General features: G+C 66.9%; 50 protein-coding genes and 7 tRNA genes (1 of these 57 cut by a window edge). 24 read left to right on the top strand and 33 right to left on the bottom strand.

Features of this window, described 5'->3' with window-relative positions; genetic code table 11:
* From ACTXG9_RS16795 to ACTXG9_RS16780, 4 genes are all read right to left on the bottom strand, one after another.
* Positions 1-1,223, bottom strand: partial view of a glucan biosynthesis protein gene (locus ACTXG9_RS16795; RefSeq protein ID WP_019658845.1) — the 5' portion only. It extends 382 nt beyond the left edge of the window; 1,223 of the gene's 1,605 nt are visible here — the first part of the coding sequence; it begins with the start codon at positions 1,221-1,223; the stop codon falls past the left edge of the window.
* Between the two features lie 105 nt (positions 1,224-1,328).
* A complete protein-coding gene (gene mutM, locus ACTXG9_RS16790) occupies positions 1,329-2,141 on the bottom strand; it encodes a bifunctional DNA-formamidopyrimidine glycosylase/DNA-(apurinic or apyrimidinic site) lyase (RefSeq protein WP_021204636.1) in 813 nt (270 codons plus the stop codon).
* A gap of 19 nt (positions 2,142-2,160) precedes the next feature.
* Complete coding sequence (locus ACTXG9_RS16785; protein ID WP_021204635.1) at positions 2,161-2,493, bottom strand: EF-hand domain-containing protein; 333 nt, start codon at positions 2,491-2,493, stop codon at positions 2,161-2,163.
* Positions 2,490-3,692 (bottom strand): DesA family fatty acid desaturase, encoded by a 1,203-nt coding sequence (locus tag ACTXG9_RS16780; protein WP_111104113.1) that lies wholly within the window; start codon positions 3,690-3,692, stop codon positions 2,490-2,492. The genes ACTXG9_RS16785 and ACTXG9_RS16780 overlap by 4 nt, the downstream gene beginning before the upstream one ends.
* A 187-nt stretch (positions 3,693-3,879) precedes the next feature.
* Between ACTXG9_RS16780 and ACTXG9_RS16775 the strand changes: the two genes are divergently transcribed.
* Positions 3,880-4,665 (top strand): ABC transporter ATP-binding protein, encoded by a 786-nt coding sequence (locus tag ACTXG9_RS16775; RefSeq protein WP_020723483.1) that lies wholly within the window; start codon positions 3,880-3,882, stop codon positions 4,663-4,665.
* Between the two features lie 128 nt (positions 4,666-4,793).
* Here ACTXG9_RS16775 and ACTXG9_RS16770 read toward each other — a convergent pair whose 3' ends face one another.
* On the bottom strand, positions 4,794-5,996 hold the full coding sequence (locus ACTXG9_RS16770; RefSeq protein WP_456115573.1) for a DUF4785 domain-containing protein: 1,203 nt from the start codon (positions 5,994-5,996) through the stop codon (positions 4,794-4,796).
* A gap of 11 nt (positions 5,997-6,007) precedes the next feature.
* A complete protein-coding gene (locus ACTXG9_RS16765; protein ID WP_111191820.1) occupies positions 6,008-6,886 on the bottom strand; it encodes a lipase family protein in 879 nt (292 codons plus the stop codon).
* A gap of 260 nt (positions 6,887-7,146) precedes the next feature.
* Between ACTXG9_RS16765 and ACTXG9_RS16760 the strand changes: the two genes are divergently transcribed.
* Complete coding sequence (locus ACTXG9_RS16760) at positions 7,147-7,986, top strand: acid phosphatase (RefSeq protein WP_100479105.1); 840 nt, start codon at positions 7,147-7,149, stop codon at positions 7,984-7,986.
* A gap of 132 nt (positions 7,987-8,118) precedes the next feature.
* Here ACTXG9_RS16760 and ACTXG9_RS16755 read toward each other — a convergent pair whose 3' ends face one another.
* Positions 8,119-10,389 (bottom strand): TonB-dependent receptor, encoded by a 2,271-nt coding sequence (locus ACTXG9_RS16755; RefSeq protein ID WP_021204631.1) that lies wholly within the window; start codon positions 10,387-10,389, stop codon positions 8,119-8,121.
* Between the two features lie 159 nt (positions 10,390-10,548).
* On the opposite strand from ACTXG9_RS16755, the gene ACTXG9_RS16750 reads away from it, so the two are divergent.
* The 7 genes from ACTXG9_RS16750 to ACTXG9_RS16720 all read left to right on the top strand — a co-directional run bounded on the left by ACTXG9_RS16750 (position 10,549) and on the right by ACTXG9_RS16720 (position 17,794).
* A complete protein-coding gene (locus ACTXG9_RS16750) occupies positions 10,549-11,562 on the top strand; it encodes a TIGR00266 family protein (protein WP_111099286.1) in 1,014 nt (337 codons plus the stop codon).
* 138 nt (positions 11,563-11,700) lie between these two features.
* On the top strand, positions 11,701-12,207 hold the full coding sequence (locus ACTXG9_RS16745) for a hypothetical protein (protein ID WP_021204503.1): 507 nt from the start codon (positions 11,701-11,703) through the stop codon (positions 12,205-12,207).
* Between the two features lie 125 nt (positions 12,208-12,332).
* On the top strand, positions 12,333-12,842 hold the full coding sequence (locus ACTXG9_RS16740) for an RNA polymerase sigma factor (protein ID WP_134730729.1): 510 nt from the start codon (positions 12,333-12,335) through the stop codon (positions 12,840-12,842).
* Entirely contained in the window at positions 12,839-13,765 is a 927-nt protein-coding gene (locus ACTXG9_RS16735) for a FecR family protein (RefSeq protein ID WP_111099239.1), read from the top strand. Before ACTXG9_RS16740 ends, ACTXG9_RS16735 begins: the two co-directional genes overlap by 4 nt.
* Positions 13,766-13,829: 64 nt before the next feature.
* The gene (locus tag ACTXG9_RS16730) at positions 13,830-16,301 is read left to right on the top strand and encodes a TonB-dependent receptor (protein WP_111099240.1); all 2,472 of its coding nucleotides are present in this window, start codon (positions 13,830-13,832) and stop codon (positions 16,299-16,301) included.
* A complete protein-coding gene (locus ACTXG9_RS16725) occupies positions 16,288-17,088 on the top strand; it encodes a ChaN family lipoprotein (protein WP_111099241.1) in 801 nt (266 codons plus the stop codon). The genes ACTXG9_RS16730 and ACTXG9_RS16725 overlap by 14 nt, the downstream gene beginning before the upstream one ends.
* Positions 17,081-17,794 carry an energy transducer TonB family protein gene (locus ACTXG9_RS16720; protein WP_134730737.1) on the top strand — a complete coding sequence of 238 codons (714 nt, stop codon included), beginning with the start codon at positions 17,081-17,083 and terminating at the stop codon, positions 17,792-17,794. The genes ACTXG9_RS16725 and ACTXG9_RS16720 overlap by 8 nt, the downstream gene beginning before the upstream one ends.
* On the opposite strand, the gene ACTXG9_RS16715 is transcribed toward ACTXG9_RS16720, so the two are convergent.
* The 8 genes from ACTXG9_RS16715 to ACTXG9_RS16680 form a co-directional block, all read right to left on the bottom strand.
* Positions 17,791-18,225, bottom strand: coding sequence for a RidA family protein (locus ACTXG9_RS16715; RefSeq protein ID WP_019660241.1), 435 nt, complete (start codon positions 18,223-18,225; stop codon positions 17,791-17,793). The genes ACTXG9_RS16720 and ACTXG9_RS16715 overlap by 4 nt on opposite strands.
* 123 nt (positions 18,226-18,348) lie before the next feature.
* Complete coding sequence (locus ACTXG9_RS16710; protein ID WP_111099243.1) at positions 18,349-19,251, bottom strand: cation diffusion facilitator family transporter; 903 nt, start codon at positions 19,249-19,251, stop codon at positions 18,349-18,351.
* A gap of 28 nt (positions 19,252-19,279) precedes the next feature.
* Entirely contained in the window at positions 19,280-21,568 is a 2,289-nt protein-coding gene (locus ACTXG9_RS16705) for an Orn/Lys/Arg family decarboxylase (protein WP_111102486.1), read from the bottom strand.
* Positions 21,569-21,588: 20 nt separating this feature from the next.
* Positions 21,589-22,941 carry an arginine/agmatine antiporter gene (gene adiC / locus ACTXG9_RS16700; protein ID WP_021204506.1) on the bottom strand — a complete coding sequence of 451 codons (1,353 nt, stop codon included), beginning with the start codon at positions 22,939-22,941 and terminating at the stop codon, positions 21,589-21,591.
* Between the two features lie 76 nt (positions 22,942-23,017).
* Positions 23,018-24,466, bottom strand: a complete 1,449-nt coding sequence (locus tag ACTXG9_RS16695) for a DcaP family trimeric outer membrane transporter (protein ID WP_180877637.1) — start codon at positions 24,464-24,466, stop codon at positions 23,018-23,020.
* Positions 24,467-24,979: 513 nt separating this feature from the next.
* Positions 24,980-25,822 (bottom strand): thiol:disulfide interchange protein DsbG, encoded by an 843-nt coding sequence (gene dsbG, locus ACTXG9_RS16690; protein WP_134730743.1) that lies wholly within the window; start codon positions 25,820-25,822, stop codon positions 24,980-24,982.
* Positions 25,823-25,852: 30 nt separating this feature from the next.
* Positions 25,853-26,656: a TlpA disulfide reductase family protein gene (locus ACTXG9_RS16685; protein ID WP_021204509.1), complete on the bottom strand. Its 804-nt coding sequence runs from the start codon at positions 26,654-26,656 to the stop codon at positions 25,853-25,855.
* A gap of 80 nt (positions 26,657-26,736) precedes the next feature.
* Positions 26,737-27,804 (bottom strand): GlxA family transcriptional regulator, encoded by a 1,068-nt coding sequence (locus ACTXG9_RS16680; protein WP_019660248.1) that lies wholly within the window; start codon positions 27,802-27,804, stop codon positions 26,737-26,739.
* A gap of 184 nt (positions 27,805-27,988) precedes the next feature.
* Between ACTXG9_RS16680 and ACTXG9_RS16675 the strand changes: the two genes are divergently transcribed.
* From ACTXG9_RS16675 to ACTXG9_RS16645, 7 genes are all read left to right on the top strand, one after another.
* Positions 27,989-28,387, top strand: coding sequence for a heavy metal-responsive transcriptional regulator (locus tag ACTXG9_RS16675; RefSeq protein ID WP_111099246.1), 399 nt, complete (start codon positions 27,989-27,991; stop codon positions 28,385-28,387).
* A gap of 103 nt (positions 28,388-28,490) precedes the next feature.
* A tRNA-Ala gene (locus ACTXG9_RS16670) sits at positions 28,491-28,566 on the top strand.
* Between the two features lie 54 nt (positions 28,567-28,620).
* Positions 28,621-28,696 (top strand) — tRNA-Glu (locus tag ACTXG9_RS16665).
* A 186-nt stretch (positions 28,697-28,882) separates the two neighbouring features.
* Positions 28,883-28,958: transfer RNA gene (locus ACTXG9_RS16660), tRNA-Ala, on the top strand.
* Positions 28,959-29,007: 49 nt separating this feature from the next.
* A tRNA-Glu gene (locus ACTXG9_RS16655) sits at positions 29,008-29,083 on the top strand.
* 44 nt (positions 29,084-29,127) lie between these two features.
* Positions 29,128-29,203: transfer RNA gene (locus tag ACTXG9_RS16650), tRNA-Ala, on the top strand.
* A 47-nt stretch (positions 29,204-29,250) separates the two neighbouring features.
* Positions 29,251-29,326: transfer RNA gene (locus ACTXG9_RS16645), tRNA-Glu, on the top strand.
* Between the two features lie 140 nt (positions 29,327-29,466).
* Here ACTXG9_RS16645 and ACTXG9_RS16640 read toward each other — a convergent pair.
* Entirely contained in the window at positions 29,467-29,883 is a 417-nt protein-coding gene (locus ACTXG9_RS16640; protein ID WP_072167443.1) for a GNAT family N-acetyltransferase, read from the bottom strand.
* A gap of 76 nt (positions 29,884-29,959) precedes the next feature.
* Here ACTXG9_RS16640 and ACTXG9_RS16635 point away from each other — a divergent pair, with 76 nt between their 5' ends.
* A complete protein-coding gene (locus ACTXG9_RS16635) occupies positions 29,960-30,916 on the top strand; it encodes an SOS response-associated peptidase family protein (protein WP_005417123.1) in 957 nt (318 codons plus the stop codon).
* A 124-nt stretch (positions 30,917-31,040) separates the two neighbouring features.
* Here ACTXG9_RS16635 and ACTXG9_RS16630 read toward each other — a convergent pair whose 3' ends face one another.
* Positions 31,041-31,421 (bottom strand): response regulator, encoded by a 381-nt coding sequence (locus ACTXG9_RS16630; RefSeq protein WP_111177286.1) that lies wholly within the window; start codon positions 31,419-31,421, stop codon positions 31,041-31,043.
* A 132-nt stretch (positions 31,422-31,553) separates the two neighbouring features.
* On the opposite strand from ACTXG9_RS16630, the gene ACTXG9_RS16625 reads away from it, so the two are divergent.
* The 3 genes from ACTXG9_RS16625 to ACTXG9_RS16615 all read left to right on the top strand — a co-directional run bounded on the left by ACTXG9_RS16625 (position 31,554) and on the right by ACTXG9_RS16615 (position 33,807).
* Positions 31,554-31,639 (top strand) — tRNA-Leu (locus ACTXG9_RS16625).
* A gap of 70 nt (positions 31,640-31,709) precedes the next feature.
* Positions 31,710-32,252 carry a GNAT family N-acetyltransferase gene (locus tag ACTXG9_RS16620; RefSeq protein WP_456115804.1) on the top strand — a complete coding sequence of 181 codons (543 nt, stop codon included), beginning with the start codon at positions 31,710-31,712 and terminating at the stop codon, positions 32,250-32,252.
* Positions 32,253-32,367: 115 nt separating this feature from the next.
* Positions 32,368-33,807: a GGDEF domain-containing protein gene (locus tag ACTXG9_RS16615; protein WP_111099249.1), complete on the top strand. Its 1,440-nt coding sequence runs from the start codon at positions 32,368-32,370 to the stop codon at positions 33,805-33,807.
* Here the strand turns inward: ACTXG9_RS16615 and ACTXG9_RS16610 are convergent.
* Positions 33,804-35,630, bottom strand: coding sequence for a methyl-accepting chemotaxis protein (locus ACTXG9_RS16610; protein ID WP_456115803.1), 1,827 nt, complete (start codon positions 35,628-35,630; stop codon positions 33,804-33,806). The two genes, ACTXG9_RS16615 and ACTXG9_RS16610, sit on opposite strands and share 4 nt — an antisense overlap.
* 578 nt (positions 35,631-36,208) lie before the next feature.
* Here ACTXG9_RS16610 and ACTXG9_RS16605 point away from each other — a divergent pair.
* Positions 36,209-37,297 (top strand): DUF5694 domain-containing protein, encoded by a 1,089-nt coding sequence (locus ACTXG9_RS16605; protein ID WP_021204527.1) that lies wholly within the window; start codon positions 36,209-36,211, stop codon positions 37,295-37,297.
* 39 nt (positions 37,298-37,336) lie between these two features.
* On the opposite strand, the gene ACTXG9_RS16600 is transcribed toward ACTXG9_RS16605, so the two are convergent.
* From ACTXG9_RS16600 to ACTXG9_RS16555, 10 genes are all read right to left on the bottom strand, one after another.
* Positions 37,337-37,567 (bottom strand): hypothetical protein, encoded by a 231-nt coding sequence (locus ACTXG9_RS16600; protein ID WP_019660256.1) that lies wholly within the window; start codon positions 37,565-37,567, stop codon positions 37,337-37,339.
* Between the two features lie 62 nt (positions 37,568-37,629).
* Positions 37,630-39,819, bottom strand: coding sequence for a PAS domain S-box protein (locus tag ACTXG9_RS16595; protein WP_197575819.1), 2,190 nt, complete (start codon positions 39,817-39,819; stop codon positions 37,630-37,632).
* Positions 39,820-40,027: 208 nt separating this feature from the next.
* Positions 40,028-42,415, bottom strand: a complete 2,388-nt coding sequence (locus ACTXG9_RS16590; RefSeq protein WP_456115802.1) for a Tex family protein — start codon at positions 42,413-42,415, stop codon at positions 40,028-40,030.
* A 207-nt stretch (positions 42,416-42,622) separates the two neighbouring features.
* Positions 42,623-42,838, bottom strand: a complete 216-nt coding sequence (locus ACTXG9_RS16585) for a hypothetical protein (RefSeq protein ID WP_005410085.1) — start codon at positions 42,836-42,838, stop codon at positions 42,623-42,625.
* An 831-nt stretch (positions 42,839-43,669) separates the two neighbouring features.
* Positions 43,670-44,122, bottom strand: coding sequence for a hypothetical protein (locus tag ACTXG9_RS16580; protein WP_019660259.1), 453 nt, complete (start codon positions 44,120-44,122; stop codon positions 43,670-43,672).
* On the bottom strand, positions 44,119-44,322 hold the full coding sequence (locus tag ACTXG9_RS16575; RefSeq protein WP_058981420.1) for a PspC domain-containing protein: 204 nt from the start codon (positions 44,320-44,322) through the stop codon (positions 44,119-44,121). Before ACTXG9_RS16575 ends, ACTXG9_RS16580 begins: the two co-directional genes overlap by 4 nt.
* 64 nt (positions 44,323-44,386) lie before the next feature.
* The gene (locus ACTXG9_RS16570; RefSeq protein WP_026347052.1) at positions 44,387-44,755 is read right to left on the bottom strand and encodes a YfeK family protein; all 369 of its coding nucleotides are present in this window, start codon (positions 44,753-44,755) and stop codon (positions 44,387-44,389) included.
* 33 nt (positions 44,756-44,788) lie between these two features.
* The gene (gene phaC / locus ACTXG9_RS16565; RefSeq protein ID WP_227853059.1) at positions 44,789-45,856 is read right to left on the bottom strand and encodes a class III poly(R)-hydroxyalkanoic acid synthase subunit PhaC; all 1,068 of its coding nucleotides are present in this window, start codon (positions 45,854-45,856) and stop codon (positions 44,789-44,791) included.
* Positions 45,853-46,917: a class III poly(R)-hydroxyalkanoic acid synthase subunit PhaE gene (gene phaE / locus ACTXG9_RS16560; protein WP_456115801.1), complete on the bottom strand. Its 1,065-nt coding sequence runs from the start codon at positions 46,915-46,917 to the stop codon at positions 45,853-45,855. Before phaE ends, phaC begins: the two co-directional genes overlap by 4 nt.
* A gap of 22 nt (positions 46,918-46,939) precedes the next feature.
* Positions 46,940-47,554 carry a CDP-alcohol phosphatidyltransferase family protein gene (locus ACTXG9_RS16555; protein WP_019660264.1) on the bottom strand — a complete coding sequence of 205 codons (615 nt, stop codon included), beginning with the start codon at positions 47,552-47,554 and terminating at the stop codon, positions 46,940-46,942.
* A 344-nt stretch (positions 47,555-47,898) separates the two neighbouring features.
* Between ACTXG9_RS16555 and ACTXG9_RS16550 the strand changes: the two genes are divergently transcribed.
* Entirely contained in the window at positions 47,899-48,549 is a 651-nt protein-coding gene (locus ACTXG9_RS16550) for a class I SAM-dependent methyltransferase (RefSeq protein WP_197575816.1), read from the top strand.
* A gap of 81 nt (positions 48,550-48,630) precedes the next feature.
* Here the strand turns inward: ACTXG9_RS16550 and ACTXG9_RS16545 are convergent, their stop codons facing one another.
* From ACTXG9_RS16545 to ppsR, 5 genes are all read right to left on the bottom strand, one after another.
* Positions 48,631-49,992, bottom strand: coding sequence for an MATE family efflux transporter (locus ACTXG9_RS16545; RefSeq protein ID WP_456115800.1), 1,362 nt, complete (start codon positions 49,990-49,992; stop codon positions 48,631-48,633).
* A gap of 117 nt (positions 49,993-50,109) precedes the next feature.
* Complete coding sequence (locus ACTXG9_RS16540; protein WP_021202814.1) at positions 50,110-50,724, bottom strand: DUF2239 family protein; 615 nt, start codon at positions 50,722-50,724, stop codon at positions 50,110-50,112.
* A 143-nt stretch (positions 50,725-50,867) separates the two neighbouring features.
* Positions 50,868-51,356 carry an NUDIX hydrolase gene (locus tag ACTXG9_RS16535; RefSeq protein ID WP_005410095.1) on the bottom strand — a complete coding sequence of 163 codons (489 nt, stop codon included), beginning with the start codon at positions 51,354-51,356 and terminating at the stop codon, positions 50,868-50,870.
* Between the two features lie 41 nt (positions 51,357-51,397).
* Complete coding sequence (locus ACTXG9_RS16530) at positions 51,398-51,907, bottom strand: DUF1249 domain-containing protein (protein WP_188250189.1); 510 nt, start codon at positions 51,905-51,907, stop codon at positions 51,398-51,400.
* A 168-nt stretch (positions 51,908-52,075) separates the two neighbouring features.
* Positions 52,076-52,897: a posphoenolpyruvate synthetase regulatory kinase/phosphorylase PpsR gene (gene ppsR / locus ACTXG9_RS16525; RefSeq protein ID WP_188218772.1), complete on the bottom strand. Its 822-nt coding sequence runs from the start codon at positions 52,895-52,897 to the stop codon at positions 52,076-52,078.
* Positions 52,898-53,041: 144 nt separating this feature from the next.
* Here ppsR and ppsA point away from each other — a divergent pair, with 144 nt between their 5' ends.
* Positions 53,042-55,420: a phosphoenolpyruvate synthase gene (ppsA, locus tag ACTXG9_RS16520; protein ID WP_235647810.1), complete on the top strand. Its 2,379-nt coding sequence runs from the start codon at positions 53,042-53,044 to the stop codon at positions 55,418-55,420.
* Between the two features lie 145 nt (positions 55,421-55,565).
* Entirely contained in the window at positions 55,566-56,465 is a 900-nt protein-coding gene (locus ACTXG9_RS16515) for a mechanosensitive ion channel family protein (protein ID WP_456115799.1), read from the top strand.
* Positions 56,466-56,557 lie beyond the last annotated feature (92 nt).

The raw sequence follows: 56,557 nt of genomic DNA, 5'->3' as shown, positions 1-56,557 counted from the left end.
GCGCCCCAGTACAGGCGGTAACCGACCAGCAGCTCCTGGCCCGGCTGCGGCTTTTCCTTGGGATTCCAGAACGCCACGATGTTGTCGAAGGTCTCGTCCACGGTGGGGATCTCCACCAGCTGCACCGAGCCCTCGCCCCATTCGCCCTTCGGCTCCACCCACAGGCACGGCCGCTTCTCGTAGAACACGCCGTCATCCTGATAGTGGTCGAAGTTGCGGTCGCGCTGCAGCAGGCCGAAACCGCGCGGGTTGCGGTCCACGAACATGTTGAAGCGCAGGTTGCGCGGGTTCAGCAGCGGGCGCCAGATCCATTCGCCGGCACCGGTCCACAGCGACAGGCCGTCGGTATCGTGGATCTCCGGGCGCCAGTCCCAGCCCATGCGGCGGTCGTTCTCGCCCACCTGGTACATGCTGGTGCACGGCGCGATGCCCAACCGCTCGATCGCCTTGCGCGGGTACAGCGCGCTGTCGATGTCCATCAGCAGCACGTCACCGTTGGTGATCGCGAAGCGATAGGCACCGGCCACGCTGGGCGAATCCAGCAGGCCGTAGACCACGATCGTGTCCGAATCAGCCGACGGCTGTTCCAGGTAGTAGGCGATGAAATCCGGGAATTCCTCCGGCTTGCCCATGCCGGTATCGATCGCCAGGCCACGCGCGGACTGGCCGTACTGACCCTCCTTGCCGACCGCGCGGAAGTAACTGGCGCCGAGGAAGGCGGCGAAATCGCGGTCGGTGTCCTTGCGGGTGTTCAAGCGGAAACCGGCGAACCCCAGGTCGGCCGGCAGCTCGCCGTCCTTGATGCCGCTCTTGCCGTAGTTGAATGCCGCGCCGTCATAGGCCAGCTCCTGCGCCTTGCCGTCGACCACGTCGAACATGCGCACCGGCGAATGGAAGTACAGGCCCAGATGGAAGAACTTGGCCTGGAACTTGCCTGGCTGGTCAGCCCACAGCGCATGGTCCTGGCGGTAACCGATCGACTGGTACTGGTCCCAGTCCAAGCCTTCCAGGCGGCCCGGCAGCACCCGCTTGTGGCTCTTGTAGGGCGCCTGTGCCAGCGCGCGCGCCTGGCCCTTGAGGGTAGCGAAGTCGAACGGCTGCGGCTGGCCGAGGCGGCGCAGGCCCATCTGGCCGCTCCTGCTGGCCGCGCACGCGGGCAGGGACGGCAGGCCGAATGCTGCCAGGGCGAGGGAGGCATTGCGGATGAAGTCGCGTCGTTGCATGCAGGCGCGTCAGGCACGAAGGGAAGGTCGGCCATGATAGGCAGACAAACGTTAACGGGCAGCGGAGACGTCTCCTGCCCGTTCAGCTGCCGCTGGCCGCCCGGCTCAGCGCTGGCAGTGGTTGCACCAGACGCTGGCGCGCTGGCCGATGGTGGCGTGCTTCAGCGCGCGGCCACAGTTCGGGCATGGCAGGCCGTCGCGGCCGTACACCAGCAGTTCCTGCTCGAAGTAGCCCGGTGCGCCGTCAGGGCTGATGAAATCGCGCAGCGTGGTGCCGCCCCGGGTGATCGCATAGCCGAGAATTTCCTTCACCGCCCCGGCCAGCCGCTGGTAGCGTTCGCGCGAGATCTTGCCCGCCTCGCGCAGCGGGCTGATGCCGGCCTTGAACAGGCTCTCGGCGGCATAGATGTTGCCGACGCCCACCACCACCGCCTGGTCCATCAGGAAGGTCTTCACCGGCGCACTGCGGCCCCGGCTGCGGGCGAACAGGTAGTCGCCGTCAAACACGTCGTCCAGCGGTTCCGGGCCCAGCCCCTGCAGCAGCGGGTGGACTTCGCCGGCCGGCTGCCAGAGCAGGCTGCCGAAGCGGCGCGGGTCGTTGAAGCGCAGCAGGCGGCCGTTGTCCAGGCTGATGTCGACGTGGTCGTGGGCGCGCAGCGGGGTATCGCCAGGCAGCACGCGCAGGCTGCCGGACATGCCCAGGTGCAGCACCGCGCTGCCGACGGCGGTGTCCAGCAGCAGGTACTTGGCGCGGCGACGGATCTCCTCGATGCGCTGGCCCGGCAGCAGCTCGGCCACTTCCGGCGGAATCGGCCAGCGCAGGTCGGCGCGGCGCAGGATCACGCCATGCACGCGACGACCCTGCAGGTGCGGCGCCAGGCCGCGGCGGGTGGTTTCTACTTCGGGCAGTTCGGGCATGGGGTGATTCTACGCCCGCTCAACGCGGCGGCGCGGACAGCTCACGGGCGTCGAGGAAGCCATCACCGTTGGCATCCTGCTTGTGGAAGCGCTGCACGATCACCTGCCGCTGCTGCTCGCGGCTGATCGCCCTGCCCTTGCCACCGGGCAGCTCCTCGGCCGTCAGCACACCATCACCGTTGCGGTCCATGCGGTCGAAGGCATACAGCATCCACTGCACGTACTCGGATTCACTCACCCGGCCGTCGCCATCGCTGTCCATCCGCTGCAGATAGCTGGCGGTATCGGTGACCTGGGCCAGCGCCGCACCCGGCAGCAGCGCCGCCAGCAGTAGTCGGTACCTTGCCCTCACGCGCCCACCAGGCTGTAGCCCTTCAATCGCGCGGCGTAGGCCTGCAGCGCGGCAATGCCACTTTCCTCGGCCTCGCGGCACCAGGCCTGCAGCTGATGCAGGCGCTCGGCCGCATCGTGGCCGCGCGCTTCCAGCAGCGCGGCCAGGCGCCCCCGGTACTCGACCAGGGTGCGGATGCGCGGGCGCTGTGCCACCCAGGCGCTGAGCTGGGCACGACTGTCCGGCTTCAACCAGCGACCGTCGTTGACCAGGCCACGGCGCAGCCGGCGCGGCAGCAGGCGGCGCAGCTTGGCCCCGGCCTGTGCCGCTTCCTCGCGCAGGGCCGGCATGAACACGTTGCGCTGGTAGTCGGTCATCGCCTGGAAGCGGTGCGACAGCAGCGCCTTAAGGGTCTCGGCATCGGGCACGGCGATGTTCGGGCGTACGTCCATGGCCGGTGCCACCCGCAGCACCTTGGCCAGGCGCAGCGCCTGCAGCAGGCGGATCGCACTCCAGCCGATGTCGAATTCCCAGCGCCGCATCGCAAAGCGCGCCGAGCTGGGGAAGGCATGGTGGTTGTTGTGCAGCTCCTCGCCACCGATCCAGAACCCCCACGGCGTCAGGTTCGTGGAGGTATCGGCGGACTCGTAGTTGCGGTAGCCCCACCAGTGGCCCAGGCCATTGACCACGCCGGCTGCCCAGAACGGGATCCACGCCATCTGGATCGCCCACAGGGCCACGCCGGGCAGGCCGAACAGCACGCTGTTGATTGCCAGCAGCAGCACCGGGCCCAGCGTGGCGTGCGGTGTGTACAGGTGGCGCTCGATCGCATCGTCCGGGGTGCCGCGCCCGTACTGCTCAATGTCCGCGCGCATACCACGCGCTTCCCGATACAGCTCCACGCCGTGCCAGAACACCCTGCCGATGCCGCGGGTGACCGGGCTGTGCGGATCGTCCTCGGTCTCGACCTTGGCGTGGTGCTTGCGGTGGATGGCCACCCATTCCCGGGTGATCATCGAGGTGGTCAACCACAGCCAGAAGCGGAACAGGTGGGCCAGCGCCGGGTGGAAGTCGACCCCGCGATGGGCCTGGCTGCGATGCAGGTACAGGGTCACCGAGAAGATGGTGATCTGGGTGAAGACCAGCAGCACGGCCAGCATGGCCCACCACCCCAGGCCGAGAACACCACCGGTCAACAGGGACATCAGGGCATCAGGCATGGCAGCTCTCCGGATCCACGCGGGGATGGCAGACATGATGGGCGCTTGCGTTGCAAACTGCATCCCTGCGGCGGTGCTTGGCATCGCCATCCGTGGCACCGTTCACAGTTGGGGACCTGAGTTGTCGAGCCTTGATCCACGCGCCAGCCGCATTTCCGCCGCCCCGCCCGTCGCGGAGCTGCCCCCCTTGATCGAACTGGACCGCGCCACCGTGGTGCGTGGCCAGGTGAAGGTGCTTCATGGGCTCAGCCTGCGCATCGCGCAGGGCCAGCACACCGCCCTGCTCGGCCCCAACGGCTGTGGCAAATCGACCTTCATCAAGCTGATCACCCGCGAGCTGTACCCGCTGGCGCAGGTCGACGGCTCCGTCGCGGTGAGGGTGCTGGGCCAGAACCGCTGGCAGGTGGACCGGCTGCGCTCGCAGCTGGGCATCGTCACCGGCGACCTCAGCAGCAACCTGGCCGACATGCCGGGGCTGACCGTGGAACAGGCGGTGCTGTCCGGCTTCTTCGCCAGCTACGTGGTGCCCGGCTTCCGCGAGGTGACCGCCGACATGCGCGCACGTGTCGGCGAGACACTGGCGATGACCGGCGCGCTGTCCCTGCGTGAACGTGCCTACGCCGAGCTGTCGGCCGGCGAAACCCGCCGCGTGCTGATCGCGCGCGCGCTGGTCAACCGGCCGCAGGCGCTGCTGCTGGACGAACCCTCCACCGGGCTGGACCTGGTCGCCCGCGAGCAGCTGGTGGCGACCATGCGCGTGCTGGCCCAGCAGGGCATCACCCTGGTGCTGGTGACCCACCACATCGAAGAGATCATTCCCGAGATCGAACGCGTGGTGCTGCTGCGTGACGGCCGCGTACTGGCTGACGGTACCCGCGCCGAGCTGCTGCGCAACGAACCGCTGTCGGCGGTGTTCGGTGGCGCGATCACGGTATGCGAGCAGGAAGGCCGGCTGACCGCGTACGCGGGATAATCGACATGCCACTGTAGAGCCGAGCCTATGCTCGGCTGCTTCTGGCCGCGGGGAACGGCAGCCGAGCATAGGCTCGGCTCTACAGAAAACGGTACAGCGGGCCGGAACCCCGCCCGCTGCACCCTTGCTCAGAACTTCAACGCCAGCGCGCGCGACTCGATCGGTGCCATCCGGCTCTGGTCCTGCAGCTGCAGGTCGCGCAGCTCGTACGGTGCGCCGAAACCGGCCGGCAACGCAGCCTGGTCGAACGGCAGCACCAGCTGGCCGGCGCCTGGGCCATCGAACCACGCTGCTGCATGTGCCTGCGCGACCGGCTTCATCCGGCCATCACGGGCCGTGGCATACAGCGTGCCGCGTGCCTCGTAGCGGCCTGCCGCAGCCACCTGCAGCGGCAGCGCCACCTGGCGGCTGGACGGGTCCGGTGCTGCCTGGCCACTGAAACGCGCGGTCGGCCGTGCCACCGCGAAGGCCACCTTGCCATCGCGCAGCACGCCATCGGCCTGGGCGAACACCTGCAGCTCCCACAGCCCCTGCACGGTGCCGACGTCGGTCGGGATCCGCACCTGCGCGCGCAGGCTGCCATCGGTGGTGCGCAGCAGGCGCTGCGGCCAACTGCGGCCATCCGGTGCGACCAGCAGGGCTTCACCACCCAGGCCGCCACGACGCGATGCCAGCTGCGCGGTGGTGGCGCCGTCTTCCAGCAGGCGTGCCTGCAGCTGCACGTTGCCACCGGCCAGCACCTGCGCCTGGTTGGCCTGCACTTCCAACCGCAGCGGGCTGTTCGGCTCCAGCACCTGCACCACATAGCGGCCCTGCGCCTGCGCGCTCTGCAGCGTGTACGCACCGGCCGCACTGGTCGCGCCGGTGCGCAGCATGCTGCTGCCATCACTCACCGGCATGCCGGCATCCTGCAGGGCGCGCGCATCGACACTGCGCGCCACGCTGCTGCGGCCGGCCGGGTCGCGCACCTGCAGGGCGCTGGCCGGCAGCACGCGGGCACCTGCGGCCGGGCTCAGCTGGATCACCGCATCGGCCGCCGTCAGCGGCAACTCCAGGCCGCGTTGCAGCTGGGCGCCATCGACCTGCTGCCAGTAGCTGCGGCTGACCGAGGCATACGGCGTAGCCGCCTGCAGCGATTGCGCCGGGTCCAAGGCCCAGGCGAAGGACAGCGGTGCGCGTTCGCTGTCATCGGCCGGCAACGGCGCGGCAACCAGCGCAGCGGGCACCTGGTCGCCCGCGCGGGCGGCCTGCAGCGGCTGCGCGGCCTGCGCTGCGGAAAGGGACAATACTGCCAGCACGGCGCCGGCCAGCAGGGTGGATTGAATCGTCATGGTCGTCTCCCTCACTGGGTCAGGTCGTTGCGCAGCAGGGTGCCGAGGCCGAAGCACTCGCGGCGGCTCTGGTTGTGGCTGAGCGGTTCTGCGCCCTGGGTACGCGCCTTGTCGGTGAACCAGATGGTGCCGGCGGCCTTCTGGCTGCTGCACTCCAGGAAGCCATCGGAGCAGGACGACAGCCAGTTCTGGGTGAACTCCAGGCCGACGTTGGCGGCATAGCCGCCGCAGTAACTGTTGCTGTCCCACACCGCCGATTCCACGTCGCTGCCGACCACTGCGCGGAACGGCTTGGGCAGCGCCGGGCGACCGGCCGTGCCGTACAGGTTCTGCGCGTTGTAGGTGGCCATGCTGGCCACCTGCTGCTGGCGCACGGCGTCGTTCTTGTAGCCCAGCAGCCAGCCCAGCGAGGTTTCGAAGGTATTGCCGTTGAGTACCGCATCGGCCAGTGGCGTGCCCGCCGAGGACGGTGCCAGCGCGGTGACCTTGCGCACCGTGCGGATGATCTTCGGATAGCGGCTGTCGTAGGTCGGGTTGGACAGGATCCAGCGCACCACGTTGCCGCCGTTGGAATGGGTGATCACCACCAGCTGGGTGATGCCACGGCTGTCGATGAAACTGGTCAGCTGGTTGGCCAGGCAGCCGGCGGCCTCCGGCTTCCACATGTACTGGGTGAAGTCACAGTTGATGACAACGTAGTTGCTGCTGTTCGGCAGGCCCTGGCGCACGGTGTCGATGATCGCCGGCTGCCAGTAGTCCTGGGTGGCATTGGTCTGCGCGCCGGTGCCATGCACGAAGGCCACGCCGACCACGTCGGCGGCCTGCGCCGGTGCTGCTGCCAGCCCCAGAAGCAGGGCCAGGACGGTACTTCCTGTTGCGGTGCTGCGCATCGCTTCTCTCCCTCTGTCTTCGGATCCCCCCGACCCGGCTGGAACTGGACGGCCCCTGGTGCCTGCCGATGTGCCGATGCTCACGGCGCGGCCGTGTGAAAGTCCGTGCGCTGCGCCCGGATTCAGCAGACTGGCACGCTTCGATGACGTTCTTCATCTCCTGTGATGACCATGCCGGGTCTGGCCGTATGACCGATGGCCACTGCGGTGCCGCATACGGGCTGCGATCATGACGCGATGTTTTTCCTCCGGAGCCGTCCATGTCGTTGATTTCCCACCCCGCCCGCCCGCTGCTCGGCCTCGCCGTTGCCGTGGCCCTGGCCGGCTGTGCTGCCTCGGCCACCAAGCCGACCGCCGTCGAAGCCAACATCACCACCAAGGCGGTGGGCTATCTGGACAAGAGCGCTGTTCCGGCCAGCCTCGATCTGGTGCCGGCACCGCCGGTGGCCGGTTCAGCCGCCCTCGCCCTGGACGAACAGGTCAGCCGTGAAGCCCGCGCGCTGCGTGGCAGCCCGCGCTTCGCCCAGGCCGGCGTCGATGCGGAACTTGGCTTCCCCGAAGGTGCAAACCACTTCTCCTGCGCCGCCGACATCGACATCGATGCGGTGAAGACTCCGGCGCTGTATCGACTGCTGGAGCGCAGCCGGATCGACGCCAGCGCCGCCACCAAGGCGGCCAAGAACCACTACCAGCGCCCCCGCCCGTTCATGGTCAACGGTGAGCCGACCTGCTCGCCGAAGGACGAGGATGGCCTGCGCAAGAATGGTTCCTATCCATCCGGCCACACCTCGATCGGCTGGGCCTGGGCACTGATCCTGTCGGAGATCGCGCCGGACCGCGCCGATGCCATCCAGGCCCGCGGCCGCAACTACGGCGAGAGCCGCCTGGTGTGCAACGTGCACTGGCAGAGCGACATCCTCGAAGGCCGCTTCATGGGCGCCACCGCCGTCGCCCGCCTGCATGACAACGCGGCGTTCAACAAGGACCTGCTGGCCGCACGCAAGGAGATCGAGGCGGCGCGCAAGGCCGGTCGGCACTCCAGCCGCGACTGCGCCACCGAGAATGCGGTGCTGAAGGTGCGCCCGCAGAGCGCGCTGTAGGCCACGCCTCTGTAGAGCCGAGCCATGCTCGGCTCAGAGCAGCCGAGCGCAGGCTCGGCTCTACACGAAGCAGGAAACAGAAGGGCCGGCAGTGCGCCGGCCCTTCTGCATTGCATCAACGCAACCACCGCATCAGAACTTCGCGGTGAACTCCACGCCCCAGGTACGCGGCTCGTTGAGGAAGCCGGTCAGGTTGTTGAAGTCGATCGCGCCGACCACGCGGGTCTGGTTGGTCAGGTTGCGACCGAACACCGCCACGTCGTACTGGCCGTAATCCCAGTTGTAGCCCAGGCGCAGGCCGCCTTCCAGCGAACTGCGGCCGCGGAATTCCGGCGACTCGTAGATGAAGAAGTTCACCGCGCTGCGGTAGGCCCAGTCGGTGTAGGCGTACAGCTCGCTGCCATCGCTGAGCGGGAAGCCCACGCGCAGGGTCGCGTTGTGGATCCATTTCGGCGCCTGCGGCAGCGGGTTGCCGTTCACCAGCGCATAGGTGCCGCCGTTGATGACCGTGGTCGGGTCGTTGATGGTGCAGCCACCGCCGCAGATCGCCACCGCAAGGTTCTTGTCCTTGATCTCGGTGTCGTTGTAGCTGCTGCCGAAGGTCAGCAGGACGTTGTCGGCCAGGTAGGCTTCCAGGTCCAGTTCCACGCCCTGGCCGATGGTCTTGTCGGCGTTGAGCAGGGTGGCGGTGTTGTTGGCACCGCCCACGGCGATCAGCTGCTGGCCGTCAACGTTGTAGCGGAACACGCTCAGGCCCAGGCGCGCGCGGCGCTCGAACAGGTCGGCCTTGATGCCGGCCTCGTACGAGATGACCTTCTCCGAATCGGCCTGCGACAGGCCCGGCGCAAAGGCCAGGCGGCCCTGGATCGACGGCGCGCGGAAGCCCTTGGCGACGCGGGCGTAGGCGTTGATGTCGTCGGTCAGCTTGTACACGCCGCTGACGTCCCAGCTGACGTCGTTGACGTCGGTGTTGGCCAGGTACGGGCCGCTGACCGGGGTGCCGAACGGAACGGCCTGCAGCACGCTGGCGCTGAAGTCCTTCTTGTCCTGGGTATAGCGCACGCCGGCACGCAGCTTGAAGCGGTCGGTGACATCGAAGTCGCCCGAAGCGAACACCGCCCACGCCTTGTTGCGCTGGTTCTGCACCACGTGGCCGGTCTGCGGATTGCCCGGGGTCAGCGAGTCGTAGTTGAAGTTGTTGATGGTCACGTCTTCATCGAAGTAGAAGACGCCGGCCTGCCAGTCGAAGCGGCCCCATTCGTTGGACTCGATGCGCACTTCCTGCGTCCACTGGCGGTGGTGCGGCAGGCCGTCGGCCGACTCCGACGAGAACGGAATCAGGCCCGGACCGTAGTTGCCGGCACCGAGGAAGGCCGCACCGTAGCCACCGTCGATGTCGCCACGGTTGAGCGACTCGGCGGTTTCATAACCGGTGATCGAATGCAGGGTCACCGAACCGAGGTTCCACTGCAGGCGCGCGCTGCCGCCCCAGGTCTCCAGGTCGGAGAAGTTGACGCCGTCGTTGGCCACCTTGTCGCGGTCGAAGTTCTCGACCAGCGAATTGCCGCCCTTCTGGATGATGTTGGCGCGGAACAGGCGCGCGGTGCCGTTGAGCTTGCGCTTGTGCAGGTTGAACAGTGCTTCGAAGTCGTCGCCTTCGTACAGGAACTGCACGCGGCCGGCGGCTTCGTCATAGCCTTCGAAGCCACTGTTGGGCGCACCGGCGCGGGTGTTGTCGACCCAGTCGTCGCGGCGCTGGTAGATGGCCGAGACGCGTGCCGACCAGCGGTCGGTCAGCGGGCCGCCGTAGGCGCCCTGCACGTTCCAGCTGTTGTAGCTGCCGTAGCCCACGCGCACGTAACCGTCGGCATCCTGCGAGGGACGCGCCGAATCGAACTTGACCACGCCGGCCGGGGTGTTGCGGCCGAACAGCGTGCCCTGCGGGCCACGCAGCACTTCCACGTTGGCCAGGTCGAACAGCGGGAAGCCCTTCAGCAGCGGGCTTTCTTGCACCACATCGTCATACACCAGCGACACCGGCTGCGAAGCATTGAGGTCGAAATCGGTGTTGCCCAGGCCACGGATGTAGAAGCGCGGGAAGGCGCGGCCGTAGGACGACTCGATGTTGAGGCTGGGCACGCGTGCGGCCAGGAAGCGGATGTCATCGCCGGCCGAGCCGAGCACATCCAGCTTCTCGCCCTGGATCGCGCTCAGTGCGACCGGTACGTCCTTGGCGTTCTCGACGCGCCGCTGCGCGGTCACCTGCAGGGCATCGAGGGCAACCGGATCCTTGGCAGCGGGAGTTTCCTGGGCGGCCGCAACCAGCGGCAGCAGGGCGGAAAGAGCGGCAACGAGGGGGCGCGCGACCGGAAGGCGGCCACGGGAAGTACGGGTCGGGGACATGGCGGTAGGCTGTGTTTGGAGGGGTGGTAAAACGGCGCTACCAGATAATTGTTGCAATACAGCACCTGCCCCGCAAATGCCCGCCGTTCATGGGCCTGTCGCCCCGGCCCGGGCGCCCTCGCTAGACTCGGGGGTTTCCAGCCCTGCGGAGCCGCCGCGATGACCCAGTGGTATTTCCATGCCTCCGCCCAGGCCGAGCGTATCGGCCCGCTTGATGACCAGGCTGCGCGCCGTTATGCGCGGGCCAACCCGCGCGCGCTGGCCTGGTGCCAGGGCATGAGCGGATGGACCTCGATTGCCGAGGTGCCGGAGCTGCAATCTGCGGCCCCGGGCATGCCGAACAGCCCGCCGCCGGTCCCCTCCGCCAGCGGCCGCGCCGACGACATCGAATTCCGCATCGTCGGCCATGAAATGCAGTTCGTGGAGATCGAGCTCGACCCCGGCGAGAGCGCCATTGCCGAGGCCGGCGCATTGATGTTCAAGGACGCCACGGTACAGATGGACACGGTGTTCGGCGCCGCCAACGGCGACCAGGGCGGCGGCTTCATGGGCAAGGTGATGGCCGCCGGCAAGCGCGTGCTGACCGGCGAGAGCCTGTTCGCCACCGTCTACACCCAGAGCGGCCACGGCAAGGGCAAGGTCGCCTTCGCCGCGCCCTACCCGGGCACGGTGCTGGCGATGAAGCTGGACCAGCACGGCGGCCGCCTGGTCTGCCAGAAGGACAGTTTCCTGGCCGGCGCGCGCGGCGTGCAGATCGGCGTGCAGTTCCAGCGCAGGATCATGACCGGCCTGTTCGGCGGCGAGGGCTTCATCATGCAGAAGCTGGAGGGCGACGGCTGGGTGTTCATCCACGCCGGCGGCTGCGTGGTCGAGCGCGAGCTGGCTGCCGGTGAACGCCTGGACGTGGATACCGGCTGCGTGGTGGCGTATCACCCGACGGTGGACATGGACGTGCGCCGTGTTGCCGGCATCAAGAGCATGCTGTTCGGCGGCGAAGGCGTGTTCCTGGCCACGCTGACCGGTCCGGGCAAGGTCTGGCTGCAGTCGCTGCCGTTCTCGCGCCTGGCCGGCCGCATGTGGATGGCCGCGCCGCAGGGCGGCGGCCAGAACCGCGGCGAAGGCTCGGTGCTGGGCGGCCTGGGCCGGATGCTGGACGGCGACAACCGGTTCTGACCGCCTCGCGGTAGTGCCGGCCGCTGGCCGGCTGTTTCACGAGGGTGCCGGCCGCTGGCCGGCACCCGACGGGCAACAGATTTGCCGGCCAGCGGCCGGCACTACCCCGGCTGTTCGCCCGCGTGCGAAGCTTCACCCATGCTGACCCTGCAACGCGGCAGCCACCACGGACTGCTCATCGCACCGCGCTGGCCCTCTACCCGCATCCAGCTGGAAGAAGAAGTGCTGCAACGTTTGCTCGACGCGCAGGCATTGCTGCCTGCCGGGCTGGGCCTGCTCGTCACGCGCGGCTTCGAACCCAGCCACAGCCGGCTCGGCGGCTTCCGTCGTGGCGTGCGTTGGCTCGGCATCGCGGTGTTCCGCGCCTGCTATCCGCAGCGCCATGATGAAGTCGATGCCATCTTCGGCGCCAACGGCCACGACATCGATGGCCGTCATATCGATGTCTCAGTGGTATTGCACGGCAAGCGGCTGCGGCTGCTGCCACTGGGCGTGTTCACCCCGCCGCGCTGGCAGCAGCGTCGCACCGCCCGCCATGCCGAAGCGATCGCCCGGGTGAAGCGCAGCCTCCAGCACTGCGGTTTCGAGCTGCATCACAACCCCACCGAAGCCCTGCAGATCCACTGCGATTATCGTCCGCGCTGACCTCGCAGTCGGCCACGCATGCCGTGCCTTGTGCTCACGGATGCAAATGCTTCTCTTTTACTGTAAGGTGTAGCCGCTGCCCTTGCCGCCGCGGGCTGTTCCCTTTCCCAGTTGTCGCCCGCCCCGTGTCCACGCCTGTCGAACCGACGGATGTCGCGCAGCTGTGCGCGGCCCACTACCAGCCGCTGCACGCCCATGTCCGCCGTAAACTCCCGCAACGCAGCGACGCCGATGATGTCGTCCAGGAGACCTGGCTGCGCGTCGTCAGAATCGCCGCCAGTGGCCTGCTGAGCAATGGCCGCGCCTACCTGTACCGCGTCGCCCACAACCTGATCGCCGATCACTACCGGCAACGCCAGCGCCGTCGCGAAGAGGTGCTGGATGACACGCAGTTGAATGCCATCGCCGATCCTGCGCCGCTGCCCGAGCAGCGACTGCTCGACGCCGAACAACTGCGCCACCTCGACGCGATCATCGCCGCGCTGCCACCACGCTCGCGCCAGGTGTTCCTGCTGGCCCGTGTGGAACAGTTGGCGCTGGCCGAGATCGGGCGCCAGCTGGGGATCAGCCGGCAGACCGCGCACGGCCATCTGCTGCGCGCCCTGGTCGCGTTGCAGCAGGTGCCGGGCGCATGAGCCAGGAGACCATTGCACGCGAAGCTGCACGCTGGTGGCTGGATGCGCACGACGGCGACCGCGATGAGAACGCGTTCGAGCAATGGTGCCGGGCCGATCCACGCCATGCGGCGCAGTACCTGCACCTGCAGGAGTTGTGGCAGGCCGGTGCGGCGACGCCCAGCCTGCAGCGGCAACAGCAGCGCAGGCAACGCCGTCGCCTGCGCGAAGCCGGCATTGCGGTTCTGTTGCTGTGCGCGCTGGGTCTCTACAGCCGCCATGCCTCGCCACCCGTGGCACAGGTACTGCGTACGGCCGCTGGCGAGATCCGCGAGGAAACTCTTCCGGATGGTTCGCATGTCCTGCTGTCACCTGGCAGCGAAGTGAAGGTGCGCATCGATGGGCAGCGCCGCCAGCTCCAGCTGCAGCACGGCCAGGCCTGGTTCCAGGTCGCCGCCGATGCCGACCGGCCCTTCCAGGTGCATACCCCACAGGGCACCGTCACTGCACTGGGGACCGCATTCGATCTTGCCGTGCAGGGCAACAGCAGTGTGGTCACCGTTACCGAGCATCGCGTGCGCGTGGACAGCGGCAACGTCAGCATGCTGGCCGACGACGGCGAGCAGCTGCGCTTCGATGGGCAGTCAACAGCCCATGCAACAACCACCGCCCCCGGAACACTGGCCTGGCGCGAGCGGCGCCTGCACTGGGCCTCGGCCCCGCTGGCCGACGTCACGCAGGGCCTGGACCGCTGGCACGGTGGGCACACGTGGGTCGTCGGCGAGCAGCTGCGCCAGCAGCCGGTCACCCTGCTTGGCAGTGCCGACGGTGCAGCCAGCAACCGCGACCAGTTGGCCACTCAGTTGCAGGTGCGCGTGCTGCACCTCGGCGCGGGGATACAGGTGTGGCTGCCGCCACGCCGGGAACGGCGTGATGGACCCTGACATCCGGCCTGCGGCTGCGTCTACCCAGGATGACGACGCTCTGCGTCAGCCCCTGGAGCCCCCGATGCTGTGCCCCCGCCCCCTTGTCCTCGCCCTGTCGCTGGCCTGCACCAGCGCCCTTCCGCTGCTGCCCGGCAGTGCCCACGCACAGACCGCCACACGCACCTACGATCTGCCCGCCCAGCCGCTGGCGGCCGCGCTGGACGCCTACAGCCGGCTGACCGGTGTCGACCTGGTGATAGGCGCGGCGCTGCCTGCCGGGCATTCGGCCCCTGCTCTGCGCGGTGACTTCGACGATGCGCAGGCCCTGTCGCGCCTGCTGGCAGGCAGCGGCCTGCGACCGCGCTTCGTCGATGCGCGCCGCGCCGCCCTGGAACCGGCGCCGGCTGAACGCGCCGATGGCAGCCGTCGCACCGGCCCGCTGCGGGTGCAGGGCACTACCGCGCACGGCCAGGCACCGGGGGGCGGCGCCAGCCAGTATGTACCGGCCACCCGCGATGGCTTTGCGCCCTCGGTCGGCAGCGAGCGCGTGGCGATGGCCGAACGCCAGGAAGGCAACAGCCTGCTGCGCTCGATGCCCGGCACCCACAGCTTCCATTCGCGCAGCCAGCCGGGCCTGCAGGTCAACATCCGCGGCATGACCGGTGCCGGCCGGGTCAACACCATGATCGACGGTGTCACCCAGACCTTCCGCAACAATGCCGGGCATGGTTCGGGCGGTCCGTTCGCCTATGTCGATCCCTTCCTGCTGGCCGGTGTGGACGTGCAGCGCGGTGCGGTCGCTGGCGGTGACGGCGCTGGTACGCTGGCCGGCAGTGCCAACTTCCGCACCCTGGATATCGACGATCTGCTGGGTGAGGGCCGTGACTGGGGCCTGCGCGCCGGCTATCGCCATGGCAACAACGGCTATGGCAGCGGCCGCACCTTCGCCGGTGCATGGCGCCACAGCGAAGAAGGTGGCGACCGTCAGTTCGGCCTGCTGGCCGCCGCCAGCAGCAGCCGCAGCAGCGAATACGCGACCGCGCGTGGGCAGAAGAACAGCGCCGACCCCGGCAGCCAGCAGCCCAGCAGCTGGCTGCTGAAAGCACGCCTGCAGCCCAGCGACCAGCATCGGCTCGACCTGAGCCACATGCGTTACGAAAACGACTTCTACCACAACTACCCGTGGCAGATTTCCGCGCGCAACCAGCGCGCCAGCTACCAGTACACGCCCTATTCGCCATGGATCGACCTGCGTGCGACCTTCGCGAGCAACAAGACCCGGCTGTTCTATCCGCCGGTGGAAGATTCAAGCTACATCGGCCGCCGCACCCACAGCAGCCTGAGCAGCTGGACCGTCGACAACACCAGTCGCTTCGACATCGGCGCACTGCAGGCGCGCTGGAACACCGGCATCAAGCACCAGTCGGACATCTATGTGGCCGATACGCCCATCCTGCGCGGTGCCAACCCGCAGGGTCGCAGCCAGCTGGACAGCGTGTTCAGCACGCTGGAACTGCAGTACGACATCTACGCGCTGACTGCCGGCCTGCGCCAGGACCGCTTCGGCATCCGTGGCCACATCCCGGTGTGCTCGGATGTACCCGGCCAGTGCGCGGAGATCAATGGCGGCGACATCGACGTGCGGCGCAGCGAGCGCGCACTCAGCCCGAGCCTGGCGGTTTCACTGCAGGCCACTGACTGGCTGCAGCTGTTCGCCGAGGTCTCGCGGACGTCGCGTCCGCCGCGCGTGCAGGAGATGTTCTTCGAGAAGATCCCGCTGGAAGGCATGAGTGATGCCGATGGCGTTGGCGCCAACCCGTTCCTGCGCCGTGAGCGATCGCGCAACCTGCAGTTCGGCGCCAACCTCAGCGCCTCCTCGCTGCTGGTCGACGGCGACCTGGCGCAGCTGCGGGTCACCCGCTTCGACAACCGCATCCGCGACTACATCAAGCCGCAGTACCTGCTGATCGTGCATCCGCCGGAAGTGCAACCGTTCGTGGTGCCGATCGACGGCGATCCGCAACTCACTGCCTGGACCGATGCACTGGACGTGGACGACTTCAGCACCACCACGCGCTGGATGAACCACCCCGGCGTGGTGCGCATGCGCGGTATCGAACTGGAAGCGCATTACGCCAGCGAGCACTACCACACCACGCTCAGCTGGACCCGCTCGCACACCAGTGCGCCGGCCATCGAGTTCGTCAACCTGGAAGACATCACCTCCCTGCCCGACCGCTACTGGACGCTGGACGTGGGCGGCCGCTGGTGGCAGCAGCGCGTGCAGGCCGGCCTGCGCGCCGAGTACTCCGGGCCGACCGAGGAAGGCTACGACTTCTTCCAGACCCGCAAGACCGGCGGCACCGGCGTGCTGCTGGACTTCTACGCGAGCTTCAAGCCCCAGGCCAACACCACGCTGTGGCTGAACATCGAAAACCTGCAGAACAAGGCCTATGACAACAATGCCTCGATCGACAGCATCTTCAGCCCGATCCTGGACCGCGGCAACGGCCGTGGCCGCACCGTTTCGATGGGCGTCAATGTGGCGTTCTAGCCGTCGCTGGCTGCCCGTATGCCTGCTCGCGCTGGCCGCGGTGGCTGGCGCGCAGCCGGTGCCCGGCACAGTGATCGACCTGGCCACTGGCCAGCACCTGGACGAAGCCGCATTCGTGACACGCGCGGCGGACGCCCAGCGGCTGTTGCTGGGTGAACGCCATGATCTCGCCGGAGACCACGCCGCCCAGCGCTGGCTGCTGCAGGCCCTGCAGCGGCAGCGCCCGCAAGGTTCACTGGTGCTGGAAATGATCGCCAGCCAGCGCCAGCCACGCCTGCAGCGGGTGCAGCGCTGGCTGGCCAAGGGCAACCAGGCCGAAGGTGCACGCCTGCGGGAACTGCTGGACTGGGATACGCGCTGGCCGTGGGCCGCGTATGGCGGGCTGGTACGGGAGGCTGCCGATGCAGGCACGCCGTTGTTCGGCGGAAACCTGTCGCGTGCCGAGGTCAACGCGCTGCTGACCTCGACCGAGGGCGTGCGATTCCCGGTGGCCGCTGCCCGCCAGCGCCTGTCGGCGGTGGTGCTGGCCCAGCACGCAGACGCGGCACCGATGCTGGAAGGGATGCTGGCCGTGCAACAGGCCCGCGATACGCGCATGGCGCGGGTGCTGCTCGATGCGCCCGCGCCAGCGCTGCTGGTAGCAGGTCGCTGGCATGTACTGCGCGGTACCGGGGTACCGGGCTACCTGTCACAGGATACGCCTGCGCTGGTGATCGCATTGGCTTCACCGGGTGAAACCGTCGATGCAGCTGATGCCGATCTGCTGTGGGTGCTGGACGATGAGTGAGCGTGGCCAACACTGGCAGGCGATCGCGATCACCGTCGTCCTGCATCTGCTGCCACTGCTGCTGTTGGTGCACTGGGTCGCGATGCCGCCATTGCTGCCGCCGCCCGAGCAGGACGTGCGCATCAGCCTGCGCCTGCTGGAACCGGCCACGCCGCCGCAACCGGTGGAGGAACGCCAGGCCGAGACCCCCAGCCAGGCGCAGCAGGCCCGCGCCTCGCAGCCCACGAAGTCGCCGCCGCCACCCAAGCCTACGGCGGCACGCGAGGGAGAGCTGGCCGCCAGCGAAACGGGTGGGACGGGCCGCCAGCCACTGCCAGTCGCCCCGCCTGCGGCCGCGACCGATGCAAGTCCCGCACCGGCATCGATCACGGCCGCGCCGCCCGCTCCAGACGCGCCACCGGCAGACTTCCAGGCCGGCGCCGCCAGCGACCAGTGGGAAGCCCGCCTGATGGCGCGGCTGGAGCGTTACCGCTACTACCCTGCCGCCGCGCGCTCGCGCCGGCAGCAGGGCACTGCGTGGGTCAGGGCCAGCATCGACCGCGAAGGTCGCCTGCTGGCGCTGCGGCTGGAGCAGTCCAGTGGCCAGCCGATGCTCGATGACGCCGCGCTGCAGACCTTCCGTCGCGCGCAGCCGCTGCCGCCCATTCCCGATGAACTGAAGGCACCGCAGGAGCTGGTGGTGCCGGTGGAGTACTACCTGCGCTAGGCGGCATAAGCCTCCGCCTCGATCTCGAACAGCATGCCGTCCAGCGCCAGCCGCGGCACCGGGATCAGCGTGCAGGTGGGCGCCGAGCGGTTCGGCCAGCGCCGCCGCACCTGATGGGCGATGATGCCCAGCCGGTCTTCGTCGTGGTCCACCACCAGGATGCGCAACCGTGCGACATCGGCCAGGCTTGCCTGCGCCGACCGCAGCGCGATCTCCAGGTTGTCCAGCGCTTGCCCGACCTGTTCCTCGAAACCGGGGGAGAGATGGCCATTGGCATCCTCACCGCCCTGCCCGGCAATATGGATCACCCGCGCGGGCAGGCGCACCACCGCCACGTGCGAGTAGCCGTTGGCCGAAGGATCGTAAAGCCCCGCAGGATTGAACAGTTCCAGCAGGCCATGGCCGAGGCCCGGGGTGGTCAACAGGTTCATGCCGCGCGCCTCGTGGGGGATGCGAGGCAGTCTGCGACCTCAACATTGGTTCAGGTCAAACAGATCCGGTGCAACAGACCGGTCCGCCACGCGCAACGATCGCGCCCACGTGTAGATCCCGGCTCACGTCCACGCCGGATCGGCAGTGAAATCGATGGTCAGCCAGAACGTGCTGCCCCGCGCATCCAGCCGCACGGCGATCTCGTCGCGCATCGCATCGACCTCCCCCACTGAACCGAGCGGCGTGGCCGGATCAGCCAGCACATGGATCTCGATGAAGCGCATCCGCCCCATCTTCGCCACGTGGCTGGTGAAACCGAGGTAGCCACGCTCGGCCACGAACGCCTGCATCACCTGCTGCACGCGCCGGTCCAGATCGTCCGGCGCAACCTGCAGCACTTCACGCATGGCCTTCCACGCGCTGCGCGCCGGGACCGGCAATACCGCCAGGCTGATCAACGCCAGCACGATCGAATCCAGATACGGCACCCAGTGGTGCCACTCACCACCATGCAGGGCCAAGGCCAGCACGAAGGCCAGCACCACCGCCAGGCTCATCAGCCCGCCGAGCAGCCAGCCACGCACATCCAGCCATAACAACGCCGAGCGCAGGCGCCGCGCACGCTGCGCGACGAACGCGGCCATCGCCAGGTTGCTGGCACTCAGCAATGCCGCCCACCACAGCGCGGGCCCGAATCTCACCTCGTGCCCGCCCGTGGTCAAGCCGATCACCGCGTTGGCCAGCGCGTACACGCAGGCCAGCGACAGGATCACCCCGCCCAGCGCCTCGACCATCGGCTCAAGATGCCAATAGCCGTACTGGAAGCGCGGGCTCTGCTCCCGCGCTACCAGCCGCAGTACCGACAGCGACACCAGGGTCAACGCAACGTCGACGAGGCTGTACACGCCGTCGAACAGGATGGCCTGCGATCCCACCAGCAGGCCACCGCTGAAGCCGACCACGCTGACCGCGATGGTGACCCCGATCGAGAACTTCAGGATGCGTTGCTCGCGCGCGGTATCCATCGTTCGCCGAAGGGCCGACCGTCGCCGGTCAGGCCTTCAGTACCTCCACCTTGTACGAGGTCACATCGCCGTCGTTCTCGATGATGAGCCCGTGCACGTCCGACTCGAAGCCCGGAAAGCGGGCATTCTGCTCACGGGCGATGCGCAGCGACTGGATGATCGGCTCATCGCTGTCGCCAAAGCGCTCGCCCGGCATGATGGTCGGGATGCCCGGCGGGTACGGAACCAGCATGGTCGCCGCAATACGGCCACTGATCTGCTCGATATCGACCCGCTCGATCTCGCCCTTCACCAGGTGGTTGTAGGCGTCGGCTGGGGTCATCACCGGTGTCGGCAGATCCACGTACATCTCGCGCATCACCTTGGCCACGGCGAATTCCTGGTTGAACGAATGAAGCGCGTCGCACAGGTCGCGCAGGCCCCAACCGGCGTACGCGTTCGGATAATCAGCCGCCAGCGTGGGCAGTGCCTGGCTCAGCGGCGCGTTGCGGTCATACAGTTCCTTGAATGCCATCAGTTCGGTGACCAGGGTGCTCCACTTGCCCTTGGTGATGCCCATCGAGAACAGGAACAGCACCGAGTACAGGTTGGTCTTCTCCACGGTAATGCCGCGGCCCCACAGGAACTTGCTCAGCACCGCCGCAGGGATGCCCAGCTTGCCCATGCTGCCGTCCATCGCCAGGCCTGGGGTCAGCAGGGTCACCTTGATCGGGTCGATCAGCACATAGTCGTCGACCAGGTTCTCGAAGCCGTGCCAGTGTGCGTCCGGTTGCAGGTACCACTCTTCGCGCTTGGCCACCATCGGCGCCGGCGTATCGCCCTTGTCCAGACTGCGCTCGAGCCTGGTCGGCTGCCATACGCTGAACCACCAGTCGTCGCGCCCCAGGTCATCGCGGACATGCAGCATCGCGCGGCGGAAGGCAATCGCCTCGTCATGCATTTCCTGCACCAGCGAGCGGCCGGCATCGCCTTCCATCATCTTCGAGGCCACGTCACAGGCGGCGATCACCCCGTAATGCGGGCTGGTCGAGGTATGCATCATGAACGACTCGTTGAAGCGCTCGGCATCCAGGTTCCGTTGCGCCGAGTTGCGCACGTGGATCATCGACGCCTGCGAGAACGCCGCCAGCAGCTTGTGGGTCGAATGCGTGGTGAAGATGATCGCATCCTGCTCACGCGGCTTGCCCTTGGCCATGCCGTAGTGGTTCTCGTAGAAAGGATGGAACGCGGCGTAGGCGTACCAGGCTTCGTCGAAATGCAGGAAGTCGACCGCGCTGCCGATTTCGTCGGCAATCTTCTCGGCGTTGTAGCACAGGCCGTCGTAGGTCGAGTTGGTCACCACCGCGATGCGCGGCTTGGAGCCAGCCTGATAGGCCTTGCTGGCCAGCGGATTGGCGGCGATGCGCTGCTGCAACGATTCCGGCGTGAACTGATCCAGGCTGATCGGGCCAATGATGCCGTGTGCATTGCGGCTGGGGGTGAAGTACACCGGTACCGCGCCGGTCATGATCAACGCATGCAGCAGCGACTTGTGGCAGTTGCGGTCGACGAACACCACGTCGCCGCGCGCCACCGTGCCATGCCAGACGATCTTGTTGGCGGTGGAGGTGCCATTGGTGACGAAGAAGGTATGGTCGGCACCGAAGTTGCGCGCCGCCTCTTCCTCGGCATCCTTGATCGGGCCGGTGTGATCCAGCAGTGAGCCCAGCTCCGGCACCGAGATCGACAGATCGCTGCGCAGGGTGTTCTCACCGTAGAACTGGTGGAATGCACGGCCCACCGGTGACTTGGTGAACGCCACACCGCCGGCATGGCCCGGCGTGTGCCAGGAGTAGTTCGACTCGGCCGCATGGTGGATCAACGCCTTGAAGAACGGGGGCAGCAGGTTCTTCATGTAGTCTTCGGCCGCGCGCATCACCTGCCGCGAGATGAAGCTCTTGGTGTCTTCGAACAGGAAGATGAAGCCGTGGATGTATTTGAGCAGCTTGCTCGGCACCTTCTCGATGGTGCGGCGCTCGCCGTACAGGAACACCGGCAGGTTGGCGCGGCGCGCGCTCTGCTCGCGCAGGAAAGCGGTCAGGCGCTGGAACTCGCCATCCACCTCTTCACTGCCGTCGATCGAGATCAGCACCGCCGAGGCCGCCACGTAGGTGCGGGCGCCGGCCCGGGCATCATCCAGGTTCAGCCCGCACAGCACGCGCTGGTCATTGCTGCGCAGCTCTTCCACCAGCGCACGGATCAGGATGCCGCCGATGCGCGGCGACTCGTAGTCGTTGTCGATGACAATGACCGGATAGTCCAGGGACTTGAAGTACACGTCGATTCTCCTTGTCGAACTCAGGAATGCCGGGCGCCGGCGCTGATGGCCGATGCCTCGCGGGCGCGCTGCCGCTGCTGGCGGCGCTCCTCGCTGAAGAAGGGATAGAACACGGTGATGAACAGCACGAACAGGAAGGCGTACTGCACGATGGTTCCCGACGAGCCGTAGATCGCCCACAGGCAGTACACGACGGTCAGGCTGGTGAGCGTCCAGAACGCACCGGTGTGGACCAGGGTGTGCGAGCGCTCGACCACGAAGTAGCAGGCCACGCACGAGTAGATGTAGGGCAGCAGGGTCAGCACCACCGCCGCCGACGTGATCACGTCGAACTGGGCCGATGCGGTTTCCGAGGTGGAGGTGACCAGCACTGCCAGGGTCATCAGCACGGCCACGATCAGCACGCCCTTGACCGGCACGTCGTCCTTGTTGGTCTTGCTGAAGATGCTCGGGAACAGGCCATCATCGGAGGCCGCCTTGGCACTCTGCGCGGTCAGCAGGATCCAGCCACCCAGCGAACCGGCCGCGCCGATGAACGCGCACAGGCTGACCAGTGCACCGCCCCAGCCGCCGACGGCCTTGGCCGCGGCCAACGCGAACGGTGCGTCGGACACCTGCAGTTCCGCGTTCGGCACCATGCCCATGATTACCGAGGAACTGGCGATGTAGGCAATGGCAGCCAGGAACACGCCGGCCAGCGTCGCGCGGGCGACGTTCTTCTCCGGATTTTCGACCACACCGGCAGTCACCGATGCAGACTCGACGCCGATGAAGGCCCACAGGGTCAGTGCCGCGGCGCTCGAGATCGCACCGAAGTTCGACTCGCCAGACACGTTGTAGGCGCCCTTGAAGATGTCGGCATCGAAGAAGAACCAGCCGAAAATTGCGATGCCCAGGATCGGCACCAACGCAAAGCTGGTGGTGACCGTCTGCACGCGGCTGACGAAGGCCGGGCCGATCACGTTGGCAAAGCTCAGTGCCCACACCAGCACCAGCACCGCGATGCAACGCACCAGTGGCTCGGACAGGATCGGGAAGAAATAGCTGAAATAGCCCACCGCCGCGATCGGGATGGCGACGTTGCCGATCCAGTTGGCGAACCAGTAGATGGTGTTGGTCTGGAAGCCCATGTACGGCCCGAACCAGTCGCGCGCGTAGGCATAGGGACCGCCCGCCTTTGGGGCGAGCTTGCCCAGCTTGGCGAACACGAAGGCCAGCAGCAGCGCACCGGCAGTGGTGATCAGCCAGCCCCAGATCGAGGCGGTACCGATCTTGGCCAGGCTGGACGGCAGCAGGAACACGCCTGAGCCCATCATGTTGCCGGCGACGAGGAAGGTGGCTCCGACCACCCCGATTTTCTTTGCTTCTGCCATGACGATCTCCGGTACTGGCATGAGCCCGGCAGCACCGGGCGTGGGGACGGTTGCGCTGGCTTACGACCGCTGGCGCCTATTTGATGAAGTTGTATTGCAGGCTGCCCTGCACCCGGACCGTGTCGCCGCGTGCGCCGCCCTGCTGTTCCAGGCGGCCGTACAGCAGCTCCATGCCCATCGTCCACGACGGCGCGGGGCTCCAGATCAGGTTGAATACGCCGTACCGGCTCTGCCGGAAGGCATCGGCCGCCAGTGCGGCATTCCGCTCCAGGGTCAACTGGCCGAAGATCAGGTTCGATCGCCACAGCTCGGACCAGTAGTGGGTATAGCCGACGAAGCCGCCGTGCAGGTCCAACGCGTCGAGGCGGCCATCGGCACCGACCACCGCGTCCAGCCCGGAGCCGGTCAGGTCGGCGGTATAGCGGCTGAGACCGCGCCCTCCCAGCGCACCGAACAACAGCAGGTCGCGCTCGCCCACCGACGCCGAGCCGCTCAACTGCACGCCGCCAGCCATGCGCCGGTCGCGCTCGTTGTCACCGTCGTATGCCAGGCTGCGTGCCACTGCGCCCAGTTGCAGGTGGCCCCAGTCGCGTTCCATGCGCGCAGTGACGGTCACGTCCGGCAGACGGTTCACTGCAGCGCGCTCTTCGCTGGCACCGGCAAGTTCGGTCTTCGGATCTTCGGCGGCGACGGTCAGGGTGTTGCCCTTGCCCAGCGCAAAGCTATGGTGGATGCCGGCCACCAGCAGATAGCCCGCGCCGCCTGGACCAGCGAAATCCAGCGTGTCGGGCAGGCTGTCCGGATCCATGAAACTGGAATAGCCATAGCCGGCATAGGTGTTGCCGAGCTGGCCATAGGCGTGACGCAGGCGGAATTCGTAGCCATCGCTGCTGCCGAAGAAGTCGTTTTCCAGGTAGAAGCGGAGGTTGCCGTGCGTGGTCGGGCGCCGCGCCTCGAAACTGAAGCGGGTCTGCTTGGCGTGGATGTTGAAGTTGGACACGTCACGGTGGCTGCCACCGACCGGCATCGACGAAGGAATGAACTGGTCCTCGTCACCGGCTGCGCGGGAATCCGCGATGGCATCCAACTTGGCATAGCCGCCGATGCGGATCACCGTATCAGTGCCGGGAATGGCAAAGAACCCCTTCAGATCGGGATCGGTTGGGCCCGCGGCACTGTCCGGTCGCGATGCCGCCGTGGATGGATCGGCGACCGAATCGCGTTGTGGCAATACGGGCTGGGCGACACCCGGCACCTGGGTGGGATGGATCACCCCCGTCGTGGCCGCTGTGGGGGCGAAAGATAACGCTCCGGGCTTCGCCTGTGCCTGCGGCTGCGCCTGGACAGGCGCATGATCCCGCTGCTCCAGCCGATCCAACCGCTGCTGCATGCCTTCCAGCGCCTGGCGCATGGCGGCAATCTCACGCCGCAGTGCCTGCGCATCCTGCTCATCACCCTGTTGCGCGTACGCCGGCATGACCGCCAGTGCCCCAAGACATGCCAGATTCAGTACCGCCATACGCATTGCATCCTCCCCGGACGAACACTCGCATCACGGTTCCGGAGCGCACGCATGCGCCGCCCTGGCCTCGCGTTGCCGTTGCTGGAAATGCGGGTACTGCGTCGACGACACCAGTCAGCCTGCACGCGGCAGACAACAGGACAATGACACTGCCCTGCCTCTATCCATGTCGCTTCCATCAAGGCCGCGCAGCCAGAGAGATGGCGACCGCAGCAGTCTGGGTAACAATCAGGGAGTGAGAGTGTCGTGAATGGCTGTGCCGACCTGCCCGCATCCGGGCAGCCGCGGCGCGGCATCCATGGCGCGTTGACGCTGTATTCCATGCGTCACAGGCTAGTCCGCATGTCGTTTTTGGCCTTGATTGGAATCAAGGCGTGATGTTTGATCTCAGTCACGATTCAGCCGTGACGACGAACAGCCCATGCGCAAGCAGTTGTGTTCGCCTGGGGCTTGGAACGCAACAGGCCCGCACGTCACCATGCGGGCCTGTGGTCGACATCATGATGCAGGCTCAGATCAGCGCGGGCCGAGCACCGTCTGCAGGTCATCCCCCTGCGGCAGACCGGCGCGGCGCTGCACCTGGCCCTGCGCATCCTGGAACAGGATACCCGGCGTGCCCTGGAACCCCATCTCGACCATCAGCACCTGGTTGGCGTCGAGCTTGCCCGCGATGTCGCGGCTGATGCTCGGCAGGGCCTTGATGCCGCCACGGTCGAACTGGTGCTCGTTCTGAAGCAGGGCCGCGCTCGGGTCACGCGCGGAGAGGATCGCTGCCGCCTTGGCCGGACTGTCCTCACGGATGACGCCGACCATGATGTGGCGCAGTTGTACCTTGCCTGCATCCACCCACGGACGCGCCGCCTCCCAGAATTTGTGGCAGTAAGGGCAATTGGCATCGCTGAAGGTGTAGACCACGCGTGGCGCATCGGCCTTGCCGTCAGGCACCCACGCGCTGGCTTCCAGCTTGCTCCACATCCTGGCGGACATCGGCGAGGCGACCAGCTTCTCAACCGCCTCTGCGGCTACATCATTGCCTTCCGCGTCGAACAGACTGCCGACCAGTACGTGCTTGCCATCGGCAGTGACATAGGCCGCCGCCGGCTGCTGGCCACCGACCACGCCAGCGAAGCCCCGCAGGCCTTCGGGGGCATCGAACTCGGCAACGACCTCGAAACCGTGCTTCTCGATGCCCTTCAGCACCGCAGGGCGGTCGCCCTTGTTGGCAGCAGCTGCGGCGCTCGCGGCCGGTGGCGCAGCGCTCTTGCCCGGCGGCGTCTGTGCCTGGCTGCAGGCGGCCAATGCCAGCAGGACCGGCAGCAACAGCACCGCGGGGGCGGCGCGCAGGGAAGTCGACAACATGGGAACTCCGTAGTGAGATGCCCGCGCAGGCTACCGCAGCCGACGCAGTTTGTGTTCAAGACCGGCTGCCGTCAGTTCGCCGAGGTGCAGCTCTCGCAGGCGCCCTTCCGCGTCGAAGAACAGGGTCGAGGGATAGGCCTGCACGCCCAGCGCCGTAGAAGCCGCAGCGTCGCCGTCCAGCAATACGTTGTCCAGCATAAGGCGTTCGCGCGCAACAAAACCCTGGACCTCGTCGAGGGTTTCACCCTGATTGAGGAACACGAACTGCACCTCCGCATGCGCCTCCTGCGCGGCTGCCAATACCGGCATCTCGCGTCGGCAGGGACCACACCAGCTGGCCCAGAGGTTCAACACCAGTGGCTTGCCACGGAACTGCTGCAGATCAACCCTGCCCCCCTCCAGGTCAGCAACCTGCACTGCTGGCAGGGGCATCTGCCGCGCCTGCCATGCGGACAGCAGTTGGCTGCCACCCGCCCACAGCAGCACCCCCGCCAACGACGCGCCCAGCACGGGCATGCGTAACGCCCGCCACGGGCGTAGTCGCCACAGCCCCCATGCCAATCCCGCAACCAGGACGATCACCAGGTGATAACCGCCATCGGCAATCTGCAGAATGCCCCACGGCGCCTCGCGGTACAGCGTGAAGTTCAAGGCTACGAAACTGATGCGGCCGCACAGCAGGCCGACCAGCAACATGTCCAGAACCATGCTGGGTGCAGAAGGCAGCGGCATGCCGTCCTTCCTGCGTGACCACAGGCGAGCCACAGCCATCGCCAGCAAAACGCACGCGAGAATCAACACCACCGGCATCGGCACCGGCCCAACGCTCGACATCAAACCACCTGTTCAATCGTCCACTGACTGCATGGTCGAAGTGTCGCGCCCCGGTTGCAAGCGCGACGATGTTGGCGCCGTCAGGCCGCGCTTCGCCCGTGTTGCATCACCGACGGCGATTGCAGCCCACGCAGGCTGCCCGCCACCGATGGCATCAACGGCCGCTCGCGGCGCTTGCTGTTGACGTGACGCCGATAGTTGGCTGGCGTCATGCCCACGATGCGTAGAAACAACCTGCGGAAAGCACTCTGGTCAGCGTAGCCGACGCCCCAGGCCACCTCGTCGATGCCTGCTCCCTGCTGCAACAGGGTCTGGGCCTTGGCGATGCGCAGCCGTTGGCAGTATTCGATCGGCCGCAGGCCGGTGGCCTTGAGGAACCGCCGCTGCAGCGTGCGCGGCTCCAGCCCGGAAACCTCGCAGATCGCGGCAAGCGTGGCGCCGCGTGCGGCCGTGGTGTGCAGCCAGCGCTGCGCCTTCAACACATCACGATCGCCATGTGCGAAGTTGGCACTGAAGCGTTCAAGATCCTGCTGGATCGTGGCGGGCACGGTGATGCCCAGTTGCTGCGCGACCGCGCTGGCCACGCCCTGCCCATGCAGCCGGTACAGCAGGCGCAGCCCCAGGAAGCGCCAGGCCTGGACCCCACCGACCGTCAGCAGGTCGCCGTCATCCACCAGTGCCCGCTCGCTCGGCACCCAGCTCGCTGCCTGCGCCAGCAGGCCTGGATGGCGCCCCAGATCGGGGCCACTGACCGTGCGTCCCGCCAGCAACCCTGCCCGTGCGAGCACGCTGACGCCATCACTGGCAGCGGCCAGCAGGCTGCCGCCGTCGTAGTGTGCGCGCAGCCAGTCCAGCAGGACCTCGTCCGCGCGCAGGCACGCGCCGGCACTGATCTGGCCGGGAACCGCAATCACGGCCGGAATGGCCGCATCAAGCATTTCCGCACCGGCAATACGATGCACACCGGTCTGGCTGGCCGGCACGATCCAGCGGGTGACCAGCACCCGCTTGAACGGCCGACGCTGCTGCTGGGCCAGGCGATTGGCAACGTGCGCCATTTCGGCCAGAACGGAGGCGGCGGACGGATCACCTCCGGGGTACTCGACCACCGCGATCTCGACGAATCCTTCGTTCCTGAATCCTTCCACAGCCCCTCCTCGCTTCGTTGCAGGCCATCGAACGGCCGGTTCAGGCGAAGGGTAGGAACTGGGCCAGCGGCGGGGCTATGAAGAAAGTTGCAAAGTGCCCTGAATGCGCGCCCCCGGACCCAGCCTTGACTCTCGACCAGACTCCATCCTTCAAAATGACCGGCAGCATCCGCAGGAATCCGCCATGAACATTGGACAACTGGCCCGCCAGGCGGGCGTGCCGATCGATACGGTGCGCTACTACGAACGGCAGCAGCTGCTGCCGACCGCTGCCCGCTCGGCGGGCGGTTACCGCATCTTCGGCGAGCAGGACCTGCGCCGGCTGCGATTCATCCGCCGCGCCAAGGCACTGGGCTTCAGCCTGGAAGAGATCGGCGATCTGCTCGCACTGAGCGATCACCACTCACAGGACATGGCCAGCGTGCGCGATACCGCGCAGGCACGCCTGCAGGACATCTCACAGCGAATGACGGAGCTGCAACGCATGCACACCGCACTTTCGCAGCTGGTCGACGCCTGCCCCGGCCACGGCACCCTGGATCAGTGCCCAATCCTGGCGGCGCTGACCGACGGCGCCGACTGAGTACGTGTGATCGTCGTTCCCTTCGCAACGCGCGTGAAGAAAAGTGCAACAAATGCTTGCCAACCCTCTGGGGCAAGGCTATTATTTCGCTCCTCAGCGACGTGGGGCCATAGCTCAGCTGGGAGAGCGCCTGCATGGCATGCAGGAGGTCAGCGGTTCGATCCCGCTTGGCTCCACCAATCTTTCGGCATTAGGCCGTCGAAAGGTCGCTAAAGAACATTGATGAGAATTGCGTCCCCATCGTCTAGAGGCCTAGGACATCACCCTTTCACGGTGGCGACCGGGGTTCGAATCCCCGTGGGGACGCCACTCATCACGAACAACGAGGACCCGGCCGATAACCGGGTCTTTTTTGTTCACCGCCTACCGGCATTCAGGTTGTGGCGTTGCGGTTCCCCTGCCCTTGGTGGCAAAGGTTGAACCGGGACGAAAAAAAGTTCGAAAAAAGCTTCCACAAACGTGAACACGCAGGTATGATAGGCGGCTCGGTAACACGGGGCCATAGCTCAGCTGGGAGAGCGCCTGCATGGCATGCAGGAGGTCAGCGGTTCGATCCCGCTTGGCTCCACCACTTTCGACATTAGGCCGTCGAAAGTTCTACAACTTGAAGTTTTTCGTGCGTCCCCATCGTCTAGAGGCCTAGGACATCACCCTTTCACGGTGGCGACCGGGGTTCGAATCCCCGTGGGGACGCCAGTTTCAAAACGGACTCTGCTCCTGGCAGATATCCAGAGTTTCATGGGGCCATAGCTCAGCTGGGAGAGCGCCTGCATGGCATGCAGGAGGTCAGCGGTTCGATCCCGCTTGGCTCCACCACTTCGACATTAGGCCGTCGAAGGATCTACAACTTGAAGTTTTCGTGCGTCCCCATCGTCTAGAGGCCTAGGACATCACCCTTTCACGGTGGCGACCGGGGTTCGAATCCCCGTGGGGACGCCAATTCTTGAAAACCCCGGCTTCGGCCGGGGTTTTTCTTTGCCTGTGATTCCTGGGAAGGCCCTATCCACGCATGGCGTGGATCTACTGCAGGGCCCGGGTAGATCCACGCCATGCGTGGATGGCTTCACCCCGCCCACGGCTCAGAACCGCCGATACATCCCGATCGATGCCGGTGCAGTCGGTTCGAAACCAAACTGCGCATACAGCCGATGCGCCTCGCCATCGGCCAGCAGGCTGACGTACGCCGACGGCGGCAGGTTGGCCTGCATCCAGCCGTCCAGCCGCCGCATCACTTCCTTGCCCAGGCCCTGCCCCTGCAAACGCGGCAGCACCGCGATATCACAGACCTGCAGGTGGCAGCCGCCATCGCCGACGATACGGCCCATCGCCACAAGTTCTGCACCCTGGTAAGCGCACACGCCGAACAACGTATTGGGCAGTGCGCGGGCGGCTGCTTCGCGGGACTTGGCGCTGAGGCCTGCGAGCACGCGCAACTGGCAGTAGTCCTCGACCGTGGGTACGGCTTCGCGGAACTGGCAGGTGATGGAATCATTCATGCGGCATCTCCGGATGGGTCGGGCTATCCTGCCGCATCCACGTCGCAGCCGCTGCGACCCAGGCCCACAGAGTCCCATGTGCTATTCCGCCCTGATCCGCGCTGACTACGCCAAACTGGTACGCGAGTTCGGCGCCATCCTGTCGCTGGAGGACTTCGCCGAGCTGTACGCACACGATCCGGGCAAGAAGCGGCCGAAGACCCCGAAGGCGATGGATGACGGATTCGCCGGTGCGCGTACCGAACAGGGGCGGGACATCGTGGCGAAGATCCAGCAATGGCATGCGCAGGAGCAACAGGCACTGGAGGCCGAACTGGCCCGGCAACGCGAACGACGCGATATTGCCCATGCCACGCTGGCCACCCGGCCCACGCAGAAGGCGCGCAACGACCTGCGCGTGGCCGGCAACCGCATCGAGCGCGCACAGGCCCGGCTGGAAGACCTGCATCGGGTACAGCTGCTGCCGCGTGACAACCGCATTTTCCCCGGCACCTACGCACCGGTGATGGTCAGCGAGAACGGCCAGCGCGTGATCAGGCCGATGCGCTACCAGTGCCGGCTGCCGGACAAGCCGGCGCGCAACGACGTGCTTTACCCCGGCACCTACAATGCGCGGCGCGACAGCCTGGAAGGTTACTGGCGGGGTGCGTTCGGACTGCGCCATGGCGTGGTGGTGGTACAGGCGTTCTACGAGCACGTGCCCCGCCACGCCATCGCCGGCCGCACCCTCGGTGCCGACGAAAAGGAACAGGACGTGGTGCTCGAATTCCGTCCCGATCCGCCCCGCGACCTGCTGCTGGCCTGCCTCTGGGCAGAATGGGAAGGACCGGAAGGCCGCCTGCTGTCGTTTGCCACGATCACCGACGCACCGCCCAGCGACGTCGCCGCTGCCGGGCATGACCGCGGCGTAGTGCCGATCCGCAAGGAACACCTCGACGCCTGGCTCAACCCCGAACCGGATGACCTGGCGCGCCAGTACCGCATCCTCGACGACCGCGAGGAGATCCGTTACGTGTACGAGGAAGCGGGCTGAGCGCCGGACGCAAATGAAAAACCCCGCCTGGGCGGGGTTCCTGGATCAGGGGTTGCCGCCACACATCGCAGGCCTGAGTATTCAGGCCTCGGCAGCAGACCCCTGCCAGCGCGCGGCGGACTGCTCAGGCCTTGACGCTGGAGCGACCCACCGCACGCGCCAGCGCGCGTGACAGATCGGCCGACAGGTAGGGCTTGACCAGCAACAGGCCGGCCAACATCGGTGTTGGCAGCTGCTCGGCCAGCATTCCGGTGGCCAGCACGAACGGAATGCCACGTGCCGAAAGCGCTGCAGCCACCGGTTCACTGGTCTCGTTGCGGGCCAGCCGGTAGTCCAGCAGGGCCACGTCAGGAGTGCTCTGCTCCAGCAGCCGCAGGGCCTCGGACACACTCGCTGCGAGGCCAACCACGACCGCACCGGCATGCACCAGCTGCATCTGCAGCAGCGCCGCGCTCATTTCGTCGTTCTCGACCACCAGCACCCTCAGGTCCTGCAACACTGTCATCGGCTACCGCTCCTGGAGGCAATTGCACGCTGGGAGTATAGCTATCAAGGGGCCAATGCCGACAGAAACCGCCCTCATAGGCCCTCCTACTATGCATCGCCTGCCGACCTCGGTTACACTCGCACGCTGCCTGCCGGTGTGGCGGAATGGTATACGCAGCTGACTCAAAATCAGCCGGGGGTGACCCCATGAAGGTTCGAGTCCTTTCACCGGCACCACTGCATCAAAGGCCAGGTCCATGACCTGGCCTTTTGCATTTCCCGGGCCAGAGCGCCGACACTGGCAGGGATGCCCCAGCATGTCCTGCCCACGCTTGCCGACAGCCTTCCCGCGCACTTGCGCATCCTGCTGGCGTCCGATGCCGCCGCCTGGTCCCACTACCTCTCGCTGCCAGGCGTGATCGAGCACACCAGCTGGGGCGACGTTTCCGAACAGGCGCTGGCGCAGCAGATCACCCGCTATCTGGCTGATGCATCCGATCAGCGCTGGGCGCTGGTGGACGCCGACGACCAGCTGATCGGCACCGTCGGCCTGAACGGCATCGACCCACGGCATGGCCGCGGCGAACTCGCCTATGACCTTGACCCACGCTGGCAGGGACAGGGACTGGCCACGCATGCGGCGCGAGCGGTACTCGACTGGGCGCACGGCACCTGTGGGCTGGTTCGCGTCCAGGCGACCGTTCTGGACAGCAATGCCCGCTCGATCGCCCTGCTGGAACGCCTCGGCATGCAGCGCGAGGGGTTGCTGAGCGCCTATCGCCATGTGCGGGGACAGCCCCGCGACTTCTGGATGTATGCCCATATCGAAGACGCTGTGTCATCCCGCTGAAATTCGAATGTGACGCCCAGCAAGGTTTCAAATAGACCGGGCGCACACTTTTCTTGCCAGCCTCACCTACTTCTGCCTATCGTGATCCCAGCCGGATCTGGGGGCGGGGGAATGCATGACGTTGCGTGCGGCACTGTTTTTCATGGTCGCGCACGCGCTCGTCATTGCCTTGATCGGCCCGCAGGACCCGATTGGCTCCTACCTGATGCTGATCACCGCGCCGCTTCTGGCCGCCATGGCCTGCGTGCGGCGCGCGCGCGACAGCCAGGCGGCCTGCAAATGGCGAACGCTGGGCGCTGCCGTCGGCCTGTTCTCTCTGGCCTTGCTGGCCCTGCTGTATCGCAATGTGGCCGGCCTCGGCCCTGCGCAGATGACCGTATCGTCGCTGATCCTGTACGTGTTCTACCGGATCCCTCTGACCTACGTGGCTGCCAGCCCGGGCGGCGGCAACCGCGGTATCCGTGCGGTGGACCTGATGATCATCGCGCTGCTGTGGCTGCTGTACTTCGAGCATACGCGGGCAATGGCGCACCTGAACACCGCCTTGTGGACGCAGTGCCTGCACACCATGAGCAACGTGCAGAACAGCCTGGTGTTCTGCTTCGCGCTGATCCGCTTCCTTGCCGAGGACAATGCCGACCGCCGCGACTTCTTCCGCACGTTGACGATCTACGCGCTGAGCTACTTCCTGCTGGCGTTCTACATCAACACCTGGCAGCCGCAGGTACCCGAGGGTGGCTGGGGGGACCTGCTGATCAGCGGATTGTTCGTGCTGCTGGCGATGCTGGCCGGCAGCACGCACCGCCCACCGGCGGAGGCTGTGCCGCGCAGCCTCCGTCGCATCGTCGATGCCGGCGTGCCGCTGATGCTGCCGTTGCTGCTGATGATGGTGGCTCTGCTGGTGGCACGCCTGCAGCCGGCCCTGGCCACAGTGGGGTTCATCGGCGCCATGCTCGGCTATGCCCTGCGCAGCGTACTGACCCAGGTGCAGATCCAGCGCGAGCGCGACGAACTGGCGCTGCTGGCCCGGCGCGATCCGTTGACCGGTCTGGGCAACCGGCGCAATTTCGATGAATCGCTCGGCAGCGCGCACGGCCGCGCCCGTCGCCAGGGCGTGGGGCTGGCGGTGCTGATGATCGACATCGATCACTTCAAGCGACTCAACGACACCTACGGCCACCCGGAAGGCGATCGCCGCCTGCAGGCGGTCGCCGCAATCCTCGATGGCTGCCTGCAACGCGGTGATGACCTCCTGGCCCGCTACGGGGGCGAGGAGTTCATCGCCGCCCTGCCCGCGCCCGACGCCGCCCATGCCCTGAGCCTGGGCGAGCGCCTGCGCGCCGCCGTGGAAGCCGCCGCCCTGCCCGCCACCGAGGCCCACGTGACCATCAGCATCGGCGTGGCCTGGCAGGCTGCGCATGAGGCGGGCGACCCGCGCGGCCTGGTCGAGCGGGCCGACCAAGCCCTGTACCAGGCCAAGCATGCCGGCCGCAACTGCGTGCATGCTGCCCCGGCCATCGAGGCCGGGGAACAACACGCCAATCGGCGCGCCTAGACCGCGCGCAGCACCGCCCCACCGTGCAGGTGCCCGGCCCCGCCCTGCACCCGGAAGCTGGCCACCGTCTGCAGCAGCTGCGCCGACTGCTCTTCCATGCTCCGCGCTGCGGCCGAGGCTTCCTCGACCAGCGCGGCGTTCTGCTGGGTGCCCTGATCGATCAGATCGACGGCATGGTTCATCTGCTGGATGTCGTCGCTCTGCTGCTGCGCGGCCGTGCTGATCTCGGACATCAGATCACTGACACGGCGCACATTGACCACGATCTCGTCCATGGTGCGTCCGGCGCTCTCAACCTGCGCGGTACCGGCGCCGACATTGGCCACCGACGCATCGATCAGCTGCTTGATCTCCTTCGCGGCACTGGCCGAGCGCTGCGACAGTTCGCGGATCTCGGTGGCGACCACGGCGAAGCCACGCCCGTGTTCGCCCGCACGCGCTGCTTCCACCGCCGCGTTCAACGCAAGGATGTTGGTCTGGAAAGCAATGCCGTCGATCACGCCGATGATGTCGACGATGCGCCGCGAGGACGCGTTGATCACGGCCATGGTCTCGACCACTTCGTGCACCACGTTGCCACCGCGGGCAGCGACATCAGCAGCACCACCGGCCAGCTGACTGGCCTGCCGTGCGTTGGTCGCGGTGCGCTGCACGGTCTCGGCCAGGCCCTTCATCGACACCGCAGTCTCCTCCAGCGACGCGGCCTGCTGCTCGGTGCGCTGCGACAGATCGCTGTTGCCCTGCGCGATCTCGGTGGCACCGACGGCGATGGTGTCGGCGGCGAACTTGATCTGGGCGATGATCGCGGCCATCGCCTCCACCAACGAATTCACGCCTTCGCACAGCTCGGCGATCGGCCCGTTCTTGTCGGCAGTGGCCACGCGCCGGGTCAGGTCGCCCTCCTTCGCGGCCGCCACCACTTCACGGGTCTGCGCCACGGCACGTTGCATGGCCTGGTTCTCATGCACCTGCGCGGTGATGTCGGTGGCGTACTTGACCACCTTGAACGGCTTTCCGTTGAGATCCAGGATCGGGTTGTAGGACGCCTGGATCCAGACCTCGCGCCCGCCCTTGCCGAGGCGCCGGTACTGGCCGGCATCGTATTCGCCACGGCCGAGCTTCTCCCAGAACTGGCGATACTCGGCACTGCCACGATACTCGGGCTCGACGAACAGCGAGTGGTGCTGGCCACGCACGTCGTCCAGGCTGTAGCCGGTGGCGGCCAGGAAGTTGTCGTTGGCCGAAAGGATGCGGCCGTCCATGCCGAACTCGATCACCGCCTGCGACTTGTCGATCGCCGCCAGCTGCCCGGCCGAGTCGGCTGCCTGCAGCTTCTGCGCAGTGATGTCGGTGGCGAACTTGACGACCTTGTAAGGCCGCCCCTGCCGGTCCAGCACCGGGTTGTACGAGGCCTGGATCCAGATCTCGCGCTGGCCCTTGCCGAAGCGCCGGTACTGGCCAGCGTCATATTCGCCACGCCCCAGCCGCGCCCAGAACTCGCGGTACTCGGCGCTGCGCGCCTGCTCGGGATCGACGAACAGGGAATGATGCCTGCCCTGGATCTCCTCCAGCCGGTACCCCATCGCCTGCAGGAAATTGTCATTGGCCTGCAGGATGGTTCCGTCGAGCGCGAACTCGATGACGGCCTGCACGCGATGCAGCGCGGCCACCTGCGCTTCCAGCTCGGTGCGGTCGGTCACCGCCTTCTCTGTGCGGGTGCGTTGCTGTGGCGCCAGTACGCCAAGCAGCGCACGCCACGGCGACCAACGGGTATGCAGCTCGGCCGGCGCCTGCGCGCCCGCCGTGAAGCCTGGAATGAGCATTGTCTGATCCTCGGTGTCCGGTAAGCGGTTGTGACCCGACGGGCGGGATGCCCGGCGGCAACATCAGTTGCCAGGGACTACAGGTGCCAACCGGCACCTCTCGAGCGACTGCCAAGAACGTCTGCTGCGGCTGCGATCGGGATCTGGAAGCGGCGGAACACACTGCGCGGACCGCCCATCGGGGGCAGTCTGGGGTCCTGCGGCGGGTAACTGGAGCGGGATCCAGAGGGAGTATCGGCGATGCCGTCGGCCGCTTTAGCGGCATTCCGCGACGTCCGTCGCAACTCCGTCCATTACAGGCGGAATGCGGTGGACGATTGCCGTGTACTTCACACCTTTCTCACGTGCCTCCGCCTTCACACCGAGGCATTGGGCCAATGAACGGCTGGACCGGATCCGTTCCGCCACCGGTTGGCGGAACGCTGTACAGCGCAGGCGCCGGGAGGCAGCCGACCACATCGCCCACACAAGGATGCAGCTCAAGGAAAAAAGGTTTACATGACCGATGCGGGGTTCGCCCGCAGGGGAAAACGACCAGCATGAAGGTCCCGCAGGATGCTCATCTACATGGAGATCGCATGTCCCCTCGCTTTGCCAGCCTTCTTCTCCTGGCCCTATGCAGCAGCAATGCGCTGGCCACCGGCATCGCCTATCGACCGGCCTTCCACCCGGACCAGCTGAAGGGACCGCCCGCAGGACGCCCGAACGAAGTGCTGGTGCTGGGCAGCCCACACCTGTCCAGCCTGCCGGAGACCTTCACGCCGGCGATGCTGGAACCTCTGCTGCAGCGCCTGGAAGCCTGGCGGCCCACCGCGATCGCAGTGGAGAACCTGTCCGGCCTGCAGTGTGACTTCATGCGCCGCAATCCGGCCCGATACGCGGAGAGCGTCGCGGACTACTGCGTCGACCCGGCACCGGCGCAGGCCGCCACCGGTCTGGACGTGCCCAGCGCCAACGTGGAAATGGAACGCCTGCTTGCAGATTGGCCCAAGGCGCCAAGCGCTGCCCAGCGACGTCGCTTGGCCGCAGTCTTCCTGGCTGCGGGCGAGAGCAGCTCGGCAGTCGTCCAATGGCTGCGGCTGCCCCGGGAAGAGCGCCGTGCGGCCGACAGCCTGACTCCGGAGCTGGTGCAATTCCTCGACACGCGCATGACCCGCCGCAACGAGGCCGTCTTGGTGGCCGGCGTGCTTGCCGCACGCCTCGGACTGGAGCGCCTGTGGTCGGTGGACGACCACACTGCGGATTCGCCCACACCGGAATCGCGGCAGAAGGCCTACGCTGCCGCCATACGCGGCGCCTGGGACAACGCCTTCGTCAAAGCACGCAGGGCGGCTGATGAACGGCTCGAAGCCAATCTTGTTCAACCGGAAGGATTGTTCGCGATGTATCGCGCCTACAACGCACCCGAGACCGCGATGGTGGCGTTCAACAGCGACTTCGGCGCGACGCTTGTCGAACCCTCACCGGAAGGCTTCGGCCGCAACTACCTGGGCTACTGGGAAACCCGTAACCTGCGCATGGTCGCCAACATGCGCGACGTGCTCGGCCAGCATCCAGGCACCCGCATGCTGACCATCGTCGGCGCGTCACACAAGGGCTATTACGAGGCTTACCTCAACCTGATGCATGACGTGCAGCTGGTCAGTTCGGATGAAGTACTGCGCTGACGCAACTGCGCATGGGGGATGCGATAACCATCCACCGCATCACTCCACCGCGTTCCTGCCCGCCCGCCACAGCATGATGCTGGCGGCACCGATGCAGGACAGCGTGAACACCAGCAAGGCGACCGCGCCGCCCTGCAGCACCGGCAGCAGGGCCTGCGCGTGCAGGTCGCCGCGCAGCTGTTCCGCACGCAGGCAGGCGGCCAGGGCCAGGCACCAGCCGACCATTGCCGGGGCGTAGGCACGCAGCGTCACCGGGTTGCAGACATTCATGGGACCACCTGTAGGAGGGGAAGTACGCGGAGTATTCGCGCACGCCCTCTCACAGGTTGAGATCAGCCCTCGGTCGGATCGATGTCGCCGCCCGGCAGCTCACTCGCCTCGCCCTGTACCTGCACGTTGTTGCGGCCCATTGCCTTGGCCCGGTAGCACTGGGCATCGGCCGCCGCCACGGCCTGGTCGACGCTCATCCCGCCCGTCAAGGGCGCGATGCCGATGCTGGCGCCCACATGCAGGCGGTCCTGGTCCCACGGAATCGACAGCGACGCCAGGGTGTGCAGCAGCTCGCCGCCAATGCGCGCTGCACGACGCGGCGTGCAACCGGACAGGATCACCGCGAACTCATCGCCACCCAGCCGCGCCACCACATCCGAATCCCGCACGCCGTGGCGCAGCACGCTGGCCACCGCCCACAGCACGGCGTCACCGGCCAGATGGCCCCAAGTGTCGTTGACCGGCTTGAAGCGGTCCAGGTCGATGTACATCAGCGAGGCGGCCTGGCCGGTACGCTCCACGCGGGTGATCGCCTGCTGCAGATGCACCTCGAAGCCACGACGGTTGCTCAGCTCGGTCAGCGGATCGATCTCGGCCAGGTGGCGGGCTTCGCGCTGCCGCGCCCGCTGCTGGGTGTCGTCGCGCAGCACCCACACCGCGCCGCGCACATGGCCCTCGTCATCGCGCAGCCAGGCGCGGGTCAGATCGACCGGGATCGTGGCCGTGCCCAGGCGCAGCAGAAGGTCAGCATGCAGGTCCACCGCATTGCTTTCCGGGTCCAGCAGCACGGATACATCAAGCACCGAGCCGGGCGCGTATTCGGTGGTCAGCGCCAGTACGTCCTGCACGTTGTGCCCTGCCAGCGACAGCGCGCCATCACCGGCGAGGGTGCGGACAGCAGCGGCGTTGGCGTAATCGATACGACCGTCCAGACTGACGCTGAGCACCAGATCGGCCACGGCATCGAGGGTGATGCGGCTGCGCTGCTCGCTCTCGAACAGGCGCTGTTCGCTGCTGCGCTGGGCGCTGATGTCCTGGATCTGCGACACGAAATGCAACGGCTCGCCATGCTCGTTGCGCACCAGCGAGACCGACAGCCGCGCCCAGATCACCTTGCCGTCGCGATCGAGATAGCGCTTTTCCAGGTGATAGTGACTGCGCCGCCCGGCCAGCAGATCCTGCACCAGGGCCAGGTCGGCCTGCAGGTCATCGGGGTGGGTCAGGCGTTGGAAATCAACCTGCAGCAGTTCCTCGCGGGGGTAGCCCAGGATCCGGCACAGGGCGTCATTGACGTCCAGCCAGCGCCCCTCCAGCGACACCAGCGCCATGCCCAGCGCCGCCGACGTGAACGCACCGGCGAATTTCTCCGCCGCCAGGCGTGCTTCGGCACGTGCCTGCAGGATCTCGGTGATGTCGATGGACATGCCGACGTAGCCGATGCGAGCGCCGCCGGCACCATCCATGCGGCTGATCGACAGGCGCACCTGGCGTGGCTGGCCGTCCTTGCGCCGCAATGTCCATTGCCTTGAATAGGTCTGCGCATCGGCACGGGCGCTGAGGGCTTCAAACGCGCCCGGCAGGCGTCCGTCCGCAGCCGCCAGCGGGCGCAGCCATGCCGCCAACTCGTCCGGATCGTGGAAATCACCCAGCCGCCGCTGTCCGACCACTTCCTCCGCGCTGTATCCCAGCAGGCGTTGCGCACCGGTATTGAACAGGGTAATGGTGCCTTCGGTATCGGTCGCGATTACCGCCACCTCGTCGGACGCATCGACCACGGCCTGCAGCCGCTGCCGGCTTTCGGCGGCGTCCTGCCGCGCCTGCTGCAGCTCGGTCACGTCGGCATGCGCACCGGCCATCCACAGCGGTCGTCCCTGCCCATCCCATTCGAACACGCGGCCACGGTCGTGGATCCATATCCACTGGCCGTTCTTGTGGCGCATGCGGAGCAGGCAGGCATAGTTGTCGCTGCGGCCTTCAAAATGATCCTCAAGTGCCGCGTCGGACAGGACGATGTCATCGGGATGGACCAGCTTCAGGAACGTCTTCTGGCACACCGGCTCCAGCTCTTCCAGGCGATAACCGACGATCTCCGCCCAGCGCGCATTGACCCGCATCTCGCCGGTCTGCACGTTCCACTCCCAGGTGCCGGCGGCGGTGCCGTCAATGATCATCGCCAGGCGACGACGCTCTTCGGCCAGCGCCTGCAGGCGCCGCTCCAGCAACCCGTTGCCGTTGGTTCCCTGGCCGGCCATCAACCCGTACCCCGGCCCGCACAGGGAGGCAGCGGCCGCAGCGCGACGCTGCAGACCTCAACGAAGACGACGGGTCCTGCTGGCGTCATGGCCCTCCCCAGCAACAGCGGGGTGGCCGGACGCCTCCCCTCAAGCGCAAGTGTGCGCAATCACGGGGAAAATCGACAAGTCCCCCGCCACGAATCAAGCGTGACGGGGAACACGGTCCTCAACTGCGCTTGGCGCGGGCGAAGGCCTCGGCCAAGGCATTGTTGGCCGGGGGCGCGGACGCGGCGGGACGGCCGCCATTGCCCTGGCCCCGGTTCGGCCCGCGGTTCTGGCCGCCTGCATCGCGGCGCGGACCCTGCCCATGGCCGCGCTCATCACGCTGGCCCGGGCGGCTGCTGGCTTGGCCGGGGGTATCATCCAGGCGCCGGGTCAGGGCGATGCGCTTGCGCGCCACGTCCACCTCCAGCACCTTCACCTTGACGATATCGCCGGCCTTGACCACGTCGCGCGGGTCCTTCACGAACGTATCGGACAGGGCCGAAATGTGGATCAGGCCATCCTGGTGCACACCGATATCGACGAAGGCACCAAAGGCCGCCACGTTGCTTACCACACCCTCGAGCACCATGCCCTCGCGCAGATCCTTGATGTCCTCGACGCCCTCGGCGAAGCGTGCCGCCTTGAACTCGGGGCGTGGGTCTCGGCCCGGCTTCTCCAGTTCCTTGAGGATGTCACGCACGGTCGGCACGCCAAAGGTGGCATCGGTGAACTGCTCGGCCTTCAGGCCGCGCAGGAAGCTGCCATCACCGATCAGCGCCTTGATCGGGCGCGCGGTGCTGGTCACGATGCGCTCGACCACCGGGTAGGCCTCGGGGTGTACCGCCGAAGCATCCAGCGGCTCATCACCGTCGGCAATGCGCAGGAAGCCCGCGCACTGTTCAAAGGTCTTCTCGCCCAGGCGCGCCACCTTCAGCAGGTCCTTGCGGCGCTTGAACGGGCCGTTCGCATCACGGTGGCGCACGATGTTCTCGGCCACCGTGGCCGACAGGCCGGACACCCGCGACAACAGTGCAGCCGAAGCGGTGTTCACGTACACGCCCACCGCGTTCACGCAGTCCTCCACGCGGGCATCCAGCGCGCGCGCCAGACGGTACTGGTCCACATCGTGCTGGTACTGGCCGACACCGATGGCCTTGGGTTCGATCTTCACCAGTTCGGCCAGCGGGTCCTGCAGGCGGCGGGCGATCGACACCGCCCCACGTAGCGACACGTCCAGCTCCGGGAACTCCCTGGCCGCGAACTCGGACGCCGAGTACACCGACGCGCCGGCCTCGCTGACCACCACCTTCTGCAGCGTCGGGTTGCCAGCGGCCTTGATCGCTTCGCCGGCCAGCTTGTCGGTTTCACGGCTGGCGGTGCCGTTGCCGATCGCGATCAGTTCCACGTTGTGCTTGGCGCACAGCTGCTTGATCGTCTGCAGCGACTGCTCCCACTGGCGGCGCGGCTCGTGCGGGTAGATGGTGTCGGTGGCCACCAGCTTGCCGGTGGCATCGACCACGGCGATCTTGCAGCCGGTGCGGATGCCCGGGTCCAGTCCGAGCACGGTCTTCGGGCCGGCGGGTGCCGCCAGCAACAGGTCCTTCAGGTTGTCGCCGAACACCGCGATGGCCTCGGCTTCGGCCTTCTCGCGGGCCTGGTTGAACAGGTCCAGCAGCAGGTGCGTGTGCAGCTTGGCGCGCCAGGTGAGCCGGCAGGCGTCCAGCAGCCAGCGGTCGGCGGCGCGGCCCTGGTCGGCGATGCCGGCCCTGCGCGCCACGCGCCCTTCGGCGTACTGGTGGCCGGCCTCGGCATCACTGCCGGGGTCCAGCTCCAGGAACAGGATCTCCTCGCGGCGCGCGCGAAACAGCGCCAGCAGCCGGTGCGAGGGAATCTTCGCCAACGACTCGGCGTGATCGAAGTAATCGCGGTACTTGGCGCCTTCGGTTTCCTTGCCCTCGGCCACGCGCGCGCGGATCACGCCGGTTTCGCCCAGCCAGGTGCGCAGTTCGCCGACCAGCGCGGCGTCTTCACCCCAGCGCTCCATCAGGATCGCGCGCGCACCTTCCAGCGCAGCCTTGGTGTCGGCCACGCCTTTTTCGGCATTGACGAAGCTGGCCGCAAAGCTCTGCGGGTCCTGCGTCGGGTCGGCCAGCAGGCCATCGGCCAGCGGCTCCAGCCCCGCCTCGCGGGCGATCTGGGCGCGGGTACGGCGCTTGGGCTTGTACGGCAGATACAGGTCTTCCAGACGGCTCTTGGTATCGGCGGCCAGGATGTCGTTGCGCAGTTCGTCGCTGAGCTTGCCCTGTTCGCCGATGCTGGCCAGCACCGCTGCGCGACGGTCCTCCAGCTCGCGCAGGTAGGTCAGGCGCACTTCCAGGTTGCGCAGCTGGGTGTCGTCCAGGCCGCCGGTCACTTCCTTGCGGTAGCGCGCGATGAACGGAACGCTGGCGCCCTCGTCGAGCAGGCCGACGGCGGCGCGCACCTGGGCGGACTGGGCACCGATCTCGTCGGCGATGGTCTGGGCGATCTGCTGGGCGAGCGCGCTCTGGGCGTTCTTGGCGTCGTGCATTGCTTCAGGTCTGTGCCGCATTACGGGAAGACCCCATTCTGGCAACCCGCGACGGAGCCGGACAAGGCATTGACAGGGCGCAAGGTTCAGCGGCGTAGCCGGATTGGACGCCGGCATCCTGGCAAAGCGCGGGCCCGGACTGGCCCTGGGCTGGGATGCCGGCGCGGGCGCGCGATGGTTGGCGCGCCCTGCCGCGTGTTACGAAGGTCAGCGGTAGTGGCGGGCGGCGCGCTGCATGACGATCTCGTCACGCATGCCTTCCAGGGCCATCAGGCGGACCTTGCCGACACCCTGCAGTTCCATGAACCGCTCCGTGTAGAACTCCGGCCCCAGCGCGGTGTCGGCGCGGGATTTGCTGAAGCCGTAGGGCACCACGCCCTTCTCGCCATCCTTGCTACCACCGACATAAAGAACGATTGCCATGTGATGTATTCCTCCAAATTGCTACTGCGTACTGCACTCGATGAGCGATGCTGCGAGCTCATCGAGGGAGAGCTTACCGCGTCGAACCTGACTGGAACGTCACGAAGGCTAATGACGATCGGTTGCACGCAGATGACGGCGGGATCGCAGCAAAATGCTTACGGATCTTTAACTTTCGGCTAACGAATCAGTACGGGATTCCCGCCAACGGCGCAGCCCCTCGTGGCTTGGTCGCGAAGTGCGTTTCATGTGATTGGTCAGGGCGGGATGGGGTCGCGGGACACGCCGTAAACCCATCCATGGGGGCTCGATGGCGCCATCCATGGCGCCAACGGTCCCGCGACCTCATCCCGCCCTGCCCCTGACAGGTTCCGTGCGCGTCCAACCACGGAAAAGAAAAAAAAAGACCAAAAGCAAAAGCGGCCTGGCCGGCTCGCTTTTTGTAGAGCCGAGCCCATGCTCGGCTGCTTTCAGGCCAGTCCGCGAAGCCGAGCGCAGGCTCGGCTCTACACGAGCAAGCGAAGCGCGCGACCCGCTTCTGCTGTTCTTTTTCTTTTCCGTGGCTTGGCGCACACGGGAACTGTCAGCGGCCGGGTGGGTGGGGCTGGCGGGGTATCCGCGGCATGGGTCGGGCGCATGCGCCCGACGGGTTGGGCAGGACGCCCAACCCCGGTCTTGCCGTGTGCGCAGGACAGCGCACACGTGCAAGCCGCGGCTAAGCCCCCATGGATGGGTTCACGGCGTCCCCGCCGGCCCCCACCCACCCGGCCAGCCCCCAGGAAGCAGGCATTCCGCGACCAAGCCACGAGGGGCTGCGCCGTTGGCTGGAAACTACGGCCACCAGCCACGCCCGAACCGGGCGAAATGATCGGCCGCCCGTTCAAACGGGTTGCGCGCACTCACCCCGCCGCACAGCAGGTATACCGGCAGGTACAGCGGGCCCAGCACCATGTACTGGTACACGTGCGCACGTTCGTGATCATCCAGCCGGATCAGCGGTTCCACGCCCCACCCCGCCTGATGCGCATAGGTGCGGCAGGAAATGCCCAGGTCATGGCCGGTATGCAGGATCACGTTCCCCAGCGTGATCGCCCCGCCTGGCCCCCACGGCCAGCGGTCGAACACCAGCGCACAGTCGCGCGCGCTCCAACGCAATGACGCGCCGCCGAGCATGCCGGCCAGGCCGCCAATCAGGCCGAGCAGCGAATTGGGCAACGTCCATGCTGCGCCCAGCATCTGCAGCGCACGCAGCCACAGCGGCCAGGGTCGGGCGGCCGTGTTCAATCGGCCTCGTTCGGCATCAGCAGCCACAGGATCAGGTAGATCAGAATGCCGGGGAAGGCGGCCGAGCCAATCGATATCAGCACGAACACGATCCGCACCAGCGTGGGGTTCCAGCCGAAGCGGTGGGCGATGCCGCCCATCACGCCGGCGATCATGCGATCGTTCAATGAGCGCGACAGCGTCTTGGGCGTGGTGTTCATGGCAGCGGCTCCGGGAAACGGACAAGGCAGTCGAGCATGGCTGGACTCTACACCGCCCCGATGTCTACGGCGTGCGGTGGCGCAGGGCCTGCAGGCGTGCGCCGAACCAGGTGGCTGCGGTCTGTTCAGGCTGACCCGGGCACTGGATGCGGTAAGGCTTGCCGCTCATGCTGCTCTGGCTGGCGGCGCGCTCGATGAACTGCTCGGCGCTGTCCACCATGTCCTTCTTCAGCAGGTAGTCGTACTTGCGCTGCAGATGGGCGCGCGCATCGCTGCCGTCGTACCAGCTGCCATTGCGCTGGAACCGGCACTGCGAGCCGTCCAGGCTGGCGATCAACTGGGCGATCTCCCGCCGTGCATCCGCACTGGGTGCGGCCTGGGCAAGTGGCGCTGCCAGCAGTACCGCAAGAATCAGCAAAATCCGGTACGTCATCATCCCTCCAAGTCAGTCGAGCAGGGCCCGACTCTACAGGTCGCGCGCCTTCAGCCAGCCATCGATCGTGGCCGGCACTTCGCGCTGCGCGCGGCCGGACACGTAGATACCAATATGGCCACCGCGGAAACTGGACTCGGTGTAGTCATCCGTACCCAGGCGCCCGCGCATCGCGCGCGAGGCGTCCGGCGGCACCAGATGATCCTGCTCGGCGTAGATGTTCAACACCGGCAGCGTCACCTGCGACAGATCCACCGTTTCCTCGCCGATCCGTACCGTGCCCTTCATCAGGCCATTGGCCTGGTAGAACTGCTTGATGAAATCGCGGAACGCCTCGCCCGCCAGGTCCGGCGAATCGAAGATCCACTTTTCCATGCGCAGGAAGTCCTCCAGCGCCGCCTTGTCATCGAGGATGTCGAGCAGGCCGACGTACTTCTGCACGTTCAGGCGGAATGGCTTGAGCATCAGGTAGCTGGCATTCATCAGGTCGGCCGGGATGTTGCCCAGCGTGTCGACCAGCAGGTCCACGTCCACCTGCCGCGCCCAGTGCGAGAGCATGTTGTCGGCGGTCTGGAAATCGACCGGGGTGACCATGGTGATCAGCTTGCCCAGCTTCTGCCGGCGCAGCGCCGCGTAGCACAGCGCGAACACGCCACCCTGGCAGATGCCGAGCAGGTCGACCGGGCTACCACTGCGCGCACGCAGCGCATCCACCGCGCCGTCGATGTAGCGCAGCAGGTAGTCCTCCAGGGTCTGGAAGCGCTCCGAGCGATCCGGGTAGCCCCAGTCCAGCACGTAGACGTCCTGACCCAGCGCCAACAGCTTCTGCACCAGGGAGCGGTCGGCCTGCAGGTCGACCATGTACGGCCGGTTGACCAGCGCGTACACGATCAGCAGCGGCGTGCGCCGGGTCGGCGCCTGTTCGCCGACGAAGCGGTACAGCACCACCTTGCCGTCGCGCCAGACTTCCTCGCGCGCGGTCACGCCATAGTCCACGTCTTCCACCTGCGGCAGCAGCTTCAGCCCCTCCATCAGCTTGCGCTGCATGGCCAGGGTCTCCTGCATCAGGTCATCGGCGTTGAAGCCCAACGGTCCCTTCATCGGTCACGCGCCCGTGAGGAGGTGCGAGATTGGGGCTTTTTCGCAGCCGCCTTTTTTGCAGGCGCCTTCGTTGCCGGTGCGGTCTTCTTCGCGGCCTTGCGCGCGGCAGGCTTCACTTTTGCCGGCGCCGGCTGCGCAACCGGATCGACCGCAGCGGTTCCGGCCTGCACTGCCACCTGCGCCTGCAGGCGGCGCAGGCTGCGCTCCAGCTCGGCGATGCGGCGGTGTGCGGCATCCATCTCGCTGCGGGTCGGCAGGCCGATACGTTCACTCATCTGTTCCACCTCGCGCTGCAGGCCGGCACGCAGACGCATCTGCGCGTTGCCCAGCGAGGCGTACACCTGCTGGAACGGTTCGGACATGGCGACCTTGGCGTAGGCCTCCTCGGCCACTTCGATCCACAGGTCGAACATCGCGCGGGCGCTGGTCAGCTGGCTGCCCGGCTGTTCATGCTCGGCCAGGCGCTGCTCGAACAACGCAAAGGCCTCGTCCAGTGCCCGCTTGATCAGGTCGACATAGGCGCGCGAATGCTGCTGGTATTCTTCCTGCGCACGCAGCAGGGCCTGCCAGCGCGCCTGGTGCCCGCGGCCGGGGCCGAATGCCGGGCTCTGCAGCCACGGGCCCGCCTGCAGCTGGAACTGCTGCAGCCATGCGGCGAATTCGGGCACGGCGGCGCCGGCGTGGGTGCTGCCACGGGCCCCTTGCAGCATCCATTGCAGCATGCCATCGCCCTGCCCCTGCACCGCCTCACGCCAGGCCTGGGCCACATCGGCACTGCTGGCGTCGCGGCCGGCAAACCGAGCGGCGACCTCTTGCATGGTGCCGTACCAGCTCCCGGCCTGTTCGCGGAACCGGCGCACGGCATCTTCCGGCGCGCCGGGCGCCTGTTCGGGCAACAGCTGGCCCCACCAGTCGAACAGCCGTTGCCAGCTGCCGGGGTCGTCACCGGCCGGTGCGCCGGGCGTGCCCGCGTGGCGCAGGGCATCGCCCCAGGCGCCGAAGTACTGCCGGGCCAGGGTCTCGAAATCACTGCTGCCGGCGTCGTGGGCCGAGCTGGTCATCGCAGGCCTCCGCAGGGCTGGCTCATGGCTTGGGAATGCGCAGGGTCTTGCTGATCATCAGCGACCCGGACAGGGCGAACAGCAGCACCATCGGGTGCAGCTGCCACGGACCGATCTGCCACTGGCCGAACCAGATGTTCTGGCCGATGGCATCGGTACCGGCGGCGATCGCCAGCACGATCACCAGCACCAGGCTGGTCGGGATAGGGGTGCCTTCAAAATACGTGACCTTGCCCTCGTCGCCGGTCATTGCCTCGGCGGTGACGTTGTAGCGCGCCAGGCGGCTGACGCCACAGCAGACGAAATAGCTCAGCACCAGCCAGTCCCAGCCGCCCTGCATGCCACATGCATAGGCCAGCGCCGCCGGCGCGACGCCGAACGAGATCACGTCGGACAGCGAATCCAGCTCGCGCCCCAGGGTGGAGCTGGACTTGCGCCAGCGCGCGATGCGGCCGTCGAGGGCGTCGAAGATGAAGGCCAGCGGTATCAGCGCCATGCCGAACAGCAGGTAGCCGCGCTCGCCGTCCTGCAGGAAGCGCATTGCGGCAAACACCGCACCGGTGCCGCAGAAAGCATTGGCCAAGGTGAACCAGTCGGCCAGCTGGAATTCGCGCAGCATCGAGAAGTGACGTTTCATGGGGTCTCACGGAGCATCGAGGCCCACAGGTTACCGCGAGCGCCGCTGCCGGCGACAGCGCCGGCAGGCCGCGGCCTTCACTGCTCCCTCACGCACCCTCACCGGCGGTGAATTTTTCGCCACCCATCTTGACAGCCTAGGGGGGTGGCGCCTGTCGCGGCTTATCCACAAAGTTGCCCACGCGTAATCCACACCCCCTGTGGACAACCAGATCTCACCGACTGCGACGGTGGACATTTCCTCATCACCCTGTCGCGGGGTTTCCCTACTTCCCAAGTTGCAGGGTCGGCGCTATGGTCACCGGCGGACCCGCCGCCGCCACGTCCGAAATTCTGCAACGGACGATGATGATGCTGGATGCTCCGACCCTGGCCGCACAGCTGCGGCAGCCTCATGGCGAGGCCGCGTTGGCGGTCGCTGATTCAATGAACCGCAGCAACGGCGCGCTCAACTTGGCCGCGATCGGACTGCTGGCCGTCAGCGCTGGCGAGCGCGTCCTGGAGGTGGGCCCGGGCAATGCGGCCTTCGCACCTCTGATGCTGCGGGCCGCCGGCAGCCACTATCTGGGCATCGAGTTGTCTGCGGCCATGGTCGAGGCCGGCATCCAGCGGCTGGCCAGCGCCGGGTTGGCCGAGCGCGCGGCGATGCGACACGGCGACGCCCATGCACTGCCGGTTGCCGATGCCACGATGGATGCGGCGCTGGCGGTCAACACCCTGTACTTCTGGCCGCACCTGGCACCAGTGCTGGACGAGCTGGCGCGGGTACTGCGCCGGGGCGGCCGCCTGTGCCTGGCCTTTGGCGATGCCAGCTTCATGCGCAGCCTGCCGTTTGCTGCCGATTTCCAGCTGCATGAGCTGGACGCGGTGGAGTTGGCCCTGCGCGTGTCGGGCTTCCGCGTTTCGGCCTGGCGCAGCCACCGGGAATCCGCGGCCGGCAATGACGGCCAGACCCGCGAAAAGCACTTCCACCTGCTGTTGGCACAGCGGCGCTGAAGCTGCCCGCCTGACCGAGTGGTAGAGCCGGCCGCTGGCCGGCTGCCCCGACGATTCCGGATTGCCGGCAAGCGGCCGGCACTACCCAGCCTGCACCCGCCTCCAGCGAGCAAAACAGAGCACCTGCATCACCAGCATGGCCAGCAACCCCAGCGGCCACGCCCACCACAGCCCGGCCAGTCCGTGCCGGGACTGCAGCCACATCGCCAGTGGCAGCTCCAGCAGCAATACGGCCGCCATGCCCAGCAACGCCGGCAACAACACCGTGCCACCGCCTCGCATCACTCCGACCAGCACCGCGCTGCCTCCCATCGCCAGCACGCCCCACACCACGGTGCGCAAATGCTGCGTGGCCAGTTCGCGCGCGTCGGTCGCCGCCAGGATCAGGCCAGTCAACCAGGGCGCCAGCGCCACAACCAGCATCACCACCCCGCTCAGTATCGCCAGTCCAAGCAGCACGCCGGTGCGGGCGATGGCGGGCAGCCGTGCCGTACGTCCCGCCCCCAGCGCATGCGCGGCGAGGATGGTGGCGGTGATGCCCAGCGACATCGCAGGCAGCTGCACCCAGCTCATCAACTGATTGACCGCGCCGTAGGCGGCCGTGGCGGTATAGCCGTGGCGATTGATCCAGCCCAGCAGCACGATCTCGGCCACGGCCAGACTGAGCATCTGCAGCGAGGACGGTACGCCGATGCGTAGCATCGGACGGATGAGTGCTCCATCGAAACGGATCGCTCGCAGCAACTCATGCCCCGGTGCCAACGGGTGCCCCATCCGCTGCCACCGCCACATCAGCCAGGCCAGGGCCAGCAGCGAGGCGAGCGCCGCCGAGACTGCCGCACTGGCTGCGCCCAGCTGCGGCAGGCCGGCCCAGCCCAGGATCAGCAGCGGCGTGCACAGCAGGCCGACCACCGTGGCCAGCAGCAGCGCATGCAGCGGCGTCTTCGCATCGCCCACCGCGCGGCTCACCGCAGTGGCCAGCCACAGCAGGAAGAACACCGGTACCGCCAGCAGCAGGATACGGGCATAGACGATGGATTCGCCGACGATCGGGGCCGGCGTACCGAGTGCCACCAGCAGCTCTGGAGCGAAACCGCCGCCCACGACCATCACCAGCACCGACATGAGCAGGATCAGCGCCACCGCGCTGCCAGCCACAGCGCGCGCCTGCTGCGGCCGGCCCGCGCCCCAGGCCTGGCCGATCAGCACCATCGCACCGGTGGCCAGGCCCATTACCAGGGCCAACAGCAGGAAGAAGACCGGGAAGAACGCTGCGGCGGCAGCCACCGCCTGCGTCCCCAGCAGATGGCCGAGGTAGATGTTGTCCAGCGTGCCTGCGGCAAGCTGCAGCGCATTGGTCAGCAGCATCGGCAGCAGCAGGGCCAGGTAGGTGCGCCACAGACGCGGCGCGACCAGGGGCGTGGGATGTACAGGGGAGTTCATGGGGTTCTCTGGGCAAGGCGCTGCCCTGCCCGGCGTTTCCACCAGCAAAGCAAGCACAGGGGACCGGGCCGTGGCCCGCGATCAGGTGGCGCCGCCGTTCAACGACGGCGCGATGGATCAGCCGTCAGCGCTGTCGAACGCCAGACGCAGGGCGTGGTCGCGCACATCCCTGGGCCAGGAATGCAGCACCGCTTCCAGGCCCGCACGGTCGTGCGCGAACAGCACGCGGATGGCCTCCTCGAAGCCCGGCAGGTCGCCGGCGATGGTCTGCAGGAAGTGATAGGCGCGTTCGGCATCGCGACGCCGGCGGTCCTTGTCCGCACCGGCGCGGCTGGCCGTCTCCACCAGTTTTCGCAATGCCACCGAGGCGCCGCCCGGCTGCTCGGCCAGCCAGGCCCAATGGCGCGGCAGCAAGGTCACTTCACGGGCGACCACGCCCAGCTTGGGGCGGCCACGGCCACGCGGGGTCGCAGCGTCTTCGGCAGTGATTTCGGCATCCGCCTCGTCAGAGGGGGGAAACGCTTCGGTTACCCGCGCCAGCAGTTCCTCGTCACTGCCGCGCGTATCGAAATCGCGGGTGCGACCGGTGGCGTTGTCGAACACTAGCAATGGTCCGGCAGCGTTGTCGGCGCGCAGCCGCTTGAGCGCCAGTGCCGCCACTTCCGGGCTGCCGCAGGCAACGAGGCGATGGCCGTCGAAACAACTGAAAGGAGGGAGTCGGGACGCAGGCATGGCAATGGCATCAGAGGTGATGCGCGAATATTGCCCGGGTAATTTATGACTGTCAATATTGCCCGGGTATTAATCGACCAAAAGAGCGTGCCAACCCAGATTGGCACTCCCCGGAATGGTTGCCACCTCCCCGATTCACCGGGTCACAGCCGGCTGTAGGACCAACTGACCATGCGCCCGTCCTTGTACGGCATAACCCCGTGGAACGGGCGCGGGTCGGCGTCGAACACCAGCGGCAGGAAGTTGCGGTCGCCCTCCCACATCGGCAGCGTGTCCAGCTTGTCCAGGTCCACCCACTCCAGCGTGCCCTCATGGTTGCCGCCGTGCGGGGTGCCTTCGAAACTGTCGATGACGAACACGAAGCCCAGCCAGTCCTCACCGTGCTTGCCAAATCCCGGCCAGCTGATGGTGCCGCGCAGGCGCATGCCGGTGCAGTCGATGCCGGCTTCCTCGGCGATCTCGCGACGCATGCCTGCCGCGACGTCTTCAGTCGGTTCGATCTTGCCACCCAGCCCGTTGTACTTGCCCAGATGATGGTCACCGGGACGGGTATTGCGATGGATCATCAGCACCTGGCGACGATCGGGCGACAGCACGTAGCCCAGGGTGGCGACGATCGGGGTGTACGGCATGGGCAGCATCCAGCGGCAGGTGAGCCGTGGATTATGGCCGATCAGCGCACCAGCGACAGGCGGCGTTCGGCGGGCGCCGCGACGCCATCGGCATCGCGGCGCAGCGTGGCCACGCCGTGGCCCCGCTCGGCCAGGTACTCCAGCCACTTGCCGAGGAAGGTGTTCATCCGCATGCGGTGGCTGATCAGCTCCGCCGGCGGCGGGTACAGCCCGATGGTGTCCTGCCAGCGGCGGCCGACGTAGCAGTGGGTGGTCTCGGCCTGGCGCGCGTCACGGTACAGGCGAACATAGGCCGATGGATCAGGCTCGCCAGTGACCGGGTCGGCCAGATCGTAGGTCAGCCGCAGTTCCACCGTGTAGCGGTGGCACTCGATCACGTCCAGGCGAACGTCCAGGCCATCGCCGACCGAGGAGACGTAGCTACCCGTCGTCAGTCCAGCCGGTTCGAACAGGCGCACCAGATGGCGGTAGTTCTCCGCGTACAGACCCATGAGCCAGCTCAGCCGGCTCAGGCGGGGAATGCGTTCGGTACGGGGCAAGGCTCGGGCCATGGGTCGATCCTACACGTTGGTGCTTCAACGTGGGGGCGGGATCACCCCGACCAAAGGGGCTCGGTATCGACCAACGGTCGATACCCACCGTGCAGGAGGGTCGATGCCCCAGCGCAGGAGGGTCATCACCCCGGAGGTAGGCCACGACCGTTGGTCGTGGCGCACGGATCAATACAGCTCGCGCTGCAGCCCCAGCGTGGCCAGCACCTTGCTGGAAATCTCCTCGATCGAGGTATGCGTGGTGCTCAGGGTCGGAATCCGCTCCATGCGGAACATGGTCTCGGCCGCGGCCACCTCGCGCTTGCAGGTGTCCAGGTTGGCGTAGCGCGAGTTCGGGCGGCGCTCCTGGCGGATCTGCTGCAGGCGGTCCGGGTCGATGGTCAACCCGAACAGCTTGCGTCGGTAGTTGCGCAGGCGCGGCGGCAGGCGGTCGCTTTCCAGGTCCTCGTCGGTCAACGGGTAGTTGGCCGCGCGCACCCCGTAATGCAGGGCCAGGTAGATGCAGGTGGGCGTCTTGCCGGCGCGCGACACCGCCACCAGGATCACGTCGGCATCGTCGTAGTTCACCGCAATGCCATCGTCATGGGTCAGGGCGAAGTTCATCGCGTTGATGCGGCGGTGGTAGGTATCGAAATCGACCATGCCGTGGGCCTGGCCGACCCGGGCCAGGCGCGGGCTGGCCAGTTCACGCTCCAGGGGCTCGATGAACGGCGCGAACACATCCAGCATCAGCGCCCCGCTGTCGGCCAGGATCAGGCTCAGGCTCTGGTCCACGCAGGAGTTCACCACGATCGGCCGGGCCTGGTAGCGCTCACCTGCCGCCTGGATCCGGGCGCAGGCTTCACGCGCTTTTTCGGGGTCGTCGACAAACGACATTCGGTCGGTAATGAAGCTGAATCCGGAGAACTGGGTCAGCAGGCTATGCCCAATGGTTTCAGCGGTGATACCGGTTCCATCGGAAACGTAGAACACCGGACGGATGGTCGACATGCGCGCTTTTACCCCCTACGAAGCTTAAAAAGGCCGCCAGCACAAGCTTGTGCCGACGGTGCTCTGCCCGGCATCATATCGGCTTCTTCCTACGGACGCGGCCACTCAGCCCGCCTCGGGCGATGGCCAAACGGAGCATCGCGCTTGAACGAGAACATCCTGTGGTTGCACGAACTGCGTCTGGCCGATCTGGCCCGCGTAGGCGGCAAGAATTCGTCCCTGGGCGAGATGATCGGCAACCTGGCCGGTCTGGGCGTTTCGGTGCCGGGCGGTTATGCCACCACCGCTGAAGCCTTCAAGGACTTCATCGCGCACAACGACCTGTCCAAGCGCATCTTCGACAGGCTGGCCACGCTGGACGTCGAGGACGTCAATGCGCTGACCGCCGCCGGCAAGGAAATCCGCGGCTGGGTAATCGACGCCCCGCTGCAGCCGCAGCTGGACCAGGACATCCGCACCGCCTACGCCAAGCTGAGCGCCGAGAATGGCGGCGGCGACGTTGCCGTGGCCGTGCGTTCGTCTGCCACCGCCGAGGATCTGCCGGATGCGTCCTTCGCCGGACAGCAGGAAACCTTCCTCAACGTGACCGGTGCCGACGACGTGGTGCACAAGGTCAAGGAAGTGTTCGCCTCGCTGTACAACGACCGCGCCATCGCCTACCGCGTGCACCACGGTTTCAAGCATGAGGACGTTTTCCTGTCCGCCGGCGTGCAGCTGATGGTGCGTTCGGGCGTCGGCTCCTCCGGCGTGCTGTTCACCCTGGACACCGAGTCCGGCTTCCGCGACGTGGTGTTCGTCACCTCCTCGTTCGGCCTGGGCGAGATGGTCGTGCAGGGCGCGGTCAATCCGGACGAATACTACGTCTACAAGCCCACCCTGCAGGCCGGCAAGCCGGCGATCCTGCGCCGCTCGCTCGGCAGCAAGGCGATCCGCATGGTGTATTCGGATGTCCCCGGTGAGCGCGTCCGTATTGAAGACACCCCGGCCGAACTGCGCACCACCTTCTCGATCAGCGACGAGGACGTGCAGGAACTGGCCAAGCAGGCGCTGGTCATCGAAAAGCACTACGGCCGCCCGATGGACATCGAGTGGGCCAAGGACGGTGTCAGCGGCAAGCTGTTCATCGTGCAGGCGCGCCCGGAAACGGTGAAGTCGCGCAGCCACGCCACCCAGATCGAGCGCTTCGCGCTGACCGAGAAGGGCGGCAAGGTGCTGGCCGAGGGCCGTGCCGTCGGCGCCAAGATCGGTTCGGGCGTGGCCCGCGTGGTGAAGACGCTGGACGACATGAACCGCGTGCAGCCGGGCGACGTGCTGATCGCCGACATGACCGATCCCGATTGGGAACCGGTGATGAAGCGCGCCTCGGCCATCGTCACCAACCGCGGTGGCCGCACCTGCCACGCCGCGATCATCGCGCGCGAGCTGGGCGTGCCAGCCGTGGTTGGTTCGGGCAACGCCACCCAGGTCATCGAGGATGGCCAGCTGGTCACCGTCAGCTGCGCTGAAGGCGATACCGGCTTCATCTACGAAGGCAAGCTCGGCTTTGAACGCACCACGACCGATCTGGGCAACATGCCGCCGGCCCCGCTGAAGATCATGATGAACGTGGCCAACCCGGAACGTGCCTTCGACTTCGGTCAGCTGCCGAACGCCGGCATCGGCCTGGCCCGCCTGGAAATGATCATCGCCAGCCACATCGGCATCCATCCGAATGCGCTGCTGGAATACGACCGCCAGGACGCCGCGACCAAGAAGAAGATCGACGAGAAGATCGCCGGCTACGGTGATCCGGTCAGCTTCTACGTGGACCGCCTGGCCGAAGGCATCGCCACCCTCACCGCCTCGGTTGCACCGAACCCGGTGATCGTGCGCCTGTCGGACTTCAAGTCCAACGAGTACGCCAACCTGATCGGCGGCAGCAACTACGAGCCGCACGAAGAGAACCCGATGATCGGCTTCCGCGGCGCCAGCCGTTACGTCGACCCGAGCTTCTCGGCCGCCTTCGCGCTGGAGTGCAAGGCCGTGCTGCGCGTGCGCAACGAAATGGGCCTGGACAACCTGTGGGTCATGATTCCGTTCGTACGCACCCTGGAAGAAGGCCGCAAGGTCGTCGAGGTGCTGGAACAGAACGGCCTGAAGCAGGGCGAGAACGGCCTGAAGATCATCATGATGTGCGAAGTGCCGTCCAACGCACTGCTCGCCGATGAGTTCCTGGAGATCTTCGACGGCTTCTCGATCGGCTCCAACGACCTGACCCAGCTGAGCCTGGGCCTGGACCGCGACTCGTCGATCGTCGCGCACCTGTTCGACGAACGGAACCCGGCAGTGAAGAAGCTGCTGTCGATGGCGATCAAGGCAGCACGTGCCAAGGGCAAGTACGTTGGCATCTGCGGCCAGGGCCCGTCCGATCACCCCGATCTGGCCGAATGGCTGATGCAGGAAGGCATCGAGTCGGTGTCGCTGAACCCGGACACCGTGGTTGATACCTGGCTGCGCCTGGCCAAGCTGAAGGCCAACGGCTGATGCCGTGATGGGCTGACGTCGCTTTCATCGACGTCCGCCCATACTGCTGCTGCACGCAAGCCCCGCCTCTGCGGGGCTTGCTGTTTCTGGCGTCCGCGCACGCCCTGCCCCACGCAGACATCGCTACGCAACAAAGGACTTCCGCATGATCGCCGCCGCACCTCCCACCCCCGCCCCCGCCGCAACGCCCTGGTTCCACTCGCTCAACTGGGAGCGCCTGCTGGAAACCTACGGTGTGCCGTTACTGGCCGCCATCGTGGTGCTGCTGGTGGGCCTGTGGGTGGCGCGTCGCCTGTCCAACGCGATGCCGCGCGCCACAGCGCGCATGGGCGTGGACCCGATGCTGGGCAGCTTCCTGCGCAACGTGGTGTACGCCGCATCGCTGGTGATCGTGGTGGTGCTGGCCATCGGCACGCTGGGCGTGCAGATCACGCCGCTGCTGGCCGTGCTCGGCACCGCCGGCCTGGCCGTTGGCCTTGCCCTGAAGGATTCGCTGTCCAACATCGCCTCGGGCGTGATGCTGGTGACGCTGCGACCGTTCCGCGTCGGCGATGTGGTGACCGTGGCCGGGCAGACCGGCACGGTGCGCGAAGTGCGCATTTTCCAGACCGTCATCACCGGTGCCGACAACCAGCACACCACCATTCCGAACACGCTGATCACCGCCGCGCCGATTATCAACCTGACCGCCGAGCCGACCCGCCGCGTCGAACTGGTAATCGGCATCGGCTACGAGGACAACATCCAGCTGGCACGCGACACCGCGCTGGCGCTGATGAAGGCGGACCCGCGCGTGCTGCAGACGCCGGCACCGGACGTGGTGGTGTACGAGTTGGGGGCGCATGCGATCAACCTCGGCATCCGCTGCTACGTGAAGTCGGCCGACTGGTTCGGCACCAAGGTCACGCTGCTGGAGCAGCTGAAGCTGGGCTATGACAAGGCCGGCATCAACATTCCGTATCCGCAGCAGGACATGCACCTGTACCTGCATGGAAAGGATGGCAGCGTGGTGGAGGCCGACGCGCTGGTGCGCGACAAGCCCTGATCCATCCCCGGGCTGCCGGCCAGCGGCCGGCACTACCCCCGCCGCCTGACTGAAATGCCGGCCAGCGGCCGGCACTACCCCCTCGCCGCCTG

Source organism: Stenotrophomonas maltophilia group sp. LNF247 (assembly GCF_054083135.1).
Note: the sequence above shows the minus strand (reverse complement) of the source record. Positions and strands in the feature narration are given on the sequence as shown.

Excerpts from the sequence above, each read along its gene's own strand:
- mutM (WP_021204636.1), bottom strand. The coding sequence starts at position 2,141 with ATGCCCGAACTGCCCGAAGTAGAAACCACCCGCCGCGGCCTGGCGCCG.
- ACTXG9_RS16780 (WP_111104113.1), bottom strand. The coding sequence starts at position 3,692 with ATGCCTGATGCCCTGATGTCCCTGTTGACCGGTGGTGTTCTCGGCCTG.
- ACTXG9_RS16770 (WP_456115573.1), bottom strand. The coding sequence starts at position 5,996 with ATGACGATTCAATCCACCCTGCTGGCCGGCGCCGTGCTGGCAGTATTG.
- ACTXG9_RS16765 (WP_111191820.1), bottom strand. The coding sequence starts at position 6,886 with ATGCGCAGCACCGCAACAGGAAGTACCGTCCTGGCCCTGCTTCTGGGG.
- ACTXG9_RS16760 (WP_100479105.1), top strand. The coding sequence starts at position 7,147 with ATGTCGTTGATTTCCCACCCCGCCCGCCCGCTGCTCGGCCTCGCCGTT.
- ACTXG9_RS16755 (WP_021204631.1), bottom strand. The coding sequence starts at position 10,389 with ATGTCCCCGACCCGTACTTCCCGTGGCCGCCTTCCGGTCGCGCGCCCC.
- ACTXG9_RS16750 (WP_111099286.1), top strand. The coding sequence starts at position 10,549 with ATGACCCAGTGGTATTTCCATGCCTCCGCCCAGGCCGAGCGTATCGGC.
- ACTXG9_RS16745 (WP_021204503.1), top strand. The coding sequence starts at position 11,701 with ATGCTGACCCTGCAACGCGGCAGCCACCACGGACTGCTCATCGCACCG.
- ACTXG9_RS16735 (WP_111099239.1), top strand. The coding sequence starts at position 12,839 with ATGAGCCAGGAGACCATTGCACGCGAAGCTGCACGCTGGTGGCTGGAT.
- ACTXG9_RS16730 (WP_111099240.1), top strand. The coding sequence starts at position 13,830 with ATGCTGTGCCCCCGCCCCCTTGTCCTCGCCCTGTCGCTGGCCTGCACC.
- ACTXG9_RS16725 (WP_111099241.1), top strand. The coding sequence starts at position 16,288 with ATGTGGCGTTCTAGCCGTCGCTGGCTGCCCGTATGCCTGCTCGCGCTG.
- ACTXG9_RS16720 (WP_134730737.1), top strand. The coding sequence starts at position 17,081 with ATGAGTGAGCGTGGCCAACACTGGCAGGCGATCGCGATCACCGTCGTC.
- ACTXG9_RS16715 (WP_019660241.1), bottom strand. The coding sequence starts at position 18,225 with ATGAACCTGTTGACCACCCCGGGCCTCGGCCATGGCCTGCTGGAACTG.
- ACTXG9_RS16710 (WP_111099243.1), bottom strand. The coding sequence starts at position 19,251 with ATGGATACCGCGCGCGAGCAACGCATCCTGAAGTTCTCGATCGGGGTC.
- adiC (WP_021204506.1), bottom strand. The coding sequence starts at position 22,941 with ATGGCAGAAGCAAAGAAAATCGGGGTGGTCGGAGCCACCTTCCTCGTC.
- ACTXG9_RS16695 (WP_180877637.1), bottom strand. The coding sequence starts at position 24,466 with ATGCGTATGGCGGTACTGAATCTGGCATGTCTTGGGGCACTGGCGGTC.
- dsbG (WP_134730743.1), bottom strand. The coding sequence starts at position 25,822 with ATGTTGTCGACTTCCCTGCGCGCCGCCCCCGCGGTGCTGTTGCTGCCG.
- ACTXG9_RS16685 (WP_021204509.1), bottom strand. The coding sequence starts at position 26,656 with ATGTCGAGCGTTGGGCCGGTGCCGATGCCGGTGGTGTTGATTCTCGCG.
- ACTXG9_RS16675 (WP_111099246.1), top strand. The coding sequence starts at position 27,989 with ATGAACATTGGACAACTGGCCCGCCAGGCGGGCGTGCCGATCGATACG.
- ACTXG9_RS16640 (WP_072167443.1), bottom strand. The coding sequence starts at position 29,883 with ATGAATGATTCCATCACCTGCCAGTTCCGCGAAGCCGTACCCACGGTC.
- ACTXG9_RS16635 (WP_005417123.1), top strand. The coding sequence starts at position 29,960 with ATGTGCTATTCCGCCCTGATCCGCGCTGACTACGCCAAACTGGTACGC.
- ACTXG9_RS16630 (WP_111177286.1), bottom strand. The coding sequence starts at position 31,421 with ATGACAGTGTTGCAGGACCTGAGGGTGCTGGTGGTCGAGAACGACGAA.
- ACTXG9_RS16620 (WP_456115804.1), top strand. The coding sequence starts at position 31,710 with ATGCCCCAGCATGTCCTGCCCACGCTTGCCGACAGCCTTCCCGCGCAC.
- ACTXG9_RS16615 (WP_111099249.1), top strand. The coding sequence starts at position 32,368 with ATGACGTTGCGTGCGGCACTGTTTTTCATGGTCGCGCACGCGCTCGTC.
- ACTXG9_RS16610 (WP_456115803.1), bottom strand. The coding sequence starts at position 35,630 with ATGCTCATTCCAGGCTTCACGGCGGGCGCGCAGGCGCCGGCCGAGCTG.
- ACTXG9_RS16605 (WP_021204527.1), top strand. The coding sequence starts at position 36,209 with ATGTCCCCTCGCTTTGCCAGCCTTCTTCTCCTGGCCCTATGCAGCAGC.
- ACTXG9_RS16600 (WP_019660256.1), bottom strand. The coding sequence starts at position 37,567 with ATGAATGTCTGCAACCCGGTGACGCTGCGTGCCTACGCCCCGGCAATG.
- ACTXG9_RS16595 (WP_197575819.1), bottom strand. The coding sequence starts at position 39,819 with ATGGCCGGCCAGGGAACCAACGGCAACGGGTTGCTGGAGCGGCGCCTG.
- ACTXG9_RS16590 (WP_456115802.1), bottom strand. The coding sequence starts at position 42,415 with ATGCACGACGCCAAGAACGCCCAGAGCGCGCTCGCCCAGCAGATCGCC.
- ACTXG9_RS16585 (WP_005410085.1), bottom strand. The coding sequence starts at position 42,838 with ATGGCAATCGTTCTTTATGTCGGTGGTAGCAAGGATGGCGAGAAGGGC.
- ACTXG9_RS16575 (WP_058981420.1), bottom strand. The coding sequence starts at position 44,322 with ATGAACACCACGCCCAAGACGCTGTCGCGCTCATTGAACGATCGCATG.
- ACTXG9_RS16570 (WP_026347052.1), bottom strand. The coding sequence starts at position 44,755 with ATGACGTACCGGATTTTGCTGATTCTTGCGGTACTGCTGGCAGCGCCA.
- phaC (WP_227853059.1), bottom strand. The coding sequence starts at position 45,856 with ATGAAGGGACCGTTGGGCTTCAACGCCGATGACCTGATGCAGGAGACC.
- phaE (WP_456115801.1), bottom strand. The coding sequence starts at position 46,917 with ATGACCAGCTCGGCCCACGACGCCGGCAGCAGTGATTTCGAGACCCTG.
- ACTXG9_RS16555 (WP_019660264.1), bottom strand. The coding sequence starts at position 47,554 with ATGAAACGTCACTTCTCGATGCTGCGCGAATTCCAGCTGGCCGACTGG.
- ACTXG9_RS16550 (WP_197575816.1), top strand. The coding sequence starts at position 47,899 with ATGATGATGCTGGATGCTCCGACCCTGGCCGCACAGCTGCGGCAGCCT.
- ACTXG9_RS16545 (WP_456115800.1), bottom strand. The coding sequence starts at position 49,992 with ATGAACTCCCCTGTACATCCCACGCCCCTGGTCGCGCCGCGTCTGTGG.
- ACTXG9_RS16540 (WP_021202814.1), bottom strand. The coding sequence starts at position 50,724 with ATGCCTGCGTCCCGACTCCCTCCTTTCAGTTGTTTCGACGGCCATCGC.
- ACTXG9_RS16535 (WP_005410095.1), bottom strand. The coding sequence starts at position 51,356 with ATGCCGTACACCCCGATCGTCGCCACCCTGGGCTACGTGCTGTCGCCC.
- ACTXG9_RS16530 (WP_188250189.1), bottom strand. The coding sequence starts at position 51,907 with ATGGCCCGAGCCTTGCCCCGTACCGAACGCATTCCCCGCCTGAGCCGG.
- ppsR (WP_188218772.1), bottom strand. The coding sequence starts at position 52,897 with ATGTCGACCATCCGTCCGGTGTTCTACGTTTCCGATGGAACCGGTATC.
- ACTXG9_RS16515 (WP_456115799.1), top strand. The coding sequence starts at position 55,566 with ATGATCGCCGCCGCACCTCCCACCCCCGCCCCCGCCGCAACGCCCTGG.